This is a genomic window from Ensifer sp., assembly GCF_035999135.1.
In the GTDB taxonomy this organism is placed as follows: Bacteria; Pseudomonadota; Alphaproteobacteria; order Rhizobiales; family Rhizobiaceae; genus Ensifer.
The window spans coordinates 1-56,594 of record NZ_DASYGZ010000083.1; the positions used below are offsets into that span (position 1 = coordinate 1).

General features: G+C 62.9%; 55 protein-coding genes, 1 pseudogene and 1 riboswitch. Of the genes and pseudogenes, 42 read left to right on the top strand and 14 right to left on the bottom strand.

Annotation, left to right across the window (positions count from 1 at the left end):
• Positions 1–641: 641 nt before the first annotated feature.
• The 3 genes from VGO12_RS09405 (at position 642) to VGO12_RS09415 (ending at position 3,466) form a co-directional block, all read left to right on the top strand.
• Positions 642–1,796, top strand: a complete 1,155-nt coding sequence (locus VGO12_RS09405) for an amidohydrolase (RefSeq protein ID WP_327512474.1) — start codon at positions 642–644, stop codon at positions 1,794–1,796.
• Between the two features lie 296 nt (positions 1,797–2,092).
• Positions 2,093–3,073, top strand: coding sequence for a hypothetical protein (locus VGO12_RS09410; protein WP_327512475.1), 981 nt, complete (start codon positions 2,093–2,095; stop codon positions 3,071–3,073).
• Between the two features lie 102 nt (positions 3,074–3,175).
• Positions 3,176–3,466: a hypothetical protein gene (locus VGO12_RS09415; protein ID WP_327512476.1), complete on the top strand. Its 291-nt coding sequence runs from the start codon at positions 3,176–3,178 to the stop codon at positions 3,464–3,466.
• Between the two features lie 7 nt (positions 3,467–3,473).
• On the opposite strand, the gene VGO12_RS09420 is transcribed toward VGO12_RS09415, so the two are convergent.
• Together VGO12_RS09420 and VGO12_RS09425 are read right to left on the bottom strand one after the other, a co-directional pair.
• Positions 3,474–3,713 (bottom strand): hypothetical protein, encoded by a 240-nt coding sequence (locus tag VGO12_RS09420; RefSeq protein WP_327512477.1) that lies wholly within the window; start codon positions 3,711–3,713, stop codon positions 3,474–3,476.
• 371 nt (positions 3,714–4,084) lie between these two features.
• The gene (locus VGO12_RS09425) at positions 4,085–4,381 is read right to left on the bottom strand and encodes a hypothetical protein (protein WP_327512478.1); all 297 of its coding nucleotides are present in this window, start codon (positions 4,379–4,381) and stop codon (positions 4,085–4,087) included.
• Between the two features lie 247 nt (positions 4,382–4,628).
• Here VGO12_RS09425 and VGO12_RS09430 point away from each other — a divergent pair, with 247 nt between their 5' ends.
• Entirely contained in the window at positions 4,629–5,246 is a 618-nt protein-coding gene (locus tag VGO12_RS09430) for a hypothetical protein (RefSeq protein ID WP_327512479.1), read from the top strand.
• Between the two features lie 13 nt (positions 5,247–5,259).
• Here the strand turns inward: VGO12_RS09430 and VGO12_RS09435 are convergent, their stop codons facing one another.
• Positions 5,260–5,670, bottom strand: a complete 411-nt coding sequence (locus VGO12_RS09435) for a hypothetical protein (protein ID WP_327512480.1) — start codon at positions 5,668–5,670, stop codon at positions 5,260–5,262.
• A 154-nt stretch (positions 5,671–5,824) separates the two neighbouring features.
• On the opposite strand from VGO12_RS09435, the gene VGO12_RS09440 reads away from it, so the two are divergent.
• The 21 genes and pseudogenes from VGO12_RS09440 to VGO12_RS09540 all read left to right on the top strand — a co-directional run bounded on the left by VGO12_RS09440 (position 5,825) and on the right by VGO12_RS09540 (position 22,308).
• Positions 5,825–6,061 (top strand): hypothetical protein, encoded by a 237-nt coding sequence (locus VGO12_RS09440; protein WP_327512481.1) that lies wholly within the window; start codon positions 5,825–5,827, stop codon positions 6,059–6,061.
• 83 nt (positions 6,062–6,144) lie between these two features.
• Entirely contained in the window at positions 6,145–7,095 is a 951-nt protein-coding gene (locus VGO12_RS09445) for a hypothetical protein (protein WP_327512482.1), read from the top strand.
• Positions 7,096–7,271: 176 nt separating this feature from the next.
• Positions 7,272–8,267, top strand: coding sequence for a DUF5309 domain-containing protein (locus tag VGO12_RS09450; RefSeq protein ID WP_327512483.1), 996 nt, complete (start codon positions 7,272–7,274; stop codon positions 8,265–8,267).
• A gap of 157 nt (positions 8,268–8,424) precedes the next feature.
• The gene (locus VGO12_RS09455) at positions 8,425–9,243 is read left to right on the top strand and encodes a phage tail tip lysozyme (RefSeq protein ID WP_327512484.1); all 819 of its coding nucleotides are present in this window, start codon (positions 8,425–8,427) and stop codon (positions 9,241–9,243) included.
• A 307-nt stretch (positions 9,244–9,550) separates the two neighbouring features.
• Positions 9,551–11,185, top strand: a complete 1,635-nt coding sequence (locus tag VGO12_RS09460) for a hypothetical protein (RefSeq protein WP_327512485.1) — start codon at positions 9,551–9,553, stop codon at positions 11,183–11,185.
• Between the two features lie 63 nt (positions 11,186–11,248).
• Positions 11,249–11,463 (top strand): annotated as a pseudogene (locus VGO12_RS09465) (SU10 major capsid protein); the annotation flags it as partial.
• A 318-nt stretch (positions 11,464–11,781) separates the two neighbouring features.
• Positions 11,782–12,474, top strand: coding sequence for a hypothetical protein (locus tag VGO12_RS09470; RefSeq protein ID WP_327512486.1), 693 nt, complete (start codon positions 11,782–11,784; stop codon positions 12,472–12,474).
• A gap of 327 nt (positions 12,475–12,801) precedes the next feature.
• A complete protein-coding gene (locus VGO12_RS09475; RefSeq protein ID WP_327512487.1) occupies positions 12,802–12,969 on the top strand; it encodes a hypothetical protein in 168 nt (55 codons plus the stop codon).
• Between the two features lie 3 nt (positions 12,970–12,972).
• Positions 12,973–13,296, top strand: a complete 324-nt coding sequence (locus tag VGO12_RS09480) for a hypothetical protein (protein WP_327512488.1) — start codon at positions 12,973–12,975, stop codon at positions 13,294–13,296.
• On the top strand, positions 13,293–13,892 hold the full coding sequence (locus VGO12_RS09485; RefSeq protein ID WP_327512489.1) for a phage adaptor protein: 600 nt from the start codon (positions 13,293–13,295) through the stop codon (positions 13,890–13,892). Before VGO12_RS09480 ends, VGO12_RS09485 begins: the two co-directional genes overlap by 4 nt.
• The gene (locus tag VGO12_RS09490) at positions 13,889–14,491 is read left to right on the top strand and encodes a hypothetical protein (RefSeq protein WP_327512490.1); all 603 of its coding nucleotides are present in this window, start codon (positions 13,889–13,891) and stop codon (positions 14,489–14,491) included. The genes VGO12_RS09485 and VGO12_RS09490 overlap by 4 nt, the downstream gene beginning before the upstream one ends.
• Entirely contained in the window at positions 14,488–16,104 is a 1,617-nt protein-coding gene (locus VGO12_RS09495) for a hypothetical protein (protein ID WP_327512491.1), read from the top strand. Before VGO12_RS09490 ends, VGO12_RS09495 begins: the two co-directional genes overlap by 4 nt.
• Positions 16,101–16,550, top strand: a complete 450-nt coding sequence (locus VGO12_RS09500) for a GNAT family protein (protein WP_327512492.1) — start codon at positions 16,101–16,103, stop codon at positions 16,548–16,550. The genes VGO12_RS09495 and VGO12_RS09500 overlap by 4 nt, the downstream gene beginning before the upstream one ends.
• Before the next feature lie 5 nt (positions 16,551–16,555).
• Entirely contained in the window at positions 16,556–18,085 is a 1,530-nt protein-coding gene (locus tag VGO12_RS09505) for a tail fiber domain-containing protein (protein ID WP_327512493.1), read from the top strand.
• Positions 18,086–18,339: 254 nt separating this feature from the next.
• The gene (locus tag VGO12_RS09510) at positions 18,340–20,019 is read left to right on the top strand and encodes a tail fiber protein (protein ID WP_327512494.1); all 1,680 of its coding nucleotides are present in this window, start codon (positions 18,340–18,342) and stop codon (positions 20,017–20,019) included.
• On the top strand, positions 20,019–20,516 hold the full coding sequence (locus tag VGO12_RS09515; RefSeq protein ID WP_327512495.1) for a hypothetical protein: 498 nt from the start codon (positions 20,019–20,021) through the stop codon (positions 20,514–20,516). Before VGO12_RS09510 ends, VGO12_RS09515 begins: the two co-directional genes overlap by 1 nt.
• A gap of 112 nt (positions 20,517–20,628) precedes the next feature.
• Positions 20,629–21,369, top strand: a complete 741-nt coding sequence (locus tag VGO12_RS09520; protein ID WP_327512496.1) for a hypothetical protein — start codon at positions 20,629–20,631, stop codon at positions 21,367–21,369.
• Positions 21,366–21,569: a hypothetical protein gene (locus VGO12_RS09525; RefSeq protein ID WP_327512497.1), complete on the top strand. Its 204-nt coding sequence runs from the start codon at positions 21,366–21,368 to the stop codon at positions 21,567–21,569. The genes VGO12_RS09520 and VGO12_RS09525 overlap by 4 nt, the downstream gene beginning before the upstream one ends.
• Entirely contained in the window at positions 21,557–21,811 is a 255-nt protein-coding gene (locus VGO12_RS09530) for a hypothetical protein (RefSeq protein ID WP_327512558.1), read from the top strand. Before VGO12_RS09525 ends, VGO12_RS09530 begins: the two co-directional genes overlap by 13 nt.
• Complete coding sequence (locus VGO12_RS09535) at positions 21,729–21,947, top strand: hypothetical protein (protein ID WP_327512554.1); 219 nt, start codon at positions 21,729–21,731, stop codon at positions 21,945–21,947. The genes VGO12_RS09530 and VGO12_RS09535 overlap by 83 nt, the downstream gene beginning before the upstream one ends.
• A complete protein-coding gene (locus VGO12_RS09540; RefSeq protein ID WP_327512498.1) occupies positions 21,919–22,308 on the top strand; it encodes a DUF1515 family protein in 390 nt (129 codons plus the stop codon). Before VGO12_RS09535 ends, VGO12_RS09540 begins: the two co-directional genes overlap by 29 nt.
• Before the next feature lie 259 nt (positions 22,309–22,567).
• On the opposite strand, the gene VGO12_RS09545 is transcribed toward VGO12_RS09540, so the two are convergent.
• Positions 22,568–23,599 (bottom strand): GlxA family transcriptional regulator, encoded by a 1,032-nt coding sequence (locus VGO12_RS09545; protein WP_327512499.1) that lies wholly within the window; start codon positions 23,597–23,599, stop codon positions 22,568–22,570.
• Between the two features lie 116 nt (positions 23,600–23,715).
• On the opposite strand from VGO12_RS09545, the gene VGO12_RS09550 reads away from it, so the two are divergent.
• Complete coding sequence (locus VGO12_RS09550; protein WP_414650700.1) at positions 23,716–24,642, top strand: MBL fold metallo-hydrolase; 927 nt, start codon at positions 23,716–23,718, stop codon at positions 24,640–24,642.
• Between the two features lie 68 nt (positions 24,643–24,710).
• On the opposite strand, the gene VGO12_RS09555 is transcribed toward VGO12_RS09550, so the two are convergent.
• Genes VGO12_RS09555 through VGO12_RS09565 form a run of 3 tightly spaced genes read right to left on the bottom strand, consistent with a single transcriptional unit; the run spans position 24,711 to position 26,641 of the window.
• Positions 24,711–25,823 (bottom strand): NADH:flavin oxidoreductase, encoded by a 1,113-nt coding sequence (locus VGO12_RS09555; protein ID WP_327512500.1) that lies wholly within the window; start codon positions 25,821–25,823, stop codon positions 24,711–24,713.
• Between the two features lies 1 nt (position 25,824).
• Positions 25,825–26,217, bottom strand: coding sequence for a RidA family protein (locus VGO12_RS09560; protein ID WP_327512501.1), 393 nt, complete (start codon positions 26,215–26,217; stop codon positions 25,825–25,827).
• Between the two features lie 31 nt (positions 26,218–26,248).
• Complete coding sequence (locus tag VGO12_RS09565; protein ID WP_327512502.1) at positions 26,249–26,641, bottom strand: RidA family protein; 393 nt, start codon at positions 26,639–26,641, stop codon at positions 26,249–26,251.
• Between the two features lie 127 nt (positions 26,642–26,768).
• Between VGO12_RS09565 and VGO12_RS09570 the strand changes: the two genes are divergently transcribed.
• Both VGO12_RS09570 and VGO12_RS09575 read left to right on the top strand, forming a co-directional pair.
• The gene (locus VGO12_RS09570) at positions 26,769–27,713 is read left to right on the top strand and encodes a LysR substrate-binding domain-containing protein (RefSeq protein WP_327512503.1); all 945 of its coding nucleotides are present in this window, start codon (positions 26,769–26,771) and stop codon (positions 27,711–27,713) included.
• Between the two features lie 223 nt (positions 27,714–27,936).
• The gene (locus VGO12_RS09575; RefSeq protein ID WP_327512504.1) at positions 27,937–30,576 is read left to right on the top strand and encodes an SH3 domain-containing protein; all 2,640 of its coding nucleotides are present in this window, start codon (positions 27,937–27,939) and stop codon (positions 30,574–30,576) included.
• 417 nt (positions 30,577–30,993) lie between these two features.
• Here the strand turns inward: VGO12_RS09575 and VGO12_RS09580 are convergent, their stop codons facing one another.
• Positions 30,994–31,293 (bottom strand): hypothetical protein, encoded by a 300-nt coding sequence (locus VGO12_RS09580; protein WP_327512506.1) that lies wholly within the window; start codon positions 31,291–31,293, stop codon positions 30,994–30,996.
• A gap of 340 nt (positions 31,294–31,633) precedes the next feature.
• Here VGO12_RS09580 and VGO12_RS09585 point away from each other — a divergent pair, with 340 nt between their 5' ends.
• Together VGO12_RS09585 and VGO12_RS09590 are read left to right on the top strand one after the other, a co-directional pair.
• Positions 31,634–33,409 (top strand): SLC13 family permease, encoded by a 1,776-nt coding sequence (locus tag VGO12_RS09585; protein WP_327512507.1) that lies wholly within the window; start codon positions 31,634–31,636, stop codon positions 33,407–33,409.
• Positions 33,410–33,517: 108 nt separating this feature from the next.
• Positions 33,518–33,997, top strand: a complete 480-nt coding sequence (locus tag VGO12_RS09590) for an SRPBCC family protein (protein ID WP_327512508.1) — start codon at positions 33,518–33,520, stop codon at positions 33,995–33,997.
• A 171-nt stretch (positions 33,998–34,168) separates the two neighbouring features.
• Here VGO12_RS09590 and VGO12_RS09595 read toward each other — a convergent pair whose 3' ends face one another.
• The 3 genes from VGO12_RS09595 to aspT form a co-directional block, all read right to left on the bottom strand.
• Positions 34,169–35,848: an aspartate:alanine exchanger family transporter gene (locus tag VGO12_RS09595; RefSeq protein ID WP_327512509.1), complete on the bottom strand. Its 1,680-nt coding sequence runs from the start codon at positions 35,846–35,848 to the stop codon at positions 34,169–34,171.
• Positions 35,849–36,088: 240 nt separating this feature from the next.
• Complete coding sequence (locus VGO12_RS09600) at positions 36,089–37,741, bottom strand: bifunctional aspartate transaminase/aspartate 4-decarboxylase (RefSeq protein WP_327512510.1); 1,653 nt, start codon at positions 37,739–37,741, stop codon at positions 36,089–36,091.
• 53 nt (positions 37,742–37,794) lie between these two features.
• The gene (gene aspT, locus VGO12_RS09605; RefSeq protein ID WP_327512511.1) at positions 37,795–39,483 is read right to left on the bottom strand and encodes an aspartate-alanine antiporter; all 1,689 of its coding nucleotides are present in this window, start codon (positions 39,481–39,483) and stop codon (positions 37,795–37,797) included.
• Positions 39,484–39,925: 442 nt separating this feature from the next.
• Positions 39,926–40,141, top strand: a riboswitch (cobalamin riboswitch).
• A gap of 105 nt (positions 40,142–40,246) precedes the next feature.
• Between aspT and VGO12_RS09610 the strand changes: the two genes are divergently transcribed.
• From VGO12_RS09610 to VGO12_RS09645, 8 genes are all read left to right on the top strand, one after another.
• On the top strand, positions 40,247–40,660 hold the full coding sequence (locus VGO12_RS09610) for a DUF1636 domain-containing protein (protein ID WP_327512512.1): 414 nt from the start codon (positions 40,247–40,249) through the stop codon (positions 40,658–40,660).
• Between the two features lie 22 nt (positions 40,661–40,682).
• Entirely contained in the window at positions 40,683–41,489 is an 807-nt protein-coding gene (locus tag VGO12_RS09615) for an ABC transporter ATP-binding protein (RefSeq protein ID WP_327512513.1), read from the top strand.
• Positions 41,486–42,436 carry an ABC transporter substrate-binding protein gene (locus VGO12_RS09620; protein WP_327512514.1) on the top strand — a complete coding sequence of 317 codons (951 nt, stop codon included), beginning with the start codon at positions 41,486–41,488 and terminating at the stop codon, positions 42,434–42,436. Before VGO12_RS09615 ends, VGO12_RS09620 begins: the two co-directional genes overlap by 4 nt.
• Positions 42,437–42,439: 3 nt before the next feature.
• Complete coding sequence (locus VGO12_RS09625; RefSeq protein WP_327512515.1) at positions 42,440–43,507, top strand: iron ABC transporter permease; 1,068 nt, start codon at positions 42,440–42,442, stop codon at positions 43,505–43,507.
• Positions 43,508–43,628: 121 nt separating this feature from the next.
• Complete coding sequence (locus VGO12_RS09630; RefSeq protein WP_414650701.1) at positions 43,629–44,186, top strand: DUF924 family protein; 558 nt, start codon at positions 43,629–43,631, stop codon at positions 44,184–44,186.
• A gap of 126 nt (positions 44,187–44,312) precedes the next feature.
• Positions 44,313–47,147: a mechanosensitive ion channel domain-containing protein gene (locus VGO12_RS09635; RefSeq protein ID WP_327512516.1), complete on the top strand. Its 2,835-nt coding sequence runs from the start codon at positions 44,313–44,315 to the stop codon at positions 47,145–47,147.
• 168 nt (positions 47,148–47,315) lie between these two features.
• Positions 47,316–47,594 carry a hypothetical protein gene (locus tag VGO12_RS09640; protein ID WP_327512517.1) on the top strand — a complete coding sequence of 93 codons (279 nt, stop codon included), beginning with the start codon at positions 47,316–47,318 and terminating at the stop codon, positions 47,592–47,594.
• A gap of 376 nt (positions 47,595–47,970) precedes the next feature.
• Positions 47,971–49,539 carry a caspase domain-containing protein gene (locus tag VGO12_RS09645; protein ID WP_327512518.1) on the top strand — a complete coding sequence of 523 codons (1,569 nt, stop codon included), beginning with the start codon at positions 47,971–47,973 and terminating at the stop codon, positions 49,537–49,539.
• A 261-nt stretch (positions 49,540–49,800) separates the two neighbouring features.
• Here VGO12_RS09645 and VGO12_RS09650 read toward each other — a convergent pair whose 3' ends face one another.
• A complete protein-coding gene (locus tag VGO12_RS09650; protein ID WP_327512519.1) occupies positions 49,801–50,736 on the bottom strand; it encodes a hypothetical protein in 936 nt (311 codons plus the stop codon).
• A 34-nt stretch (positions 50,737–50,770) separates the two neighbouring features.
• On the opposite strand from VGO12_RS09650, the gene VGO12_RS09655 reads away from it, so the two are divergent.
• A complete protein-coding gene (locus VGO12_RS09655) occupies positions 50,771–51,532 on the top strand; it encodes an MBL fold metallo-hydrolase (RefSeq protein ID WP_327512520.1) in 762 nt (253 codons plus the stop codon).
• A 68-nt stretch (positions 51,533–51,600) separates the two neighbouring features.
• Here VGO12_RS09655 and VGO12_RS09660 read toward each other — a convergent pair whose 3' ends face one another.
• Positions 51,601–53,010: an adenylate/guanylate cyclase domain-containing protein gene (locus tag VGO12_RS09660; RefSeq protein WP_327512521.1), complete on the bottom strand. Its 1,410-nt coding sequence runs from the start codon at positions 53,008–53,010 to the stop codon at positions 51,601–51,603.
• 112 nt (positions 53,011–53,122) lie between these two features.
• Complete coding sequence (locus VGO12_RS09665; protein WP_327512522.1) at positions 53,123–53,539, bottom strand: nuclear transport factor 2 family protein; 417 nt, start codon at positions 53,537–53,539, stop codon at positions 53,123–53,125.
• Positions 53,540–53,712: 173 nt separating this feature from the next.
• On the opposite strand from VGO12_RS09665, the gene VGO12_RS09670 reads away from it, so the two are divergent.
• From VGO12_RS09670 to VGO12_RS09680, 3 genes are all read left to right on the top strand, one after another.
• Entirely contained in the window at positions 53,713–54,123 is a 411-nt protein-coding gene (locus VGO12_RS09670) for a GFA family protein (RefSeq protein WP_327512523.1), read from the top strand.
• A 218-nt stretch (positions 54,124–54,341) separates the two neighbouring features.
• On the top strand, positions 54,342–55,415 hold the full coding sequence (locus VGO12_RS09675; protein ID WP_327512524.1) for a cyclic nucleotide-gated ion channel: 1,074 nt from the start codon (positions 54,342–54,344) through the stop codon (positions 55,413–55,415).
• A gap of 279 nt (positions 55,416–55,694) precedes the next feature.
• Entirely contained in the window at positions 55,695–56,540 is an 846-nt protein-coding gene (locus tag VGO12_RS09680; protein ID WP_327512525.1) for a response regulator, read from the top strand.
• The last annotated feature ends 54 nt before the right edge of the window (positions 56,541–56,594 follow it).

A 56,594-nucleotide genomic window follows, 5' to 3' on the forward strand; every position in this document is an offset into this window, starting at 1 on the left:
CTTGCGGAGATCCAGCAGAACGGCGCGCTCAAACGCTACCAGATCGACGCCGAACTCAACCTGAAACGCGAGCAGAACCTAGCCGAAATGGCCGGCGGCACGGCCCTGACGACGGCGCATATCGGAGGGATGCCGGGATGACGGACAGAAGGAACCGACTGGCTTACGATCCCAGCGGGCTTCTGACTGGCGGTTCGCTAGCCAAAGCGGCGGCGACGCCTGTTGAACTCAGGGAATTTCGCGACGAACGGGTTCTTTTTGGTCAAGCCGCCCCCTAAATTTGCAACGACGCCCGAAGAGGAGGCTGAAATCATCCGGCGCGCGGACGAGATTGGCGGCGGGGGAAGGGCGGGTTGCACGACTTCTGTGAGCGAGGCCGTCAGCGGCGTTGGTCTTTTTCGAGGGGTGCAGAAGAGCGACTGGCCGGTTGTCCTGGATCGGCAGTTGAAATGTTGGCCCCTTTGGCTGATGCGTGTGAGACGATAGCCGCTGGTTGTCAGACGTCATGCGCTTCTCGTCGCAATACGGGGATGATCGAAAGTCTCGCTTGCAGCCGGTAGGAGCCAAGCGCGCGTCGGCGCGATTGGCGACACGGTCAAGGACCTGCTATGAGCAGCGAAACGCGCAGTGGAGGGGCATGCATGTTTCTGATCGACCGTGAACTCGAGGCGTTGGCGGCCTTCAGGCAGGAGCTGCACCGGCGGCCGGAGATTTCGGGCGAGGAGCGGGAGACGGCGGAAACGATCGTTGCGGCACTTGCCGAGACGAAGCCGGATGCGGTCGTCACCGGCCTCGGCGGGCATGGGGTGGCGGCGGTCTATGAGGGCCCAGAGCCGGGGCCGACCGTGATGGTGCGGGCCGAGCTCGACGGGCTGCCGATCGAGGAAGTCTCCGAGATCGCCCATCGCTCCGAGATTTCGGGCAAGGGGCATCTTTGTGGTCATGACGGCCACATGACGATCCTGATGGCGCTTGCCAAGGGCTTTGCGCAGAGGCGACCGGCGAGGGGCCGGGCGATCCTGATGTTCCAGCCGGCGGAGGAAAATGGTGCTGGTGCTGCGGCCGTGCTTGCCGATCCGAAATTTGCCGGGATCAAGCCGGATCTCGTGTTTTCGCTGCACAACTTCCCGGGATTAAGCTTCGGCCACGCGGCGCTGCGCACCGGGCCTGTCAACTGTGCCTCGCGCGGCATGCGGATATCGCTTTCCGGCAAGACGGCGCATGCCTCGACGCCGGAGGACGGCATTGCGCCCACCTTTGCTATGGCCACATTGCTGTCCGGGCTGACGGCGCTCGGCAACAACGGGCTGCTTACCGAGGACTATACACTTGTTACGGTGACGCATGCCCGCCTCGGCGAGGCGGCCTTCGGCATCAGCCCGGGCTACGCCGAAATCTGGGCGACGCTGCGGACGCTGACCGACGAACGCATGGCCGATCTGGTTGCCCGCGCCGAGGCGTTGGTCGCGCAAGAGGCTGAGGCTGCGGGGCTGAAGGTGGCGATCGGCTACGAGGACGTGTTCCACCAGTGCAGCAATGCGGAAATCGCCGTGAGCGCGCTCGCGCGCGCCATGGACGAGGAGGGCGTCAGCCACGACCGCGGCGAAGGCGTGCTCCCGATGAAGGGGTCGGAGGATTTCGGGCTCTTCGGGCGCGCGGCGCCCTCGGCGATGTTCTTCCTCGGCGCCGGCGAGAACCATGCGCGGCTGCACAACCCGGACTATGATTTTCCCGATGGCCTGATCGGCATCGGCGCCAAGGTGTTCATGCGGGTGATCCGCAACGAACTGGGGTGAGGGCGGTCGAAGGTCGCTAGCGCGCGCGGTCGTCATCCCGCCCACCGGAACTGCTCTCGCTCGGGAGCAGCAGGCGAGTAGCTCCCTGCAAACGCCCGATTTCTCGTTCACGTGCGCGCCCCGCATTCATGCGGCGCGCGTTTGCACCTTTCCTAGAAGACCTTCCGTTCGTTTCGTCGCTTTAACCTGACGCTGACTGCGAAGTCGGTCCGATCTTGCGATCCAGTAGCGACTGGGCCGCGGGCGCAAACGCGTGTGGCCGAGAGGCGGCGGAAGCCAACCACCGGAGTAGATCAATGACGACCACGCGCAAAGCGGCACGATATGATCAAACCGCCAGGCCGGCCCCGAAAACGGCACAGCTCCCGAGGCAAGCGACTGCCCTTGATATGAGCGCCTTCCGCTACCCTGATCGCCGCCAGCCGGAAATCCTGGATGCCCAGCCTACCGGCGCTCAAGCGGGACGTGCACAATTGTTCGCGCAGGCTGACCGCGAAACGGAGCAGCGGGCGCTTCAGAGCTTGCTCGCCCGCCGGGAAGCAGAGGCGGAAGCTGCAAGAGAGCAACAGGCGCGTGCCGCCGAGGCGGCTGAAAATCAGCGCATCAAAAGACACCAGGACGAGTTCAACGCCGCCCCCTGGTACCAAAAGGCGGCGGTTGCAACGCAAGACATCATGGGCATTACAACCGATTCCGCCACGTTCGGTGCGATGAAGTATCCGGTCGCCGCACTGGAGGCGGCAACCTCTGATGAAACCTTCGACCAGCGACTGAAAGCCTATGACGACAATCTGCAGGCCGCTCGTGATCGTGCAGGGTCCGCCGCATTGGCGGCCCAGCTCGCCGGCGGAATTGCGACAGGGGCCGCGCTGGAAAAGTCCGGATTGGCACTGGCAAGTAACCCTGTGGCCAAGAACATGGCCGGTTGGAAGGGGCATGTTGCTCGCGGCGGCAGGAGCGCCATCGATGGCGCCGTGCAGGGGTTTGCCGAAGCGGTGTTTCGTGGAGAGCCGATTGGTCGGGGAACGCTGACCGGTGCGGTCTCAGGTCTCGGTGGCAGCGTGACCGGTGATATGGTTTTTCCGGCCGCCAACCCGGTTCCAAAGGTCAACCATGATCCGCTGGACTTCATCGACGCGGCCAATGGCCTAGCCGGCGCTGCGGCCGGCGAAGCGGTCGGGCAGACCTACGACTCCATCAAGGACTATCTTGCTGACCGTCCGCGCAGGGCCAGTGCATACACTAATTCCGGCTGGCAAAACCGCGAAAGATATTAGAGCATGCCGGCCTAGGACAGGAAGGCGATTGAGCGACGTCGGGTGCGCGGGCGGGAAGGCATTGCCCACCCGAATGACCAGGCCATCAAAAGGAGGTGACGCATGAGAGGCGTGATCTGCAGGCTGGCCTTGTGCCTGGCGGTTGTCCTCACCTGCGCGCCCGTCGCGCGATCTGCGGACGTCCCGACGGCAGCAGGTCGGACGGTGCCGGATGCCGGAGCGGCCGAGACTGAGGGCAGCATCGCGGCCTTCCTGAAATCCAACCCGAATTGCCTCGAATTTACCGATCAATGCTCGCACTGCGCTGTCGTCAACGGCGTTGCCGAGTGCTCGACGGCGGAGATTGCCTGCATCAAGCGGGAAAACCAATGCACCAAATGGGCAGGCAAGTAGAGCCGTGCTAAAGCCCGGACTGCAGACAAGGGGCGCCGACTACTTCCGTTGCCAAGGCTCTTCGGGCAAACTTCAATGCGGCGTGCACCGCCAATTTGATCGGCACGGCGATGAGGAGAACGAGCGCCAACTGGACCAGGAACGATTGCTCCGGGAAGGTGTGTTCGACAAACCGTATGATCAGAAAGCCAATTGCCAGGTCGACCACCAATTCGACGAGCTCAGACTTCTTGGATTTTTCGGACACTGGGATTTCTTGTTGACGACGGCTCGAGCGTGGACCTGACATGCAGAAGGTGACTACACGGTCCGCTTCGGGCGCGCAGTGACCGAACTCTGTTACTTGCGTCGCCAGTTCCTGCTACCGAAGACGACTGCCGCATCGAGCGCAATGCCGACTGGCAAGATCACGGCGAGGCTGGCAGCCGCCCGAACCAAGAACGTCGATTCCGGGAAAGCGTGGTCGATGACCTTTGAAACCAACAGGACGAGGGCAACGCCGATCGCGACGCGGAAGAATTCAAATTTTTTGGATTTTGCGGGCATTGGATGACCTGAGGCTCCACGGTTCGATAAGCGGCAATTGCCCGTCGAAGGCGATTTGGTCCAGCGCGCCGGTTAAAACCCGCGGGTGACGGCGAGGTAAGCGACCAGGCACAGGACCCAGAATAGCGCGGCAAAGAGTGTGCCCATACCCGAGCTGAGCAGATAGCGGCCGTTTTCCTGGTGCTTCAGGCCCAACCAGTTGAAGCCGGTGCCGGCGGCGTAGAGGTCTTCAACCTTTATCCTGCCGAAGCTGAGGAACGGTACGAGGACGCGCGCCACACGATGCAGGAGAAAGCCGACGACGATGATATCGAGAATGTCGAGGACGATCCCAGCGATGGCGTCCAGGGCAACTCCGACTTTCTTCATGCTGCAAATCCCCGAGATGTCAAACCGATGCCACCGAGATAACGGCGAAGGCAAACAAAACTTCGACGCGCGGTAAAGTGGCGGTCGCCATCGTGCTTTCGCACATGGGTAGCGCGGAACAAAAGCAGAATCAAGCCCCATCACATTCGGCACGTTCCGCGAGAGTAGCCAATTCAGACTGGCCGCGTCGCGCGTGGGAACGCTCGCAATTTCCGACCTGCAACGACCATTTCAGAAGGACCATGCCATGGAAGATTTCATTTTTCCGGGCCGTGCGAAGCCCGGCTCCGGAACCGTTGACAAGCGCAATCTGCCAAGCCGCGGCGCGGGAAATCTAAGCCCCGAGGATGCGAGGGCCTATGCCGACGACCTTTTGCGCAGCGCTCTTGAGGACCCGTCGGCATATACGGCGGAAGGGCTGCGGAAATCTCTGGGTAAGCTGTCTGAGGGTGGTGACGGGACCTACAGCGCCAGGCCGCGGAAGGGCCTCGGTGGGATGCAGGGAAATCTTGAGGGCGTAAAGACCGAACTTAACACCCTGCAGTCCGAGGTCAAGAACGTCGACGGGATGGCGGCTCTGAAGGATATCGTTTCGTCGATCCAATCGATGCAGGAGCTGCTGGCCGACAAGGAACAACAGGGCTTCTATGAGGATCCTTATAGAAATCAGCCGAAGTTGCCGGACAATTGCGAAGAGCTCCCCTGGAACAACTCATCGCAGGCGCGGCCCATTTCCCTCGGGGCCTCGAATGGCAACAAGGATGCGCCACAGCCCTTCCGCTGCGTAACGCCTCCTACGCCCTGGAACAACCCGAAGCGGCAGCCCATTTCACTGAGGAAAGCGCTCGACACATGGAGGGAGTGAGGGGTCGTTCTGGCTATTTGAGGCTTTCGAGCGCGATGTAGAGTGTGCCGAGTTTCAGGCGGCCGGCGCCTGTCTTGTAGTAGAGCACTTCGGCGTGCGGGCGGACGTTTGCGACGGAGGTCTCGTAAGTTCCATCCGCGAAGAAGCAGCAGGGATTGTCGCCATCCCAGGACGACGCAACACGCAGGCGGTAGCTGTCGTAGCCCATGAAGAAGCGTAAGCCGATCTCATAATCGCCGACCGTGAGGGTGCAGACGCTGTTATCGCCGCACCAGTTCGTCGCGTGATCAAAGGTCTTGTCGTCCTTGAGCAGAAAGGCCTTGACGAGGTAGCGCGGCTCTCCCGATTGGCCGCTCGCCGAGGTGGGCGAAACCGCTGCGGCCAGAAGCAGGCCTGCCAATCCCAGGCTCGATAGTCTTCTCATGGGTTCCTCGTTCGATAGACACGCGCGCATGTGACCTAGAGTGGCAGATTGCTCTGGTTCGCACAGCGGTAGCGCGGAACAAAAGCAGAATCAAGGCAGCGTTCGACGCAAAATTTCGATCGAAAGCAATCGCTCTCCAACTGAGGTCCACAGCATGAAACCTGAGGAACGGGCAGCGGCTGCGCGCGCCATTCTCGACGTGCCTTTTTTCAACGAGGTGATGAACGAGCTGGAATGGGCGGCGATCAACGGCTGCATCCATGCCGGCCTTACCGACGATGCCGGGCGGGCGGCCCATGCGGCCGAAGCCCGCGCGATCAGAAACTTCCGGGCCAAGCTCAAGTTCCTGACGGAGCAAGCCAAGGCTGACGGCAAGGGCGCACCCGCCTGACGGGCAAGCGCTTTCACCAGGGCATTCCATCCGAGCGGCAAACGCCGCGCGTGAATGCCTCACCTACCTAAAAAGGTCACGCCATGACGAACGATAGTGCCAACCTGCCTTTCGGCGGGAGCAAAACCGTTGACCCCGCGACCGGGCTTGACGATGCCGATCTCGATTTCTGGGAGCCTGAAGATGAGGCCAACCTGGAGCCGGGAGGGCTAAGCGGGTACGGCGCAGAAGAAGCCATTGACCAAGGCCACGACGACACGGCCCATCCCGAAGACGAGCCGACTGATCCTGACGAGGATACGGCGGCCAACGACGACGCGGATTTTCTTGTTGTGCTCAAGGGTGGCGAGGAAGTGCCGTTTTCCGAGCTGAAGCTCGGCTACATGCGCGACCGCGACTACCGTCACAAGACGCAGGACATCGCCAACCGCGGGCGGGCTCTGGAGGGCATGGCAAGCCGGGTGGCCCAATCGGCCAACGCCTTTGCCAACCTCCTCGCCAGCCAGATCCCGCCGGAGCCGCCCGAACACATGGCGGCGCTCGACCCGGACGGCTATCGGCGGCAATGGGCACTGCACCAGGCGGGGCTCCAGAGGATCGACGAGGTGCTGTCGATTGCCGAGGCGCCGGCGACCGTGGTGGATGCCCTTTCGCAGGCTGCGAGTGACGAACAGCTGGACGTGGAAAATGCCAGGCTGATCGAAGCCTTTCCCGAAACGGCCGATGCGGAGGGGCGTCTCTCCTTCTTCGCCGGTGCTTTCGATGTAGCGGAAGCGCTCGGCTTTTCCGAGGCCGAGGTGCGGGAAGTGACCGATCATCGCCTTTTCAAGCTCGCGCACTATGCCCGTCTCGGCCTTGCCGCCGAACACGCGAAAAAGCGGGCGATGAGCAAGCTGAACAGGGCACCGGCAACGGTGGCGCGACCAAGGCCGGCAGGCAAGGCAGTGCAGGCGCCGGGCCGGAGCCGGGAAGCGATGCAGCGGCTGACCAAAAGCGGCTCCATCCGTGACGCCATGGGTGTCGACTTCGACTGACCTATGGTCGCCTCCGCTCGATACTCGTCACAAACAGAGTCCGGAAATCCGTCTATCCAGTTGTTTTGATTGGAAACTGTTCCGTATCCGCGCGTCACGACCAGGACTGATCTCTTAGCGCCTGTACCCTCGGGTGTGGGCGCTCATGACCATCTCAATCAATCAAGGACACTATCATGGCTGTCGTAGCAAACACCTTCACGACCTCGCAGGCCGTGGGCAACCGCGAGGATCTTTCCGACGTCGTTTCCCGCATTACGCCGGAGGATACGCCGATCTATTCGCTCATCGAAAAGGGCAAGTGCAACACGCACCACCCGGAATGGGAGACGGACGAACTGGCCGCGCCCGGCGAAAACATCCGCCAGGAAGGCGACGAATACACCTTCGGCACGATCATCGCTCCGACCAGGCTCGGCAACTACACCCAGATTCTGCGCAAGGACTGGATCATCTCGGCCACCCAGGAAGTGGTGGCGGAAGCCGGCAACGTGCAGAAGCGCAAATACCAGAAGCTGAAGAAGGGCGTGGAGATCCGCAAGGATCTCGAATATGCGATCGCCGACACCAATGCTTCCGTCTCCGGCGCCACCCGTGAACTCGGCTCGCTGCCGACCTGGCTGACGACCAACGTCTCGCGCGGGGCAGGCGGCGCCAATGGCGGCTACAACCCGACGACGGGCCTGACGGTGTCGCCGACCGACGGCACGCAACGCCCCTTCACCAAGGCGATCCTCGACCAGGTGATGCAGACGGGCTACCAGAACGGCGCCAACTTCCGCCATGTCTCGGTTTCGCCTTACGTCAAGAGCGTGTTCGTCACCTTCATGTCCGACGCCAACGTGGCGCCGTTCCGCTACGCCGTCTCGCAGGGCGGCGAGCGCAACACGATCGTGGCGACCGCCGACTACTATGAAGGCCCGTTCGGCACCGTGATGATCCACCCGAACCGGGTGCAGGCGGGCAGCGCCAAGCTTGCGCGCAACGCCTACTTCCTCGACACCGACATGCTCTCCTTCCTCTGGCTGCGCAACATCCAGGAAGACAAGGCGGTGGCCAAGACCGGCGACGCGGACAAGGGCGTGATCATCGGCGAGGGAACGCTGAAGGTGCACAACGAAAAGGGCCTCGGCGTTGCGGCCGACTTGTTTGGGTTGAGCGCTGCGAGCTGATCGAGCGGAATAGGCCTTTCTCGCGCACCGATACCTAACCGGAGCGCTGACGGCTTGAGCGGCTTCAAGGAGCCGCTCTCGCTCGTCGGCGCCTTTGCGGGCTGCGCTCGCAATAGAGGGCACGCGTAAAACGAAACCGAGCTATGAGAGGTACAGTGTGACCAAACAGGACAAACCGCTGAATTCGATGGGGCTACCCGTCAGAATCCAATCCGTTCGAGAGGCGATGGGGTACTTCGACGAAAATCCGATATTGACCGGCAACAAGGCTTTTGCCGACGTGGAGGCGCGGCGCGGTGAGAACGCACTCTTCAAGCATCCGCCGCCGAGCGAACTTATGAACGGCGATTTTCGCAAGGCACCGATGCACTTTCGCGGTACGCTGACGGATACCACGAAGTTCAGCAAGCAACATCAGGCGGTGCCAACCGAGCGCCTAAAGCCGACCACGGACTACGACAAACTCTCGGATAACATCGCGTTGCGTCTGAAGCGAGATCTGCAACGGGATCTGATCATGACCGAACAGGACGCTGCCGCCTTCGTCGGAAATTTCGACCACGAAAGCGGCGGATTCGGACGGGTGTTCGGCAATTTGTGGCAAAATGGCCGGGTAAACGGAAATGCTTATGGCTATCCGCAATGGGACGATCGCAGGGAAGCTTTCTTCAACTGGGCGGAAGAGCGCGGGCTGCCGCCCGAATCCTATGAGGCAAATTATGGCTTCATAAAGCACGAACTCCTCAATGGCGAGCGTGGTGTACGGGAGCCGTTGTCGACTGCCAAGGATATCGACGACGCTACATACGTCGTCGCCGACAAGTACGAGCGTCCCAACCCCGCCAAGATGAAGCTTGGAGAGCGTCAAGAGTTGGCGCGGCGAGCGCTGGGGCTTCCGGATTACTCTGTCGAGACACCCGTTCCCCCTGCCAATCCGATGCGCAATCCCATCTCAGATCCACCCTGGCGGCGCTAGGCGGCATCAAGGGTGTGGCCGTGGCCGAAGGACGGTCGTGTCACAGTTCACACGATTCCGCTGCCATTACCGAGTTCGTCAAGGCGGCAACTGTGGTTGGCTGTGCCGGGTAAAAGATACGATTTCTTCTCAACAATGCCTTGTGTTCGTTCTCTTAATGTTCTACAAGTTTTGCGAGTGAACAACGTTGATCGTACCGGTTGAATTCGCCGGTGCGCTCAGTATCGGCCCCCGCGTGCACTCTCAGTTTCCCATTCATTAGAGAGCGTCCGGCGTTGGCCTTGGAGGGATCGTGTTCAGGTGGTGCGTGTCGGCCCTGGCGGCCTTGTTTGTCTTGAGTTCGGCGATCCCGGCGGCGTCCTCGCAACCGTCATCCGGCAGTGCAAGACAGGTTTTTGGCGCGTTCCTCGCCTGCAAGGCGGACATCTTTTCGCTTCTCGGCGGTGACAGGGCGGATTTTGGCGCAGCAGTGATCGGGCCCTATGACTGGAGCATGTCGGATGGTGTCACAGGGCAAACGATCGCGTTCGCGGCGCCTGTCGACGTCGGTAGCCTGTCGCTCACCGGCTATGTCCAGTTTGAGGCCGTCGGCATTGCTGTTCCGCACTTCACGTGGGGTTTTGAGGTCGAGCGGCGCGTATCTGACGTCGCCAAGGCGATCGAGGCAATGCTTCCCGGTGCCAGGTTCGTGGCAAAGGATGGTGGTGCGCTCGAGTTGAAGCTCGATGCCCAATCGGTTCCGCAGGGCGACGCATCGGTCGCGCCGGAGGACAGTTACAGAAAAATCGTCGTTCGCCAGGCAAACGATCCTTCGCGATCCTTCGTCATGTGTGACGCGTCCAAGGATCGAATGGCGGAACTGACGACCGATGAGGAGACTGGCAGGAGGCGCCTCCCGGACGCTGAGGACCTGTTCCCACCGGCGAGGCGGCCAGCCGTCAAGACCAACCATGTTCTTGACGCGTTCGTCGCCTGCAAGCCCTCTTTCTTCGAGGTGTTGAAGGCTGAAAGACGCATCTTCCCGCGGGTCCGTATCGAGCCTTGGGAGAGCCCGGACAACGCGCCTCACATTCCCGAAGCGGAGAAGACCTACAACGAAACCGTGACATTCGAACACCTGGTCGAGATTGGTGGCCTCCGCATCGTCCGGTTCTTTCAACGAAAGACGGTTCAGTCTGGTGAACCGACGCGCTTTGCCTGGGCCCTTCAGGTCGCTCAAACGCCCGATGGAGCCGCTCGTGCTATCTCGGCTCAGTACGGTGCGAGATTTACGGATTACTGGAGTTTGGTTGACAAGGATGTCGGTGCCACGCCGGTTTCGCAGCACCTGACGTTGCGTTCCTACTTCGATCCCGATGAGCAGGCGACGGTAACCTGCGCACCCGACGAAGCCGAGACGAAGGACTTTCGCCTGCCGGAAGCAGCCGAGACCTTCGGCTGGGCCCAACTTGGGCCACCACCGGTGGGCCGCGGCAACCGGCTGATCAATGCGCTGCTGCAATGCCGGGCGGATTTCTTCGAGGCGCTGGGCGAGGAAAAAAATGCTTTCGGCAAGGTGGCGTTCAAGCAGGCCGCCGGCCCATACCGCAAGGATGGAGACGCAGAACGCGCGCCAATGCGTGTGGCGTTCGAAAAGCCGGTCTATGCCTCGGGCTTCACGCTGACAGGATACATTCAGCGGCGCGTGAATGTTGCAGGCGAGATGAAACTGAGATGGGGTTTTCAATCACCGGACGGCATGAGCAGGATCGAGCGGACCACGGAGAGACGCACAGGAAGCGTTCGTGTGTCCGGCAAGGGGTGGTTGTTCGACCTTGAGACCGACGAAACCGGCTACACACCGTCTTCGGATCTCGAGTTTGACGAGGGATTCTTGGGGTGCACGACGCCGCTCGCATCAGGCATGGAACTGCTGAAATCCGGTGACCTCTTTTTGAAATAAGACACGGGGCCGAAGAACGGCAATAGGCTCTTCCGCCAACGCCATTGCGCGTCTCGCGCGGGGCAGGCGGGCAGCGCGAATCTCGCGCGCAACGCCTACTTCCTCGACACCGACATGCTCTCCTTCCTCTGGCTGCGCAACATCCAGGAGGACAAGGCGGTGGCCAAAGCCGGCGACGCCGACAAGGGCTGATCATCGGCGAGGGTACGTTGAAGGTGCACAACGAAAAGGGCCTCGGCGTTGCCGCAGATCTGTTTTGGCTGAGTGCTGCGAATTGATCCCGGAGTCCTGCACATTGGAAAGGGGTGGACATTGGTTCGCCCCCGATCGATCGAAAACTCGCTGCAGAGGCTGCCGTCGGGGCGAGCAGTGCGACGAGCATTCCGCTCTTGCCGTGGAGGCACTGCACGAAAAGCGGGATCTGCAGCGGATGCAGGCTAACGTCGATGGCTGGCCGTCAAAACCTCCTCTGCACCGCATAAGCTGTGGAGATGGTTGGATTTCAACCTTGTGTTTGTTCTTGAAATGTTCTAGTAGGCTGATGTCTGGTTACGCTCTGCAAATGAGGAGGCGGCACGAAGAGGTGGCTAAAGGTATTGGTCTACACCGTTGTCACTCTCTTCGGGCTGTTCGTCGTGCTGGTCGGGCTGGTGTTGGCGACAATCGATCCCTATTCGTTTGAAGACATGAGCCGCGGCGGAATCTGCGAAAGAAGCGGTGGTGTAGTAGCGCCGGAATGCGCAATGCCACCGGAGAGCGCCGAGAAGGTGTTGGCTGCATTGCTCACGTGCGACGCCCAATTCTTCAAGACCCTTGACGAAGAGAAGGCTGTTTTCAAGAGGGCGAATATCGTGGCTCACCCTTACAACCTTCTCGACGCAGGCGAGCCGCGGACTTCCGTTGTGCCGTTCTCTCAGCCCGTCGAGGCGTACGGACTTCACCTCACCGGTTACACGCAACAGGCCGTGCGGGGAAAGAGCGACTACGCGTGGGGGTTTTATGCGTCGGAACAGCCTGACGACGTCGAGCGCGCACTGGAAGCAGCCCGCAGCGACGCGCTTGCAGCAAACCCACGCGCCGGCGCGTTCGTGATAACGGCATCCGACACCCCTGATTTTCCTGGAACACGGCTTGGTTGTCGCGTTGCCGGGGATGGCGCCTCCACCATCGAGGACTTGCCGTCGGTTTACGATCTGTTCCTGTCTCGAGACATCACTACTTCACTCTTCGACAAGTTCGATCTCTTCGTCGCGTCGGCGATGAAGACCGTTTCGGATTTTGGGCGATAGAAAGATCCTGTCCACGATCGTCGAGGCATGCGGGTGGCCACGTCGTCACCTTGGCCGTTGATGTTCAACTCAGTCTTGGCGGCTTGCTGAGCGGGGCGGCGGCAATGTTGCGTCGGCACCGCGGAGCAGGACTTCCCACCTGAACGGCGGTATTTGGCTCCCGCCCGTGCACCTGAGCACGTTGGGGCCCGGAACGGGCGCTGCGAATATTGATGGATGACACCAGCCCCTCCGGTGCGGGCGCCTGACCCGCGCCCGATCCTCTTCCAGAAGAACAATTGTTGCCAAGGCGGCTCTCCGGAGCCGCCTTTTTTCATGGAGATTTTTATGTCCGAAGCAAAGAAACCTGTTCCGGTCCGTCTCGTCTACGACGTCTGGTTCCAGGAAGGGGAACGCGCGGCCGCCGGCGCGATCGTATGCGTCAGCCTGGAACAGGCCAAGGCGTTGATCGCCGCTGGCAAGGCGGAGCGCGCCGACCCGCTGCCTGGGGAGTGAGCCATGCTGATCCGTGATGGAGCCTGGACGCTCTACGACCATGACAGAATGACCGGCCGCTCCGTCTGGCACCACTTCGACGGAGAGAAGGACGTCTACCGTGTCGATTATCCCGTCGACAACCTGGTGAGCGAAAACCAGGCGGTGCGCAACAGCGCCGAAAGGATCTGGCAAGGCGATTGGCATCGCGTCGCCTCGGTCCCGCTCAACATTGCGCATGCTTCGGGTCTGGTGACGGCACATTCCGAAGGTGACGACCGTTTCGTCAAACGCTTCCTCAACGACGGCGACAACCGCGCCTGGCGCACCAAGGAGGGCAGGCTATGAGCATTGCAGACTATGCCGCGTTGCTTGTCGATGCGGGTGAATACAGCGGGCGCAACGACATCGCGCATCTCTTTCCGCGTTTCGTCGGACTTGCCGAATTGAAACTCAACAGGGCACTGCGCGTGAGCGAGATGGAAGCGACGGCGTCGATCAATGTCGTCGACGGCGACGCGCCTCTGCCGATGGACTTTCTCGAAGCTCGACAGGTCTTGACGGCTACGGGCCGGCCGATCCGCGCAGGCGCCTTGCAGCAATTTTCCGACATCGGCCTGACGGGCGGTGGCACCCCACTCGGCTATTCGATCGTCGGCAACCGGATCAAAGCCTTTCCAGCCGGCAGCTACGGGCTGACGGTGACCTACTACCGCAAGATCCCGCCGCTTTCGGCCGTCAACCCCACAAACTGGCTGCTGGAGCAGGCGCCCGACGCCTATCTCTATGGTCTTGTCGAGGAGATCGCCATCTGGGAGCGCGACGCCGGCAAGGTTGGAGCCGCGCAACAGCTGAAGATGTCGGCGCTTTCCGGGCTCGGTATTGCCGATGAACGCGCGCGCTGGGGCGATGCCCAGATGATGGTGGGAGGGGCAACACCATGACCTTGCTTTCGGCAATCAACGAGGTCTGCGACATCGTTTCGCTCGACCGCTTCGAGAATATCTATGGTTCGAACGATCCGAACGCCCAGACGATGGTGGCGCTGGCGCAAGAGGCGGGCGAGGAGATTTCCCGCCGTGGCGACTGGCGCCGCCTGCTGAAGCAGCACGTTGCGATCCTTTCCCCATCGAACTTGCCGGGAGACTACCAGCGATTGACGCCCGGTGGCGCAGTGCGGACCGCGTCCGGCATCTGCTTCAGGCCGATCGCCAACAGCTCGCAATGGGCGATCGTCAGAGGGACTGAATCGACGCAGCCCTATTTCTTCCTGCGCGACAGCCAGGTGCTATTTTCTCCGACAGCGGCCGGGATTGGAGCGGTGATCGACTACATCTCGAAAAACTGGGTGTTGGGCGACCCTTTCGAGGAGCGCGACACATTGCGAGCGGACGACGACCGGACGCTGTTTCCCGAACGTCTGCTTGGCAAGGGCATCCTCTGGCGCTGGAAACGGCAAAAGGGCCTGCCGTTCGATGACAGTCTAGCGGAATTCGAAGCCGATCTCCTGCAGGAGATCAATGCAGATCGGGGTGTGTCATGAGAGCGAACCTGAAGCCAGGGCGGATCGGGCAGAGCAATCGCGGCGCAACCAGCGTCGGTCGTCGGCAGTCTTCGCAGCCAGTCACCTTTCCGGCGCCCGTCAACGGGCTGGTAACCGCCGCGGACATGGCTTCGCAGCAATCGGGATCGGCAACCGTGCTTCGAAACTTTTTTCCGACACTCGTTGGGTGCCGCATTCGGGGCGGCTCGCGAAAACGCGGTCGCGCAGCGGATGGCGGGGTTATCCGAAGCGCCTTCAAGTACAAGTACGGGGCTGTCGAAACCTTGTTCATGGCGACCGACAAGGCAATCTACGACATGACGTCGCCAACAGCGCCTCCGGCCGTGACAGCAGCCGTCGTCGGCGGGCTTTCTGGAGGGGACTGGTGCACCTTCCAGCATACCAACTCAGGCGGTTCGCATCTCATCTGCCTGAACGGAGCGGACCCGCGTCGCGTCTACAATGGCAGCAGTTGGGCGACGAACCCACCGATCACCTTTCCAGACACATCGACCACCGCGCAGCTCAACTACGGCTGGCTGTTCAAGAACAGGCAGTTCTTTCTGAAGAATGCGACGCTCGACGCGTACTATCTGCCGGTCAATGCGATTGGCGGGGCGGCGGCCGTGTTTCCACTCGGCGGGGTGATGAAGAAGGGGGGCTCGTTGCAGACAGGTTTCTCCTGGTCGCTCGAAAGCGGCGACGGGCTTTCCGACCTCTGCGTCTTTGTCTCGAGCGAAGGGGAGGTGGCCGTTTATGCTGGAAGTGATCCGAGCGACGCCAACAGCTTTGCGCTGAAGGGGGTCTACCAGATCGGCCGGCCGCTCGGAAAGAACGCCTGGATCCGCGCCGGCGGCGATATCCTGATTGCCACCACGGATGGTCTGACGCCGATTTCGCAGGTCTTCGAGCGTGATCGCCAGGCATTGAGCCAGGTTTCGATTTCCCGACCGATCGAGGACGAGTGGCGCCGGGCGGCAAACGCGACAGGCGCGGGCTGGGTGATCAAGCAGTGGCCTGAGCAAAACCTCGTCTTCCTCGCCTTTCCCGCCAACAGTGTGATGTCCGACACGACCTTCGTGCTCAACGTCTTGAGTGGCCGCTGGTCGACGGTCAGCAACTGGAAGGCGAGTTGTTACGAGACGCTGCAGGGGGGACTGTTTTTCGGTACCGACGGCGGTTTCTGCTGGCAGGGCGACTCGACCGGGACCGACGACGGGCTGACCTTCACCGCTGCCTATCTCTCACAGTTTACGTCGGCCGGGCAGTTCGGACAGCGTGCACAGGCCACGCTTGCCCGTATGTATTTCCGCGCGAAGAGCAGACCCATGGTGCGGCTCTTTGCACGCGCCGACTTCGACAGGACGATCCCGCCGGCCTCTCAAGTCACAATCGGTGACGCCGCCTCATCCGAATGGGATGTGGGGCTTTGGGACAAGGGTGTCTGGGATTCATCGACAGAGCAGCTCCGATACAGTTTTCGCCAGAATGTCCGAGCGGCCGGCGACATGCTTGCAGTCGGCTGCGCCATTACGTCCGGCGGGATCGCGAGGCTCGACATCGAAGTGGATCTCGCCACGTTGCAGGTCGAGGCCGGTGAGGCCAGCACATGAGGCTTCTATGGGGCGGCGATGGCGATCCCGTCACGAACCGGGTGATCGCTGATTTCGTCGCCGCCCATATCACCGGCTGCGCCAGAGGCTTCACAGCGTTCACCACCATGGGAATCGTCGGCGATGACGGCAGGCTCGTTGCCGGTGTCGTGTACCACAATTACGCGCCGGAAGCGGGCGTGATCGAGCTTTCGGCCGCTTCGACCAGCAAGCGCTGGCTGACCCGACAGGTGCTCAAGGGCATGTTTGGTTATCCTTTCGGGGAAATCGGCTGCCAACTGATCGTTCTGCGCGTGTCGGAGCGCAATGCCGGCATGATCGCGATTGCAGAGCGCTTCGGCTTTGCGTCCCACCGTATTCCCCGCCTTCGCGGGCGGGATGAAGCGGAAATCATCTTCACACTTTCAGACAGTGACTGGCGGGCGCATCCCGTCAACCAGAGGTAGATACCATGGGAAAACCCAAAGCACCAAAACCGCCGGATCCCCGCCAAACCGCGGCGGCGCAGACCTCAACAAACATTGGCACGGCAATAGCCAACGGCACGCTGGGCAACATCAACCAGGTGACGCCTGACGGCAACCTGACCTACTCCCAGACCGGCAGCCGCAAATGGACCGACCCGATGAACGGTGCCACCTACGATCTGCCGGAATGGACGGCGACGCAGACGCTCTCGCCGGCGCAGCAGGCGATCAAGGACCAGACGGACGCTGCGGAAAAGAACATGGCGACGCTCGCCAACAATCAGTCGGCCCGGTTGAACGATCTGCTCGGCCGACCGATGGACCTCTCCGGAGCGCCGGCGGCCGGCAACCCCAATGCGATAGGCCTGCCGCAGTACCAGCAATATGGTTCGGGCCCGGCCCTGCAGACGGCGCTGCCCAGCACGGGCAATGTTCAAAGTGCTGTGGCCAATGCCGGGACGATCCAGACTGCGCTTGGCAATGCGGGCGACATCAAGCGCAGCTACGAGAGCAACTTCGATACCAAGCGCTATGAAGATGCGCTGATTGCCCGCATGAACCCTCAGCTGGACCGTGATCGCGCTGCACTCGAGACGCAACTTGCCAACCAGGGCCTTCAGCCCGGGTCCGAAGCCTACAACAGGGCAATCGACCAGGCGACACGTCAGGCAAACGATGCGCGTTTCGGCGCCATCCTCAATGCCGGGCAGGAGCAATCGCGGCAGGTGGGGCTTGCCCAGCAGGTCGCTGCCTTCCAGAACGCGGCCCAGCAGCAGGCCTACGGCCAGATGCTTCAAAACGGGCAATTCGCCAACCAGGCACAAAACCAGCAATACACCCAGAACGCCAACAACATGCAACTGGCCAATGCCGCCCAACAGCAGACCTTCAACCAAGCACTCGCGGCGTCCGGGTTCAACAACGACGCCCTGCAGCAGATGCATCAGAACAATCAGGCGGCAACGGCTGCCAACAACACGCTGAGGGATCAGACCTTCAATGCCGAGCAGGCCCGGCTCGCGGCGCAAAACGCTGCCCGCACCCAGTATCTCAACGAGATGTATGCGCAGCGCAACCAGCCGATCAACGAGATTTCGAGCCTGCTTTCCGGTGCCCAGGTCAGCAATCCCAACTTCGTGCCAACCCAGGGGCAAAGAATTGAGGCGCCGGACTACGTGGGGATGGTGCAAAACAACTATCGAAACCAGCTCGATGCTTACCAATCGCAGCTGAGCGCGCGCACAGGGGCGCTTGGTAACGTGCTGGGCATGTTCAAATCCCTACGCGAGAGCGACCGGCGTCTGAAGAAAGACATCAGGAAAGTTGGCAAGCTCGATGGGCATGCGCTCTATGAGTATCGCTATCGGGGGGAGCCGGCGCACGGCGCCAAACATATCGGCGTGATGGCGCAGGAGGTGGAAAAATCCCGCCCCGATGTCGTCAGCCTCAGGCCCGACGGGATGCGCCGCGTCGACTACGGCCGGCTCTTCGGCGCCGGGCGCAAGCCGCGCTAGGAGATGCGTCTCCATCAACATGACTTGTCGGCAGCAAGAACCACTGCAACGACATCGGCAGCCTTATGAAGTGTTCCGGTGTGTTCAATTCCATGTTCGGCGCCGGGCACACGCAACGACCCGGCGGCTGCTCACTTGCTTGGTAATCTCTGTCGCGATGACGACCGATGCTGCGAGCGACATCACCCCATTGAAAACGCGTGCTCGATGATCATCGGCAGGCGCACTGCTGCACATTTTTCTGGAGAACAGCCATGCCCAGAACAGGTGGCGTCTATTCGCCTCCCGCCGGCACCAAAGGCGTGCCAAACACCACCATTCAAAGCGTGCCATACAACACGCTGATCGACGACCTCACCGCGGATGCCAACGCGCCGCGCCCCGTCACGGCAGGCGGAACTGGGGCGACAAGCGCGAGCGGCGCAAGAGCGGCGCTTGGGGTCGAGATCGGCTCAACCGTCCAGGCCTATGACGCCGGACTGCAATCAATCGCGGGCCTAACGACGGCTGCGGACAGGATGCTTTACACGACGAACGCCGACCTCTATGCGACGACGGCACTGACGCCGTTTGCGCGGGATATTCTCGGTGATTCGAGCGCTGCGGCGATGAAGACGAGACTCGGCCTCGCGCCGATCGCCTCGTCGGGCTCGGCGAGCGACATTACGACCGGCACGATCGCGGACGCGCGGTTGCCCGGCACGATGTCGTCGAAGACGGTTCTAAGTACCCTCATTGTTGCGACGGGCACAGCCGGAAATGGCACCGCGAACGTGAGTGCGGGTAACGCGACGAACACAGGCTACATAGACCTACGCAAAGGGGACGGCAACCGTGCCGGTTTCATCGGCTACGCGGCGCATGCTGGCGGCAATATCGAACTGAATGCGGAAGCGGGTTTTCGCTACAACTTCAGCAGCGTTCTCGGGCCGACCTGGAATGGTGCCCCATTAATCACGACATCCGGCGCGACGTTTTCTGGGCTGGTTTGGGGCACAACATTTATCGCGCAAAGCGATTTTCAGATACGCGCGGCAGGTGACCGTTTCCTCTGGCTGATGAGCAATGCCGGCGTGAGCCGCGGTGCGATCCTACATAACAACGCAGTCGGTTCCATTGACCTTGCTATGTACAACACCAGCGGCACCTATGTACGCAACATGTCATTCCGTGAAAATGGGGCGGCGTATTGGGCAGGGCACCACTTCGAAGTCGGCAACAATGCAGGCGCAGCTGAATTCCGGCTCCACGCAAACTTGAACCGCAATCATCGTTTGCTGAGTGATTCAGGCGGTGCGTTCTACCTGCAGTATTCGAACAATGCGTGGGCAAGCGCCGCGACCCTTGCTTGGTGGGATTCCGCAGCTAACGCTAACTTCGGGGGAAGCATCTATAGCCCGTCGGGCTTCTATACCGCCGCCGGTTTGGGCGGCGGCAACGGCGTCATATCTGGCAACATCGACGGAGCTACTTATGTCGGACATAACCTTAGGATCAGTTCTTGGTGGGGCGTCGGATTCTGGGACTATTCCAGCGGCGCATGTAGAGTTGTGGTTAATACCAGAACTGGTGAAATTTCTGCGCTCGGTGCTCTGTCGCTCGGTAGTGCTCGTGTCTTTACCGACGGCAACATCCAGTTCGCCGGCACCATGGCCGGTTTCGGTACTTATCTCAGCGATGCCCTCAGTCAAAGAGCGGTTGTCTATACGGGCTCCAACGCCAACGAAACCAACTTCCCGCTGGGTCACGTCATTTCGGTGCTGTCGATGCATACGGTTCCGCGAAATGGAGCCATGACGGTTTACGTTCGTACGGCCAACAACATCGACTACACCACCTTTCCCGCCGACGCCCCCGGGGGCACGCTTGCTGGAACGTGGCGTACGCGGGGCCGGATGACGGGTGACAACGGCATCATGCAGAGGACAGCATAATGGAGAAAACAGAGAATCCGTCGACACTCGCCCTCAATAGGGTGCATTCGATCCGGGCGGCGGCACAGCCCGACGTCTTCATCGTCCACTGCAACATTACCGACATTCACGGTCGAACCTACGACTGCGATTACGGCTTGCAGCCGGACGACCCGCACGGCCTTGCGCCGAGCATTCGTCAGTGGATGCTGGACAAGCCCACGTTCCCCATCGGCATCTATGTTCCTCCCACGGTCGAGGAGGTGCGTGCCGGCATGCCATCACTCACAGCGCGCCAGTTCCGCTTGGGGCTGGTAAACGCCGGCATTTCTCAATCGACGGTGGCCGCGATTGTCGCCGAGCTGCCGGCCGGGCCCGATCGCGACAAGGCGCAGATCGAATGGGAATACGCCACAACGTTCAACCGAACGCACCCGCTGATCGCAACCATCGGCGCAGCGCTCGGTCTTGCCGGCGACCAAATTGACGAGATGTGGCAGGCCGCGGCCAGCCTGTAGTTACCCTCCAAATCGAAGGTGAACCATGAACAGAGCAGCGTTTTACGCGGCCCTGCGTCGTCGCGCGTTCGGCAAATCGCTTTCCGGGCAGCAAGTCGAAGGGTTCGAAGCCGTGCTTGATGAGGCGTTGCGGCGCAGGACAAGCCTCTTCCATCTCGCCGCTGTGCTGGCCGAGGCTCATCACGAGACCGGCGGTGCCATGCGGCCGGTCGAGGAGAACCTGAACTATTCCGCACGGCGGCTGATGCAGGTCTGGCCGGCGCGATTTCCGACACTTGCAAGCGCCGAGCCATACGCGAATAACCCGCGGGCGCTCGCAAACAGGGTCTATGGTGGACGGCTCGGTAATGTCGGAGCGGATGACGGCTGGCGCTATCGCGGGCGAGGGCTGGCGCAGATCACCGGCCGTGCGAATTATGCGACGTTCGGGCTGGCCGAAGCGCCCGATCGGGCGAGCGATGTGGCGACGGCAGTCCGGGTGTTGTTTGACGGGATGACCGGCGGACTTTTCACCGGCAAGCGCTTGTCCGACTTTGACATGAACGACAGCGGTTCGGCCATCGCCGCCTATCGTTATGCCGCATCGCGGGCAATCATCAACAGCGACATCCGGCAAAACGGCGTGAAGATCGAGACCTATGGACGAGCGTTCGAGGCAGCTCTGCGCGAATCCGGGTATGGCGGTGATCGTCCCGCAGGGGGCCGCGGCGACGAAGGCGTCGTTGTCGTTCTTCGCCCGGGCACGTCCCGGCAAACGCGCGAGAACGGGGATACCAGCCCCGTTCGCCCGTCTCAATTCCCTCGTTTCTTGCCAAGATCGATAGCGGAAATTCTCGCGAGGTGGTTCGGATGAACGCCGCCGTTGTGCGCATTCTGCTCAGATACGGCGCCGGGTTGCTTGTGGCGAAGGGGCTGCTGGCGCCGGAAGCGGGTGTTTTGATCGCCGAGGATCCGGACATGCAAATGCTCCTGCAGGTCGGAGGCGGGCTTCTGGCGGGCTTCATCTGCGAGGGGTGGTACTTGCTGGCGCGGCGCATGGGATGGGCCAGATGATCGCGCCTTGGCACCTGCTCCTGGCCGGCATCCTCGCCATCGCCGGCGTCACCTGGCTTGTCCACGAAATCCGCGAGGACGGCGCTCGTTCCCTCGCCAATGCCATCGAAAGGCAGAACAATGACGCCGAGAACAGCGCTCACGAAAAGCGCCTTGAATATGATTCCTGTCTTGATGCTGGTGGCTTGTGGGACTTCTCAACCGGCCAGTGTTCCCGGTCTGCGCGGGGTGGTCGGCACTGACCTGGTCGGTGCCCACGGAGCCTCGGCGATCGACCAGCGCAAGATCGACCGGACGATCGTCGGCCTTTGCGCCGCGGACATCTGGACAAAGGCCGAATGCCGTAAACATGGGGGTCGTGACGATGTCGTCCGTTGAAATCGACATCGTCGTTCATCGGCAGCTGGGAGAGCTTGTTGCCGGGATGCGTGCTCTGCAAGAGTCCATCCATCGGGTCGAGGAAGGGGCAAGGCGGGCCGAGGACAAATCGGCCTTCAGTCATGCCGGCGTTCACAGACGCATGGACCAACTCGCCGACAGGGTCAGTGAGCTCGAAACCTCTGTCTCGGCGATCGGCTCGGATATCTCGGACATGAAACCTGTGACCGACGACGTCAGGCGGTGGAAGCTTATGGGGATCGGCGCCCTCGGCGTCACCGGCATTGCGGCGATGGCGCTGGGTGTCAGCTTTGCCGAGGCGATCCGGCGCCTCGTGTTTGTGATCGTGGGCAAAGGGTAGACCACCGGCGCGCGGGTGTCGCGGAGCCTAGACCCTAAAGCCCAGGGACAGCCGGCAGGTTCCGTGCCTGTCCAACAGATGAGCGGTCTGCGGCTGGCCGTACAGTTTGCCGGTTGGTCCGCTGCTATCCGATTCCGCTCAAGGTCATACAAACGCCGCGCGCCCGAAAGGGCGCGCGGCGTTTTTTCGTGTTCAGCGATATCGTGGCAACGAGATCATTTCATCGAGCGTCGGGGACTGGAGCAATCTCCGCAGCATGTTAAAGCGCCGGCACCATTTCGTTCTGCGCTGTAGCAAGCCGACGCCCACTGTCCGAAACAGAGAAGCGCTGGCGATATTCCTTCGGCGAAAGGCCGAGGATCTTGCGGAAGATCTTGCGATAGGCGTTGGTGTCGTCATAGCCGCTCTGCCAGGCCACCTGCTCGATGGAGAGATGGGATCGCTCCAGCAGATCGCGCGACCGTGCGATCTTCAGGCGTTGGCAATATTCGGTCGGGTTGAGGCCGGTCGCCTTCTGGAAGCGGCGCAGAAAGGTGCGGTCTCCAAGGCCGGCGCGTTCGGCCATCATCTGCAGCGTCACGCCCTTGGTGCTGGCACCATGCAGCCAATGCTGGATCTTCAGGATGATGGTGTCGCCATGGTCGAGCTTCGGTGCAAAGACACTGTAGTAGCTCTGCTCGCGCGGACCGGGGTCGATGATCATGAAGCGCGCCGTTGCCAGCATGACGTCGGTTCCGAGATATCGGTCGACGAGTTTCAGGCCCAGGTCGATCCAGGCCATCATGCCTCCCGCGGTGATGATGTCGCCTTCGTCGATCAGCAGCTTGTCGGTATCGATGCGGACGTCAGCATAGCGGTTGCCGATCAATTCCTGATGCGACCAGTGGGTGGTGATGGTCCGTCCGGCTGCAAGGCCCGTTTCCGCCAGCAGGTAGGCCCCGCCGCAGACGGAGCAGATGGTCGTGCCGCGTTCGTGCTGCTGGCGCACGAAGGCGGGCAGGTTGCCCATGCGCTCGCCAACCGGAAGATCTGACAGGGTTGGCGGCAGGATCAGCGCCAGCAGGCCGGAGGAGGTGCCGGGGTGGGTGTCTCTCGCTTTGGACACGGTACCGTCGTCCTGGAGCTTCCAGTGGCTGACACGGATTTGCGCTGCGCTGACGCCGCCCTGTTCCGTCGACTGCATGCCGGCGACGTGGAACATGTCCGTCAGGCCATGGACAGCCGACATCAGGGCACGCGGGTAGACGAGGATGCCGATCTCCGCCGGATCGTTTTCCGATCGTTTTGTCACTTCTGCCCCCATTGTTGTCAGCTTTGCCGATCGAAAGGTTAGGCCCGCCGATCTATCAATTCAACCATGGCTTCCATGAACGGAAGCGGGTTTCAGAGGTCAAAGGGGTGAGGACAATGACACAGGAAATGACGGTTAGCGAGAGCCTTCGGCCGCGGGAATCCGGTTTTGCTCCGGCCGCCGCCAAGGCGGCCGATCTGCATCGCTTCCGTCACGGCAATTTCGACATATCGGTCGTCAGCGACGGCTTCATCATGCTGCCGGTCGGCATTGTGCTTCCGGATGCGACGCAGGATGAGAGCCCGCAGATCATGCGGCGTCTCGGCGGAACGCCGGAGAGCGCGCCGTTCCACACCAATATCCCGGTCATCCGCGCCGGTGGAGACGTGATCGTCGTCGACAACGGATCGGGCACGCATTTCCAGGACAGCGCCGGCAAGCTTCAGGCGAACCTGCGCTCCGCCGGGATCGATCCGGCCGACGTCACCAAGGTGGTTCTCACCCACGCCCACCCGGACCATGCCGGCGGTACGCTCGGCGCCGATGGCAGATTGACGTTTCCGAACGCGCACTACTTCGTTTCCGAGGCCGAATGGCAGTTCTGGACCGATCCGGATTTCGAGAAAGCCATGCCGAAGGCGCTGCACGCCTTTGCCCGCGGGGCGCAGCGCGATCTCTTCGCCGTCAGGGAACAATTGACGCTGGTTCGGCCCGGTGACGAGATCATCAGCGGCATGCAGGTGCTCGACACGCGTGGGCACACGCCAGGCCACATCTCGCTGCAGCTTTCGGGAAGCGACGGGGCCGGCGGTGAAGGGTTGGTGATCACGGGCGATGCGGCGACCAGCAACATCGTGTTCTTCGAACATCCGGAATGGCACTTCGGCTTCGATACCGACGCCGACGTTGCGCTGAAGAATCGCAAGGCGCTGATTGATCGGGCCGCGTCGGAAAGGCTGACGCTGCTTGGCTACCACTGGGCCTATCCGGGTATCGGTCGGGCGGAGCGAAGCGGGGCGGCATACCGGTTCGTCGCGGCCTGATGGCGCCGATCGCTTCGACGGACGTCGACGGGCGCCCCGCAATGGCGCCCGTCGTTGCCGTTTCCATTCTAGATGTCGATCTCGCTGTCCTTGATGTCACTGATCGGCGCGAGGAACGGCAATTCGAACGGGCGCAACGCGCTGTGCCCTGAGACCAGACGCGGCCAGTCAGGATTGACGAGTGCGCCGCGGCCAAGCGCGATCATGTCGGCGCCCGCGTCCATGACCTGTTCTGCGCGCGCCGGGTCATGCAGGCTGCCGTTGGCGATCAGGAAGAGCGCGGGCGCGTGCCGGCGGGCGATATCCACCAGCGAAGCGCTGCCGCCTTCGAAGGCCGGTTGCCAGGCCTCGAATTCGGTCACGTGGACGAAGTCGGCAGGGCTGGCTGCAAGTGCCGCGAAGACCCGCTCCGCCCCTTGCTCCCGTTCCGCCCATTTGTGCCTGAAATCATTCACCTTGCCTTGCGAGAGGCGCAGGCCGAGCGGCACGCCCGGGCCGATCGCGGCGCGCACGGCGTTCAGAACTTCAAGCGAGAGGCTGAAGCGCTGCAGGATGTCACCGCCCCAGCGATCGGTCCGCCGGTTGGAAAAGTCGGTGAAGAACTGATCGAGCAGGTAGCCATTGGCGCCGTGGATCTCGATGCCGTCGAAACCGGCGACCTCGATTGCCAGGCGGGCGGCACCGGCGAATCCGTCGATCGCCTCGGTGATTTCAACATCGGTGATCTCCCGCGGCAGGGCATAGGGACCCTCGCCATGGTAGCCGGCCATCTGGCTGCCCTTGGGGCGGACGGCGGACGGCCCGACTGTGTCGGCGCGGTGCGGATTGTGCTGGGAAAGCGCACCCCCATGCATGAGCTGCGCGAAGATGCGGCCGCCGGCGGCATGCACCGCATCGGTGACCCGGCGCCAGGCGTCGGCCTGTTCCCGGCCGGTCAGGCCAGGTTGACCCTTGTAGGTCTGGGAATAGGCCTTGTCGGTGTAGATGCCCTCGGTGGTGATCAGGCTGAAACCGCCTCGGGCATAGCGCGTGTAGTAGGCGAGCATCCGGTCGCCCGGAACGCCGCGCGGCGAAGCGCTGATTCGGGTCATCGGTGCGACCGACAGGCGATTGGCAAAATCGAGCCCCTTCAGGCTGGTGCCGGTGAAGACAGGAGAAGGGTTGGTCAGTGGTGCGTTCATGTCAGTGGCCTTCGTCAAGCGCGATCGCTTCGATTTCGATGAGCGCGTGCGGTGAATAGAGCGACGGGATCTCGACCATGCTTTCGGCGGGATAAGGCGCCGAAAGAAACTTGCGGCGCAGCTCCACGAGCTTGCCTGCGTTCTCGATCGACCGCAGGAAGATCGTGGTCTTGACGACCCTGTCGAGCCGGGAGCCGGCGGCTTTCAGCGCCCGCTCGAGATTGCGGAAGGCCTGTTCGGCCTGGCGGTCGAAATCGCCGAGACCGACGATTTCGCCGTCGTTGCCGATGGCTGCCTGCCCCGAGACGAACACGAAGCCATGGGCCTTGATCGCCTGGGAGAGGAGGAACGGGGCATAGGGATCCGGTTCGGTGACAACCTGTTCGATGGGCACCGATCGCGGTCTGCTTGCCCCAGCGTCCATGTCAGCGGACCTCGTCAAGCGCGATCGCCTCGATCTCGATCAATGCATCCGGCGAATAGAGCGAGGAGACCTCGATGATGCTGTCGGCCGGGTAGGGGGCTGAGAACCACTTGCGGCGCAGTTCGATGATCTTTGCGAAATTCTCCATCGAGCGCAGAAAGATCGTGACCTTGACGATCCTGTCGAGCCCGGATCCGGCGGCTTTCAGCGCACGGTCGAGGTTGCGGAAGGCCTGCTCGGCCTGGCGGTCAAAATCGCCCTTGCCGACGAGCTCGCCGTCGTCGCCGATCGCTGCCTGTCCGGAAACGAAGACGAAGCCGTTCGCCTTGATGGCCTGGGAAAGCAGGAAGGGGGCGTAGGGATCCGGCTTGGTGATGACCTGTTCAATCGACATGGGACTGTCCTCTGATGCTTGAGTTTTTCTCAGCTCGACGCTGTTGCCTTGGCTGTTGAAGTCAATATGCTGTGCGACTATTGCGCTGACAAAGGACGATTTCTCAGTTGATAGATGAGCTGAGATCATGCTTGGAGGGATCATGAGAAAGCTGCCGCCGCTCGGTGCGCTGCGCGTTTTCGAGGCGGCTGCCCGCCGGTTGAGTTTCAAGCTGGCGGCGGAGGAGCTGAACGTCTCGCCGACGGCGGTCAGCCACCAGATCCGGCAGCTGGAGGACATGCTGGAGGTCAAGCTCTTTGAGCGCGGGACGCGGCAGGTTCATCTGAGCGTCGCGGGCCACGCGCTGTTTCCGGTGCTGAGGGACGGCCTCGATCGCTTCGAGCTCGCAATCGCCGACATCAGACGGCAGCAGTCCGGACAGGTGGCGCGGCTGACCTCCACGGTCGCCTTCGTCGCCAAACGCCTTGCGCCGCTCGCCGGCTCGTTTCGAGCCTCCCATCCGGACTGGACGCTGAGGCTGGACGCGTCCAACCGCGTCGTCGACCTGGAAGCGGATGCCGACGCCGCCATCCGGCTCGGCAGCGGGCACTATCCCGGGCTTGTGTCGGAGCCGCTGTTTGCGGATCGGTTCGCTCCTGTCTGTGCGCCGAGGCTTGTGCCGGCCGGATTTTCGGATCTGCGGCAGGCGACACTCATTCATTTCGATTGGGGGACGGCGCGACGCGATGGGTCGCAGGCTCCGGTCTGGCGTCACTGGCTGGCACGTGCCGGGCTCGAAGGGATCGACGCGAATGCCGGTCTGTCCTTTACCGATGAGATCCATGCCGTGCAGGCCGTGGTGGCGGGACAGGGGATCGGCCTGCTCAGCCTGACGCTGGTTGCCGAGGAACTGGCGTCCGGAATCCTGGTCCAACCGTTCGAGCTCACGCTTGAAAGCGACCGGTACGATCTCGTCTACAGCCCGCGCATGGCCGAACGTCCGGCAACGAAGGTGCTGCGAGCCTGGGTGGCGGAGCAATTTCGCGATGGCGATTGCCGCAGCGTGCGCCACGCTGCCGCACCAGCGTCCTAGGCGGCTCGTTTCATTCGGCAAAGGATGTCCGAAACCGACCGCAAGCTTGCGCGCCGTGCGTTCGCATGAATGCGCAAGTGACGGTCTAGAACATTGATTCCAGAGCATCTTTCCGGCTTCAGGTGATCGAGCTCGAAGGCAGGATGCTCTGGACGAAACCCTCGTCGGGGCGTAGGCTGCCCATGCTCTTAGAAGTAGAGCTGCATTCAACAAAGAGGCAGCCATGCGCAGAGTGATTTCCTATCTCACGGTTGTTTCGTTTTTCTCGACCTCCGCCTTTGCAGATCCCGCCACGCTGACGGCCAACGTCAATTTCAGAACGGGTCCGGACACCGGGTTCCAGTCCATGCGGGTCATTCCCCAGGGCGAGGAGGTGGATATCAAGGAATGCGATACCGGAGCGACGTGGTGCGCCGTTTCCTATGCGGGCGCGAACGGTTTCGTCGCCGGCAAGTATCTGCAGCAGTCCGACGCAAACACGCCGGCCTGGCCAAAGGTGTTTGCCTCGGACGCCGGGGCGAAACTGACGCTCTACCAGCCGCAGATTTCCGACTGGACCGATTTCAAGCAGCTCGACGCGCTGATCGCCGCCGAGGTCATTATGTCGGCGGACGCCAAACCCGCCTACGGCATCATCGCGGCGTCGGCCAAGACGCTGGCCGACGACGACAGCGGCAACGTGACCCTGACCGATGTGAAGGTGACGCGCGTCGATTTCTCGACGCTCGGGCGCGAGCAGCTTTCGGACCTGGCGCTTGAAGTGGGCAAACTGCTGCCGTCAGACCCGATTGTCGTCTCGCAGGAACGGTTGACGGCGAGCCTTGCGGACTTCAAACGGCTTGCCGACGTGCCCGACATCAAGGCCGACCCGCCGCCGATATTCGTGAGCGAGACGCCGGCAATTCTCGTTCAGACCAACGGCGCTGCGGTCCTGGCTCCAGTCAAGGGCGTAGAGGGCCTTTCCTTCGTCACCAACACCAACTGGGACCTCTTCAAGGTCGATGCGGACAGCACCTACTATCTGCGCGACGAGAAGAACTGGCTGAAGTCGAGTGCGCTCGAGAACGGCTGGGCTGCGGCCGACACCGTTCCCGACCTTCTTTCCAAGCTGCCCGACGAGGAAAGCTGGAAGGAGGCGAAGGCTGCACTTCCGCCGGCTGCCTTTGCCGACAAGAAAGTGCCGCGGGTCTTCTACTCGGACAAACCGGCGGAGCTCGTGAATATCGACGGAAAACCGACGCTCGAGCCGGTGAGGGGCACGGAGCTCGAATGGGTCTCAAACACGAGGAGCGGTGTCTTCCATCACAAGCCGAGCAAGACCTGGTACACGCTGCTGTCCGGGCGGTGGTTCTCCTCAGTGTCGCTCGAGGGGCCATGGACCTTCGCCACGCCGGATCTGCCCCCCGACTTCCTCAACCTGCCGAGCGACGCGCCGTATTCCGTCGCGCGCGCATCGATACCGGGCACGTCAGAGAGTGCCGAGGCACGGCTGAGGGCCAGCATCCCGAGGATGGCGCGGGTGGCGACCGATGGATCGGTCAAGGTCGAGCCAACCTATAGCGGCGAGCCGAAGTTCGTGCCGATCGAAGGCACGTCGATGTTTTATGCGGTCAATTCGAACGAACAGGTCATCAAGGTCGGCGACAAGTATTTCCTGCTCAAGGACGGCATCTGGTTCGTCGGCGATACGCCGACCGGCCCGTTTGCGGTTGCGCGCGCGGTCGCAGCCGAAATCTACACCATTCCCCCGTCGTCGCCCGTCTACAACGTCACCTATGTCCGGGTTTATGACACCGAGGATGACGCCGTGTGGTACGGCTACACGCTCGGCTATCTCTACATGTATCTCGCCTGGGACACGGTCGTCTGGGGCTCGGGCTGGTACTATCCGCCCTATTGGGATTATGACGACGGCGGGGACTGGCCGCCATATTATCCGCCGCCGATCACCTATGGCATGGGGGCCTTTTACAATCCCGCCTACGGGACATTCGGGCGCTATGGCTATGCCTATGGCCCGAACAGGGGCCTCGTCGTCGGCGCGGGCTACAATCCGAAGACGGGAACCTATTTCCGTGGCGGCGCTGTCGCGGGGCCGAATGGCGCGAGGGGCTTCGTCTCCGCCTACAATCCAACCACGGGCAATGCGGCGATCGCCCGAGGCGGGCAGGGCGTCTACGGCTCCTGGGGCAGCGTCTCGGTCAAGCACGGCGGCGAGTTCGCCAAGATCAGTGGCGGTTCGACCGGTACGGCGGGCGGCCTGCGCTGGAAGAACACCGGTGGTAACAGCGGCTTTGCGGTCGGCAGCAAGGGCGGCGATGTCTATGCGGGCCGCAATGGCAATGTCTATAAGCGCGAAAACGGCCAATGGCAGAAGCACACGCCCGATGGCTGGCAGCCCGTCCAGCGACCTGAGGGCGAAGACCTGAGAAATGCGGCCAAGAGTGCTGCCGCCAATCGTCCGCAGGCGGGGCAGCGCCGGCAGGGTGGGGCCGTCAACAGGCCCGCGACCGGCCGCAACCGGCCACAGGTGCGCGAGCGCGCGCCCGACTATCTCGCGATCGACCGGCTTGGGCGGGAGTTCGGCAACCGCAATGAACTGAGCCGCAGCTATGGCCGGCGCTTCCCCGAAGGCGGAGGCGGTTTCCAGAACTTCGATCGGGGCGGTGGAGCGATCTATGGTGGCGGCGGCTTTGGCGGTGGCGGCAGCTTCAGTGGTGGCGGTCACCGCGGTGGCGGCAGCTTCAGCGGCGGCGGCGGTCATCGCGGTGGCGGCAGCTTCCACGGCGGTGGCGGGCGCGGTGGCGGCGGTGGTGGTTTCCGTGGAGGCGGCGGGCGCGGTGGAGGCGGGCGCGGCCGGTAAAACCTGCCTTGCCGTGGCTCGCCGACCATATGCGCGACGCGCAGTGCGAGTCGGCACGCGGCATGCCTTGCCGTGGCGCGTCGCGATGGCTCTACGACCGCTTGTACTGTTCGGTTGAAGCGAGCGGATCTCGGTCGATCATCGTCAGCGCGACGTTGGCTCCGACCGGGAGCTCTCTGCTAGCATGGCAATTCTAGCCCTGGCGCCGCGCCATTCCTTTAGGGCGCAGCCCCGTGACGTTGTCGAATGTGTGCGCGTCTGCAAACAGCGTGGCCCCGCGACGGCGCCGGGAAACTGCCCAGTAGCAATCCAGCGGCGGCGGGTAAAAAGCCAGCCCGCCTTGCCTTCGACGTAACCGAGATTGGAACGCCTCTTCAAACGTTGCTATTTCGATCATTGACGGATCGGGGCAAAACCTCAGTCGTCGAAGCCGAGGAAATCCGGCGCCCAGCGGCGGCTGGTGAGGCGCAACGAACGGTCGGGCTCGATGATGTAGGTCTCGTAGACCTTGCGTCCGTAGGAATCGATGAACTGGTGCGGCACGATGCTGCCGACAGGCGCCTTCTTCAGCTTGGTGCGCGGCTGACCGCCATAGGTGATGCTGCCGGGGATCGGCTGCAGGTTTGGCGAGTATCCGTAGCTGATGTCAGGGCCGGCGGTGGCGGAGCAGCCACTGACAATGAGAACGACGGAGAGTGCGGCAAGGGCATTTTTCATGTCGGCGATCCTCTTTAAGGGCGCGCGTGCTGCGGACAGATGTCTCATCGTCGAGCCCGCCGGGATACGTGGCCCAACACTTTGATCTATTGTACAATTTTCTGAAGTCAATCCAAGAGCGCGCGTCGCGTTCGCAAGTCCGGCGCAGCTTTGCTGCAGGGCTATCCAGCGCGTCGAACCGGTCTCTTGCCGTTCACTGTTCGTGTTCATACCCAGATTTGTCGCCCGGCCGAATTCCGATCAGCAGAAAGATGCGCTACGTCTTGCGAACGTTCCGGCGGATCGCGCGTTTCCCGAGTGGTTCATCGCTTCTCCGTCCCATCGCTTGACCGGGTATTTCATGACCGCCGAACAGTCTCTCGCGTTTCTCGTCATCGGCGCCATGATGGCCTTCTTCATCTGGGGTCGGTTTCGATACGACGTGATCGCCTGCTCGGCGCTGATGCTCGCGGTCGCTGTCGGCATCGTGCCCTATGATCACGCCTTCGACGGCTTCAGCGACGACATCGTCATCATCGTCGGCAGTGCGCTGATCGTCAGCGCCGGGGTGGCCCGCTCCGGCATTGTCGATGCCGCGATCCAGCGTTTCCTGCCCAACATCTCGTCGGTGCGTGCGCAGCTGGCGCTGCTGGTCATTACCGTCACGGTGCTCTCCGCCTTCATCAAGAATATCGGGGCGCTGGCGATCATGTTGCCGGTAGCCTTCCAGTTTGCCCGGCGCTCCAACGTCCAGCCCTCGGTCTTCCTGATGCCGATGGCGTTCGGCTCGCTGATCGGCGGGCTGATGACACAGGTGGGCACCTCGCCGAACATCGTCGTCTCGCGCGTGCGCCAGGAGCTCACCGGCGAGAGCTTCACCATGTTCGACTTCACGCCCGTCGGGGCCACCTTGGCGCTGGTCGGCTGCATCTTCCTGCTCTTTGCCTACAAGCTGGTGCCGCAGCGCTCGAGCAGCCAGGTGTCGGTCCACTCGGCCATCGCGATCACCGACTATACGTCCGAGGCGGTGGTTGCCGCCGGCTCCCCTGTGATCGGCAAGTCGCTGAGCGCTTTGGTCAAGCTCGGCGACGGCGGCGCCGTCGTCATCGCCATTTTCCGCCGTGGCCTGCATCTGGCGCCGTTGCCCGACGTCACGCTTGAAGCCGAGGATATCCTATTGCTGGAAGGCGGGCCGGGCGCGCTCGATCGCATCGTCTCGCAAGGCAAGTTGAAGATATCGGGCGACCGCTCGCCGGGCAGCCGCGAGAAGGCCGATACCGAGATCGAGGCGGTGGAGGCGGTCGTGGGCAGCGGCTCGCCGATCGAAGGCATGTCGGCCCAGCGGCTGGCACTCTTCAACACCCACAACATCAACCTGCTCGCCGTCAGCCGGCAGGGCGAACGGCTGAAGCAGCGGCTCGGCAGCATACGCCTGCGGGCCGGCGATATCGTCGTTCTGCAGGGGACGCGGCGCGAGCTCACCCTGTTTCTTCAGGAGTTCGGTTGCCTGCCGCTTGCCCAGCGCGAGATCCTGCTCGGCACCACGCGCAAGGCGCCGCTGCCGCTCCTCGTGCTCGCAGCCGCCATGGGTTCGACCGCCGTCGGCCTCGTGCCGGTGCCGATCGCCTTTTTTGCGGCGGCCCTTGCCATGGTCGTCTTCCGCATCATTCCGCTGCGCGACTTCTACCGCTCTGTCGACGGGCCGATCCTCGTCATGCTGGCGGCGCTGATCCCGGTTAGCGACTCGCTCCGCACGACGGGCGGGACCGAGGTCATCGCCGGCTGGCTCGGCACGGTTGCCGCCGGCCTGCCGCCCGCTGGCGCGCTCACCTTGATCCTGCTTGCGGCCATGGCCGTGACGCCCTTCCTCAACAATGCCGCGACCGTGCTCGTCATGGCGCCGATCGCCGCAAGCTTTGCCGGCGCGCTCGGCTACAAGCCCGAGGCCTTCCTGATGGCGGTCGCCATCGGCGCCGGCTGCGATTTCCTCACCCCGATCGGCCACCAGTGCAACACGCTGGTGATGGGGCCGGGCGGCTACCGCTTCAGCGACTATCCGCGCCTTGGCCTGCCGCTGTCGATCGTTATCGTCATCGTCAGCATCCCGACGCTGATGCTGGTGTGGCCGTTGCGTTAGGCAAGCTCCATTCTCTCGCAATGGGTGCAGTTGCCGTGTACAGCTAGGCGCGCGGCGGCGCGTGCCGCAGGCTCGCCTATGCGTGAGCGACAACGGGGAGAAGACGGCATGAGCCGCAAGCCCACCGGCCACGTCCGTGGCAACGACCTGATCCTGACCCGCACGTTCCGTGCACCCGTCGGGGACGTCTGGGAGAGCGTGACGAAGTCCGAGAAAACCGCGCTCTGGTTCGGCCGGTGGGAAGGTGAAGCCGGCCCGGGTAAGACCGTGCGGCTGCAACTGGCCCATGAGAAGGGACAACCGTGGACGGATGTGCTGATCGAGGACTGCGAGGCGCCCCGACGCCTGGTCGTGGTGATGAAGGACGACTACGGCGACTGGCGCATCGAGCTGACCTTCACGCAGGCGGACGACACGACCGAATTGCGCCTGATGCAGTGCCTGAGCGACCGGAAGCTCGCCGGTGATGTGGGCCCCGGCTGGGAGTATTACCTCGACATGCTGGTTGCCGCCCGGGCCGGCCAGCCCCTGCCGTCATTCGGAGATTACTACCCCTCGCAGAAGGCGCACTATCTGGAAGGCGCGTAAATCCGGTCTTGGCGAGACGAAGCGGAGCCTTTAATTCGGCGATTTGCTGGAATTGTGGATAGGCCGCTGACGGGTGCGTCGAGGCGAAGGCAATGCACTCGCCAACGGCAGGCTTCGGCCATCACGATTGGCAGCCGCCGGAAGAATCGAGGGCCTGCCGCGCCCGTGTCGCTACCCAAGCACCGTGACCAGCACCGCGCCCCAAAGGGCGAGCAACACATTGCCGATGGCGTAGCCGAGGCCGTAGCCGAGCGTCGGGACCTTGCTCTCGGCCGCCTCCTGCACGGCGGCGAGTGCCGGGGCAGAGGTGCCGGCGCCGCAGCAAGTGCCGGCGAGCACGCCTTCGTTCATGCGGAACACCCAGCGACCGAGCGCGAGGGCTGCGATGTGCGAGATGGCGCAGATCAGGAAACTGGCGATGACGAGTGCGGGGCCGGACTGGACGAGGCCGGCGACGAAACTCGGGCCTGCCGAAATGCCGACACAGGCGATGAAGGCGCAAAGGCCGACGCTGTCGAAGAACCAGAGGGTCGCCTCGGGCACGAAGCCGAAGGTGCGCCGGACCGAGCGCAACCAGCCGGCGACAAGGCCGGCGATCAGCACACCGACCGCGACGCCAAGGCCGATTTCGAGCGCGCCGAGCTTGAGCGCGGGAATGCCGATCAGGCCGCCGAGGAAGATGAAGACGCCGACGAAGACCATGTCGGTCGCCGTCGTCTCGCGGTCGGCATAACCGAGCCGCGCGACCGCATCCTCGACATGGCGGCGTGCGCCGGCAATCGACATCACGTCGCCGCGCCGGATGGTCAATCCCGGAAAGATCGGTATCGGCTGTCCGGCGCGCAGGATGCCGCGCAGGAAGACCGAGCGCGCCTCGGGCTGCTGCCGCAGTTCCCACAGGCGTCGGCCGCCGACCTCCTTGTTGGTGACGACCACATCGAGGGTTTCGACCGGGATATCGAGAAGCTCGCGGTCGTCGATCTCGGTGCCGATGCGGCTCGAATACTCGACCAGAAAGCCGCGCAAGCCCGCGACCGCAATGATGTCACCCGCCTGCAGGCGTTCCTTCGCCTTTGGGGTGATGATCTCGGTGCCGCGGCGGATCTGCTCGATATAGGCCTTCTGGCGCTCGGGCACCCGTGCCTCGGCTTCCGCAACGGTCAGCCCGACGAGGTTGTCGCCGATCACGAAGGCGCGCGCCTCGATTTCGCGGCGGGCGCTGTCGCCGCCATTCTGCGGCGCGATGTTGAGTTCGGCCTCGAGCTCGGCGCAGGCCTCCTTGAGGCTGCGGCCGAACAGGCGGGGCGCGAGCTGTGACTGCACCAGGATGGCGGTCACGACGCCGACCAGGTAGGCGACGGCAAAACCGGTCGCGACGGCCGATTCGAACTGGCTGGCAGCCTCCGGCGTCGGCGCGGTCTTGCGGAACGTGTCTATCGCGACGCCGACTGTTGCCGATTCGGTTGCACCCCCTGCAAGCACGCCGGCCGCCGTTCCGAGGTCGAAGCCGAACAGCATCGAAAGCGCGATCGCGACACCGAGTGCGACGACGCAGAGCGTGACGGTGACCGCGATCTGCGGCAGGGCGTCGGCGTTGAGGCTCTGGAAGAATTGCGGTCCGGTGCGGTAGCCGATGGCGAAGAGGAAGAGCAGGAAGAAGGCCTGCTTGACGTCGTTGGAAAGCACGGCGCCGGTCTGGCCGATCAGCACGCCTGCGAGCAGGCAGCCGGTAACGGCGCCGATGGTGACGCCGAAAACCGTGATCTTGCCGATGGCGTAGCCGATGCCGAGCGCGAGGAAGAGCGCCAGTTCCGGGTGATTTCGCAGGATGTTGAAAACGGTGTCGATCACGCGGCGGGGCCTCCCGTTTGTCCGCCGAAGCGCACGCCCTCGGCTGGACTGCTCACTACTCTGGCAAGGTTACGCAAGGGGACGGGAGCGCGACTTCGGACGTGAAGAGAGCTCTGCAATCCCATGAATTGATGCCGCCTTTCCGCATGCGGGCGTGAGCGCAAAGATGCTCCGGCCGAAGCGGACGCTGGCAGTGCAGGCGAGGCGGCCGACCACCGGAGTGGCCGGCCGTTTGAGGCGTCAGCTGATCTTCAGGCCCTTGGCGGCCTGGTAGGTCTGCACATAGCCGCGGGCAACCGAGCGCACGGCGCGGCCGATCTGCGAATAGGCATCGTCGTTGAGGTTGGCGAAGGAGACGCGTGCCGACCAGCTCGGCGCATCGAAGCCCGAGCCGTTGAGGAGCACGATGCCGTGATCCTCGGCCAGCCGGAAGGGGATGTCGAGCGGGTGGATGTTCTCCTTCACCCAGGCAACGACGTCCTCGCCGACATATTTGCGCAGCCAGAACTCGAAGTCGATGATGCCGTAATAGTGGTCGAAATAGATGCCGGGATTGGACTCGACGCCCATGCCCTCGATCAGGTTCCAGAACCGCTTCGTGCAGATGGCCATGCAGGCCTTCTGGTAGACCTTGTCGGTATCCATCAGCTCGACCAGGCTGAAGAGCGACATCATCACCTGCTGCGGCAGCGACAGGCCGGCAGTGTGGTTCAGCGCCACGTCGCGGCTGTCGGCGACGATGCGGTCGATGAACTTCACCTCGCGCGGCTTCGGCGTCATCGCCTTGTAGCGCTTTTCCAAGAGCTTCTGGATCGGCTCGCCATGGGCCTTGATCTTCTCGTCGAAGATGTTGTCCTGCGCTACCGCGATGACGCCGAGACGCCAGCCGGTGCAGCCGAAATACTTCGAGTAGGAATAGACGCCGATCGTGTTGCGTGGCAGATGGCCGAGCAGCGACTGGAAGCCCGGAACGAAGGTGCCGTAGACGTCGTCGGTGAGCACGATCAGATCAGGGCGCTTCTTGGTGACGAGGTCGACAAGGCGCTTGATCGAATCCGGATCCATCGCGACTGCCGATGGGTTGCCGGGGTTCACCAGGAACAGCGCCTTCACCTTGGGGTTTTCCAGTGCCTTGATGTCTTCGTCGGTGAACTGGAAGCGATCCTCCTGCTCGGCGCTGACATTGATGGTCTTGAGGTCGTAGTCCTCCAGCTCCGGCATTTCGAGATAGGGCGTGAAAATCGGCGTGCCGAGTGCGATCGTGTCGCCGGCATTAAGCAGGCGGGCGTTCTTCAGCGCCTTGAATATGTAGCACATGGCAGCCGTGCCGCCTTCGACCGGGTAGAGGTCGAACGTCGCCTTCGGCCGGTGGCCGGCGCACATCGCCCACATCAGATATTCATGGGTGATGATCTCGTTGTGGTGGAGCGCCCGGTCGGGCACCGGATAGTTGTCGCCGATGATCGAATCCGTCAGCTCGTGCACGAAGGCGTCCGCGTCGAAGCGGAACGTGGCGATGGCATAGTTGACGGCGTCGGACAGCGTCTTTGCCGGCGGAACGCCTTCGTCCTCTTCGTCCCAGTCGGCCGTGCTTTGCAGCAGCTTCTTCGTCCACTTCTCGAAGCGTGCATGGGCGCCGTCCTGCGGCGGCATGCCGGCCACACCGGCCTTCGGGTCGTAATAGGCGCGCTTGGCTTCCGTCAGTGCGAACTGGCCGAGCAGGAAGAAGGCTTCGCGGGCGCGGGTTGCTGTCCAGTTCGGGTTGCCGCGGCCGGCGTTGAGGAAGGCCTTGGCGGATTTCTGCGAGCTCGTCTTGGCGAGCTTGATCAGCTCGTCCTTGATTTCGAACGGGCTCAGATCGGAAATGCTGTCGTAGAATTTGCGGTCCAACATGATCCACACTCCCTGTGATCAATACGCGATGGTCGCGGTTTCTAAAGCCCGCCTCAGGCGAGCATGATGACGATGACGAGACCGAAGATGGTCAGCAGCGTGTTGCCGATGGCGTAGGGCATGCCGTAGCCGAGGGCCGGCACCTTGCTCTTGGCTGCCTCCTGGATCATGCCGAGCGCTGCCGTCGTTGTTCGGACGCCAGCGCAGGCGCCAAACAGGATCGCCGGATGGAACTTGAAGACGTAGTGGCCGATCAGCACCGAGGCGATCATCGGGATGGACGTCGCGACCACGCCCCAGATGAACAGCGAGATGCCGACCTCCTGAAGACCCGCAACGAAGCCGGGGCCAGCGCCGATGCCGACCACGGCGATGAAGATGTTGAGGCCGAGCGTGTTCATCAGCCAGAGCGCCGGCGAGGGGATGCGGCCGAAGGCGGGGTAGGTGGTGCGCAGCCAGCCGAGCACGAGACCGGCCAGAAGTGCTCCGCCGGAGGTCGAAAGCCCGATCGGGATGCCGCCGATGGTGATGGTCAGCGCTCCGATCATCGCACCGATGAAGAGGCCCCAGCCGAGGAAGGCGATGTCGGTCGTCTCGACAGGCCGGTCGGCAAAACCGAGCGCCTTGATCGCAGCCTCGACATGATGTTTCGCGCCGCCGATGGTGACGATGTCGCCACGCTCGACCGTCGTTCCGGGCAGAACCGGGATCTCGACCAGCGAGCGGATGATCTTGCGGGCATAGACGCCGCGCGCCCAGTCCATGGTGCTGACTTCGGCAAGCGTCTTGCCAGCAAGCGCCTTGCTGGTCACGTAGACATCTAGGACTTCGGCTTCCGCGTTCAAGAGCTCCTTGTCCTCGACCTCGAGCAGCTTGTTGTCGAGGTTTTCGACGAGCAGCGAGCGCCGGCCGGAGAAGGCGACGACGTCGCCCGGCTGCAGCACGGTGTTGCCGTCGGCCTCGATGATCTGGTTGCCGCGACGCAGGCGCTCGACGAAGACGCGGATGCCGGGAAGGATGTCCTTGACCGGTTTTCCGGTAAGCCCGCTCGCCTCGTCGACGCGATAGGCGCGAAGGCCGAAATCGTGGTAGGCGCGGGTGATGCCGGGTTCGCTCGCCTCGCTGCCGCCGCCGAGCTTGGCCTCATATTCCCGGCAGGCTGCCGGCAGGTCGATGCCCAGAAGCTTCGGCCCGAGCTGGGCGAGAATGATCGCGGAGCCGATCGTGCCCCAGATGTAGGTGACCGCATAGGCGATCGGGATCTGGTCGGAGAAGGTCTTGGCCTGCTCGGGCGTCAGGCCCAGCGAATTGATCTGGTCGGTCGCAACGCCGATTGCCGCCGAGATCGTCTGCGATCCCGCATACATGCCGGCGCCGTAGCCGAGCGGCAGCCCGGCAATCAGCGCGCAGAGATAGGGAACGATGAGGCAGAGCACGAGGACCGAGAGCGCAAAGGCGATCTGCTTGGGTCCGTCGGTGCTGAGGCCCCGCACGAATTGCGGCCCGACGCCGTAGCCGACGGCGAACAGGAAGATGAGGAACAGGGTGGATTTCAGATCACCGGAAACCTGGATGCCCAGCTGCCCGATGAGAACACCCGCCAGAAGCGTGGCGGTGACATTGCCCAGGTTGAAGCCCGCGACCTTGATGGGGCCGATCAGGAAGCCGATGCCAAGGGCAAGGAAGATGGCGACGGGCGGATAGGTCCGAAGCGTGTCGACGAAGAAATCGATGGGATTCACTGCTGTCCCCTTCAGAAAGTTGAATTGCCATCACTTCATTTCGGGTTTTGCGCGGTCAGGTTGAGCTTTTTGCCGTGGTTTGTCGACGCCCAATCCTAGCCGAGCCAATTGTCGCTTCGACCGCTGATTTACTCAATGGCCATGGGGTTACGCAGGCGTAACGTACGTTACATTTCAGCGCTTTCGGTCGAGGAGGCGGCCCCTGCGGGCGGGACTGACGCGGTCGCGCCGATGGGTGGCTGGAGACGGTGGATCCGGGCAACAATCCAGTTGCCGGCGCGACCGGCGCGCAAGCCCCGGGTGGTCTTTCGGATCGTGGAGAGCTTCAACTCTGGTGTTGTCATTTGTTATGTTATTTAATAACAAGAATAGCATGACCAGACGCTGCATGTTGATAGACCCCCAAGCCGAGCCCCGCGCGGTTGTCTCCATCGCCGAAACATGCGAGGAAGGGCGTGATGGTGCTGCATCCGCGACAAGGCGGAAGCGGCTGAAAAGGGAACACGGAACGGACGACCCTGACGGGACCGAGACCGTGGCTGCCCCCGCAACTGTGAGCGGAAAGCGCATTCACACCATGTCACTGGCGATCAGCCGGGAAGACGTGGATGCGCCGCGACCCGCGAGCCAGGAGACCTGCCATCGAAACGATCAACCACAACGGACGGGGTGTTCCGATGGAAAAGAACTGGCTTTTCAGCGACGGTTTTCCGTCACCTTGCCGCTTCGCCATCTCCTGCCGTCAGTCCGGCGGAGAGAGACGATGGCCGAGCCGAATTCAAGACAGCACAAGATAACGGTCTGCACCGATTGCCGCTACACCGGCGGTCCCTGCGCGCCCGGCGCCGAGCTGATCAAGCGGCTGAACCTCAGCATTGCGATGCTCGGTGAACCGCTCGAGCGCGATTTCTCGATTGCCGGCACCGTCTGCATGGCGGCCTGCACGCGGCCCTGCACCATCGCCTTCCAGGCAACCGGCAAGGCGACCTATCTCTTCGGCGACATCTCCCCGGAAGAAGACATCGACGACCTCGTCCGCTTTGCCACCACCTACGCCGAGCGTGGCGACGGCATGACGCGTGCCGCCGAGCGGCCACGCGGGCTCAAGGGCAAGACGCTCGCGCGCATCCCGGCGGCAACGCTGGTCTCTGAAGACATCGCCGGACGGTTTCAATGAGGGCGCGGGGAGGGACAGCATCATGAGCTGCACTGAGACAGGCGCTGCGCTTCATGTCGAAGGACTTTGCTGGGGACCGCGGCCGGGGCTGACGCTCGTCGACGATATCGGCTTTTCGATCGAAGCCGGCAGCCGGCTCGCCATCCTCGGGCCGAACGGCGCCGGCAGGACCTCGCTTCTGCGCTGCCTTTATCGGGCCGTGCAGCCGAATGCCGGCCGTATCGCCATTGACGGCGTCGACCTCTGGTCGGTTTCGGCGCGCGAGGCGGCAAAGACCATTGCCGTCGTGCTTCAGGAAATGCCCGGCGATTTTCCCTTCAGTGTGCGCGACGTCGTGATGATGGGACGCATTCCGAGGCGGGAGGGGCTGAGCGGTTGGAGCGAGCTCGACCGGGAACGGGTGGCGCACGCGTTGTCGCATCTCGATCTCGCGCACCTTGCCGGCCGGCAGTTCGCGACGCTTTCGGGCGGCGAGAAGCAGCGGGTGCTGATCGCCCGCGCGCTTGCCCAGGAGCCGCGCATCATCATCCTCGACGAGCCGACCAACCACCTCGACATCCGCCACCAGCTCGAAATCCTCGACCTGTTGCGGACGCTCAAGCTGACGATCGTCTCGACGCTGCACGACATCAATCTCGCGGCCGAGTTCGCGACCGATGTCGCCATCATCACCGAGGGACGATTGACGGCTTTCGGGTCGCCGGACGCGGTGCTGAGCCCGCGCGAGCTTTCCGCAGCCTTCGGCGTCACCGCCACCGTGCACGGTGCCGCTGCCAGCGGCGGCACGCGTTTCTCTTTCTCGCTTCCCAGACAAGGATCCCTTTCATGAAGATCAATTTTGCCGCATCCACTTTCCTCTTCCTGCTTGCGGCGGCCGCGCCGGCGCTCGCCTATCCGGTGACCGTCAAGAGCTGCAACCGCGAGGTGACGTTCGATGCCGCGCCGAAGCGGGCGATCGCCAACGACGTCAACCTCGTGGAGATGATGCTGGCGCTCAAGCTGCAGGACCGCATGGTCGGTTACACCGGCGTTTCCGGCTGGAAGACGCTGGACGAAAAGCTGCGCGAAGGCGTCAAGGAACTGCCGGAGCTCTCCGAGAAGTATCCGACCAAGGAAGTGCTGCTCAACGCCGATGCCGATTTCTTCTTTGCCGGCTGGAACTACGGCATGAAGGTCGGCGGGGAAGTGACGCCCGAGACCCTCGCGCCGTTCAAGATCAGCGTCTACGAGCTGACCGAGAGCTGCATCCACGTCATGGCCAAGGCCAAGCCAACCATGGACGACATGTTCGTCGACCTCATCAATCTCGGTCGCATCTTCGGCGTCGAGGATCGGGCGCAGGCGCTGGTCGACGGCTATCGCGGCGAGCTCGCCGAGATCACCAAGACTTCGGCGCAGGACAAGCCGACCCGTGTCTTCGTCTATGATTCCGGCGAGGAGAAGCCGTTCACGTCGGGCCGCTTCGGCATTCCGACGGCGATGATCGAGGCTGCCGGCGGCGCCAACATCATGGACGACGTGGAAAAGAGCTGGGTGGAAGTGTCCTGGGAACCGGTGATCGAGCGCAACCCGGAGGTCGTGGTGATCGTCAACTACGGCGAGGTGAAGGCTGAGGACAAGATCGCCTTCATGAAGAACAATGCCGCCTTCAAGAACGTCGACGCCGTCAAGAACGACCGCTTCGTCGTGCTCGACTATGTCGAGGCAACGCCGGGGCCGCGCAATGTCGACGCCATCGCCCGGCTTGCCAAGTCCTTTCACGGGCAAGGCCAGTAATCGATGCTGGTGGAGGATGCGTCGTCTGGCCCCGTCGCCGTTTCGCGTCTAGCATCGGCGCGCGCGTTAAGGATCGCGGTCGGATCGGGGGCAGCCCTGCTGCTCCTTCTTCTGACGGTCACGGCCGGCGTGTCGCTCGGGTCGGCGCCGATACCGGTTGCGACCGTCTGGTCGATCGTTGCCAGCAAGATCTCGCCCGAAAGCGTCGAGGTCTTCTGGTCGGCGGGCCGCGAAAGCATCGTCTGGGACGTGCGCCTGCCGCGGGTGATCCTGGCGGGGCTGGTCGGCGCAGGCCTGGCGCTCACCGGCGCCGTGTTGCAATCGGTGACGCGCAACCCGCTTGCCGATCCGCACCTGCTCGGCGTCTCCTCCGGCGGTGCGCTCGGCGCGATTATCGCATTGCTGCATACCGGGCTGATCCTCGGCCTTGCCACGGTGCCGCTCTTTGCCTTTGCCGGGGCGTTTGCGGCAACGATGCTTGTCGCTTTCGTTTCCCGGGTGCTCGGATCGAGCGCCGACCGGCTGGTGCTGTCCGGCGTCGCCGTTGCCTTCGTCTTGACATCCATCGGCAACCTCATGATTTTCCTGGGAGATCCAAGAGCGACCCACACGGTGGTCTTCTGGATGCTTGGCGGTCTCGGGCTGGCGCAATGGTCGCAACTCGTCTATCCGGCGCTGGTTCTTTTTGTGTCGCTCGGCTGGCTGATGCTGCGGGCGCGCGAGATCAACGCGCTCGCCATGGGCGACGAAACCGCCATGACCCTCGGCATACCCGTGCGCCGCTTCCGCCTGACGCTGTTTGTCATCACCGCCCTTCTGACCGGCGTGATGGTGGCTTTCTCCGGCGCGATCGGCTTCGTCGGGCTGATGGTGCCGCATTTCGTCCGGCTGATTGCCGGCAGCGACAATGTCCGGGTCATTCCGCTCTCGGCCTTCTTCGGGGCGCTGACGCTGATCCTTGCCGATCTCGTTTCCCGCGTCATCATGGCGCCCGAGGATATGCCGATCGGCGTCGTCACCGGCCTCGTCGGCGGCATCGCCTTCATTGCCATCCTGAAGCGACGCGCGTAAGGCGTGCAGGCCGAACAGGCTCGAATGACGGGCCGGTTCGTTGGACATGGGTCGATCCGCGCCTATCTCTAGAGCGGTTGAACGGCCGCCTGGTCAAAGGAAACGGCAAGAGGAGCGCATAGTGACTGGAAGTGACATCTGCACGCCAGAGGACGTTTTGAACTTCTGGTTCGGCGAACTCACCTATGACGACTGGTTCGGGACGAGCCACGAACTGGACCAGACCTGTATCCGCCGCTTCCAGGCGTCGCATCTGGCGCTTGCCCGCGGGGTCGGCGAGGCCTGGCGGGCCACGCCGGAAAACCGGCTGGCGGCGATCGTGCTTCTCGACCAGATGCCGCGCAACATGTACCGCGGCACGCCGCTTGCGTTCGCCACCGATTGCCTGGCGCTTCATGAGGCCAGGCTCGCCGTCGGCGCCGGTGCCGACATGGCCGTGAAACCCGAATGGCGCGTCTTTGCCTACCTGCCGTTCGAGCATTCGGAAAACCTGAGCGACCAGACGCTGTCGGTGAAGCTCTTCACCGAACTCGGGGATCCCTCCTATCTCGATTATGCCATCCGGCATCGCGAGGTGATCGAGACGTTCGGGCGCTTCCCGCATCGCAATGCTTTCCTCGCACGGGCCTCGACAGAGGCCGAACTGGCCTACCTGGCCGAGCCCGGCGCCGGGTTTTGACGGAAAAGCGCGCCCGGGCGCGCATTTATCGCCGTTCTTTGCATCTTTCCGCCGTCTTTCGTATTCACATCAAAATGTGACGCCGGCCGGAGCGATTCCGGGCCACGGTCTCAACCTGCAAGGATCATGAAATTGCGTTCTGTCGGAAAACTTCCCGCCATTCTCCTCTGCCTGCTGGCGCTTGCCGCCTCGGGCCCGGTCATGGCGCAGAAGGCGGCGCAGCCGGCGCACGTGACCGCGCAGGCAACGACGCAATCCGGCCAGAAATCGGCACAATCGCCGCAAGCCGCCCAATCGTCGCAGACCGCCACCCAGCCTGATGCCGGCAAGCCCGCCGAGGCCGCGCAGCCCGCCGAGGCTGGCGCAACTCCGGGTGCCGCCGAGCCGGCGGCCAATGCCCCCCAGCCGGCCCAAAACGGGCAACCGGCCCAGAACGCGCAGCAGCCGGCAGCCGACGCCACGCCGGCGCAGAATGCGGTGCCGGCGGACGCAACACCGCCGGCCCAGAGCCAGGCTGCGGAGCAGCTTGCCAAGGCAAGCGAGGAACTGAAGGGGCTGACCGACCGCGTCGCGAAGGCCAAGGACGACGACATCGTGCTTGCCGACCTCAAGGTTCAGGTCGACGCGCTCGCCAAGCAGATCATCGGCGTTTCGGTTTCGACCCGCCCGCGGCTGGACGAAATCAAGGCGCGGCTCACCGAACTCGGCGATCCGCCGGGCGAGGGGCAGCCGCCGGAAGCCGACATCGTCACGGCCGAGCGCAAGCGGCTGATGGCCGAGCGCGGTGCGATCAATGCGCTGACCGGCGAGGCCGAAGGCCTGTCGGTGCAGGCGACGAAGCTTTCCAACGCCATTACGGCGACCAGGCGCGCGCTGTTTTCCAACACGCTTCTGAAGAACACCGAAGTCTCGACAGGCATGTTCGACGACGCGTTGACGGCGACGGTGGACGAGACCCGGGTGCTGTCGCGCAGTGTCGGAAGCTGGCTGAGCTTCGCCTGGAACTACAAGCGCGTGCCGCTCCTGACGGCGCTGTTCCTGTCGCTGCTGGCGGCGCTCGTGTTTCTCGCCGGCAGCCGCCGGCTGTTCCGTCCGCTGATCGAGCACGACATTACCGATGAGGAGCCGAGCTACTTCCGCCGGCTCTCGGTCGCCTTCTGGTCGACGATGATCCCGACGCTCGCCTCGAGCGCCTTTGCCATATCGAGCTTCCTGTTCCTGCGCGGCTTCAATGTGCTGCGGTCCGACATCGCGCCGATCATCGCCATCACGCTCGGCGTCGCCGTGGTCGTTTTCTTCATCACCAGGCTCGCCCAGGCGGTGCTTTCGCCGCGCGATTCACGCTGGCGGCTGGTGCGGGTCTCCGATCGCGGCGCCCGGATGCTGATGATCGCGATCTTCGCGATGGCGCTGGTCAACGGCCTGGATTACCTCTTCGGCGGCGTCAGCGAGGCGCTCGGCTCGCCGGTCGTTTTCACCGTCGTCAAGAGCTATATCGCCTCCATCGTCATCGGCCTCATCATCATGGCTTCGGCCTGGATCAAGCCGACGCTGCGCAAGGACGAATCCTTCGATGCCCATGGCCGCGCCTGGCCGCGCGTGGTCTCCTTCGCGCTGCTGGCGACCGGTGCCTTGCTGATCATTGCCGCGGTGTCCGGCTATGTCGGCCTTGCCAAATTCATCGCCACGCAGATCATCATCACCGGTGCGATCGTGGTGACGATGTATATCGGCATCCTCACGGGGCGCGCGGTCGCCAAGCAGGGCGCCTTCGCCGAGACCGCCGCCGGGCGCTATCTCGAGCGCCGCTACAGTCTCGAGCAGGTGGCGCTCGACCAGATCGGGCTTGTGGCGGGCCTCAGCATCTACGCGCTCGTGGTCATGTTCTTCATCCCGCTGATCCTTTTGCAGTGGGGCTTCCAGATCGCTGACATCGAGTCCTGGGCCTACCGGATGGTGACCGAGATCAAGATCGGCTCGATCACCATATCGCTGGTCGGCATTCTCGCAGGCGTGCTGTTCTTCGCGCTCGGCTTTGCGGTCACCCGTTTCGTGCAGCGCTGGATCGACGGCAACATCATGGCACGCAGCCGGGTGGACGCCGGCGTGCGCAACTCGATCCGCACCGGCATCGGCTACACCGGCGTCGGCCTTGCGGGGCTCATCGGCCTGTCTGCGGCGGGCATCGACCTCTCCAACCTCGCGCTCGTTGCCGGTGCTCTCTCCCTCGGCGTCGGTTTCGGCCTGCAGAACATCGTCTCGAATTTCGTGTCGGGCCTGATCCTGCTCGTCGAGCGGCCGTTCAAGGTGGGCGACTGGATCGTCAGCGGCACGACGGAAGGCTTCGTCAAGCGCATCTCGGTGCGCGCGACCGAGATCGAGACCTTCCAGCACCAGTCGATCATGATGCCGAACTCGCTGCTCATCAACGCGTCCGTCGGCAACTGGACCCATCGCAACAAGCTCGGCCGCTCCGAGATCGCCGTCACCGTCACCTATGCCAGCGACCCGCGCCGGATCATGGAGCTGCTGTCGGAAATCGCCGCCGCCCATCCGATGGTGCTGAAGAACCCGTCGCCAAGCGTCGGCTTCACCGCGTTCGGCGACGAGCGCTTGACCTTCGAACTGCGCATCTATGTCGCCGACGTCCTGACCGGCGGCGGGGTGCGCAACGACCTGCGCGTCTCGATCTACGAGCGCTTCCGCGACGAAGGCATCGGCGCGCCGTTCCCGGTCAAGATCGAGGACGTGCCGGTCGAGGACCAGACGGGCATCGAAAGCCACCATCCGGAAGAGGTGGGCGAGCCCAAGGGAGCGACTTCGGCCGAGGACAGGGCGTCCGCCAAGGCGCCGGCATCGGACAAGAAGCGCGCGTCCGCAGCTCCTCTTGAAGACGAGCGCGAAGCCGAGGAAACCAGCACGCGTCGCGCCGCCAGCCGCCGCGCTAATCCAAACCGCTGATAAACGGAGCATTCAGCGCCCATTCAGCCGTCCTGCCATAAAAAGCATGCAATTCACTTGGTGACCGTCTAGGCTGTCCCCGGCTGAAGAGGTGGCCGGCGCAGCGTCGCGAAACCGACGGGGCGGCCGGCTGGACGAGAGGGCGGCGCCTTCATGCGCCGATGGGCAATGAAGAAATTTGTGATTGCTTTGCTTTCCGGCGTTCTGGTGACCGGCGTAATGGCGGCCGAGGCAGCGTCCGCTGCGACCGTCACGAACAAGGACAGCGAGACCGCCGTCCTGATCGTCGTCGAAGGCGAAAGCCGCGTGGAAGTGGCGATCGCATCGGGAGCAACCGAAATGATCTGCCCGAGCGGCTGCTTCGTGACCGCGCCGAGCGGCGACCGCATCGGCCTGCAGGGCGACGAGAACGTCGAGATCGTCAACGGCAACGTCGTCGTCAAGTAATCCCCTTCTTTGCCGGCGGCGCAACTGGCTTGCTGCCGCCGCGCCATCATCCGAAAACGTTCCGGCATTTCCACGCGCCAAAGCGGCGTGGCGACTGAAGCTGCGCCCTTGTCTAAGGGCGCAGGTGTCAGGGTGGAATGGATGCCGTGGTTCCGCTCGAACCCACCCGTTGCCGTGCCGTTGACCCGGCGGCCACGGGCCTAATCCCATTGGATGATTGAATGAACCGCTTGTTTCGTTCGTCATGGTTACGAAGCGAGGCGTGGGCCCACAAGCCCTTCTCCTCACGTTGACACGATCCGTTGCAGGTAGCACGCTCAAGCCATGGAGGCCGACGCGTGACTGTCGGGCGCCAGCGGATTGCCGGAGGGGAGCCATGCCATTCCTTCGCATCGCCTTGTCGTTGTTGCTGGTGCTTTCGGCATCGCAGGCGCTGGCCGACAAGCGCGTGGCGCTGGTGATCGGCAATGCGACCTATCAAAATGTCGCGCCTCTCCCCAATCCCGGCAACGATGCCGCCGACATGGCGGCCAAGCTTGAAGGTCTCGGCTTCGAGGTGGTGCGCGGCCGCGATCTCGACCTCGAGGGTGTGCGCCGGGCCGTGCGCGACTTCGTGGGAAGGCTCGATGGGGCCGACCTCGCGCTCTTCTACTATGCCGGCCACGGGCTGCAGGTCGACGGCGAAAACTATCTGGCGCCGGTCGACGCCAAACTCGGCTCCCAGGTTGATCTCGAATTCGAGGCGGTGCCGATGAACCTGATCCTCACCGCCATGGAGCGCAGCACGCGGGTCAACGTGGTGCTGCTCGACGCCTGCCGCGACAATCCGCTCGCCGTCAATCTCGCCCGTTCGATGGGCACCCGTTCGGCCTCGGTCGGCCGGGGGCTTGCCAAGGTCGGCACCGGCATCGGTACGCTGATCGCCTTTGCCACCCAGCCCGGCAACGTCGCGCTCGACGGTGCCGGCCGCAACTCGCCCTTCACCTCGGCACTCCTCAAACATCTTGGCCAGCCGGGGCGCGACATTACCCGCGAGCTGATCGACGTGCGCCGCGACGTGCTGGCGGCCACCGGCGGCAAGCAGGTGCCCTGGGACAATTCCTCGCTGACCGGCGAGGTGGTGCTGAAGCCGGCCACGGGAAGCGAGCCGACACTGGCGAAGGAGAGAAACGGGGAACAGGCCGCCGAACTTGCCTATTGGGAGACGATCAAGGACGCGACCGACCGCGACCTGTTCGATGCCTATCTGACGCAGTATCCGCAAGGCGTTTTCGCATCGCTCGCTAAGGCCAAGATCCAGATCATCGATCGGGCGGCCGCCGCAAAGCCTGAAACCTCGGCTGCCACGCCGAATGGCACCGTCGTGGCGCTCGCTGATCCAACCGTCAGCGCTGAGCCGACCACGACCGTCGACCGCGCGCTTGCCCGCTCCGTGCAGGTCGAGCTCAACCGGCTCGGCTGCCGCGCCGGCGGTGAGGATGGCCTGTGGGGTGCGGGCAGTCGAAGGGCACTGGAGGCCTATGCCAAACATGGCAAACTCCAGCTGGCGACGCTCGAACCTTCCAGCGAGGTTCTCGATCGGCTGAAGGGCGAAAAACAGCGGATCTGCCCGCTCGCCTGCGCGCGCAATCAGGAGGCGAGGGATGGCCGCTGCGTCACCATCCGCCGCGAGGCCAAGCTGCCGCCACCGGCAGACACGCAAGGGACGGCCAAAACGTCTGAGAAAAACACCAGCACGCGCACCATCACCCCGCCGGCGGAGCTGCAGAAGAAGAGCTTTTCGAGCTGCCCTGCCAATGCCAACGTCGCCTTCCGCCAGATGTTTGCGCGCGGCTCGGGCTCCGGCCGGGGCCGGATGACGATCAGCGCCACCCATTCCTGCGGCCGCGCCTTTGCCTGTCACCGCACGGCGCGCGGCCAGCCCTGGGATTGCGGCTGGCGGTGAGGGGCGTGCGAGCGGGCGCGATCCATGTTTTGGCGCTTGGGCCCTCAGCCTCGTCTGCCGCGCGGCGCGCGGCCGCTGAGGCAGAGATGAACGGAGACGGTGCTTCCCTGAATTGTCGTGGTGGCGGCGCTCAAAGCAGATTTGCCTGTCAGCTACTCCCCCGGAAATCACCGATCTTCGGTCATCCTTGCCTCTAGCCACCGAGTTTGACGCAACTTTGCATGCTATTGCCGATAATCAATCAGTTGTATTCCCCGGAGCCTATAGAGCATCGTAGTTGAACTTTGAAAAGCGATTGGGGTCGTCTCTGATATCTTCCCAATCGAAAGCGTAGATCTCGTTATCCGACCAGTCGTTCGGGAATTTGACGCGAAAGAAACCTCCGATGGCAGGTTCTCCGTCGTGGTATTGATGTCCACCAATGGTCAGGCCGTCATGGCCCGAGGAAAAATCTTCAACCCCAAACTGCGCTGACAGCACAACAAGAAGCCCCGCAACGGCCGAGATCAAGTGATCCAGATTCGCCTTTTTGAACTCTTCTTGGCGATCGTGCTTGCTCTCGTTGTAAGCCCGGTACCAGGAAGGCGTCTGATTTGATTTCCAGCACTCAAAAGGGCACATGACCCGCGGAGTTCCGTTCCATATCGGCAGTATCACTTCGAATGCAGAGAGATGGTGTGTAACATCGATTGTCCGATAGACGTGCATGTTGAGGATCGGTCGATGCCACTTGTCGAACTTCGGCGTGTAGATGTTCTCGGACAGGATGGCTTTGAAGTTGGCCTCGATCTCCATACAGGTCCGCATCAAAAGCTCATGAATGCGATATGAAAAAGTGGCTAGGCACTCTTCACTTGGCTCGACGTACTCAAAGATGCTCTTAAGGTCGTCCTGGATGAGCATGAAGGCGCGGATGAAATGCGTCGGCGACTGAGCGTATTCGCGGTCTCTGAGATAGGCATAGGAGCTGTAACCCGAACTGGGGCCTTCTTGCATCCGTCGATGGTTTCGATGGAATGGTCGCAAAATTGGCATAGCTCTGTCTCCTCTGAGCAGCCAGTACGAGCTTCGTTGCAACTTTAAGTCAAGATATTCCCGGGTGGTCCGCGGCCACAATCTACGAAAATCCAGCGCGCCCTGGATGCCGGTCGTCAATTCAGGGCTTGATTTCGCTGCGACTTGCGCAAGGATCGCCACTGCATAAAGCCGGTTCGGCCAAGGGAGGACACCGATGAAACTCCAGCTTATCCGCAATGCCACGCTGAAGCTCGACTATGCCGGCCACACCATTCTCGTCGATCCCTTCTTAGGGGCAAAGGACAGCCTGCCGTCCTTTGCCGGGCGCTCGCCCAATCCGACGGTGGGGCTGCCGGTTACGATCGACGAGATCCTTGCCGGGGTGGAACTGGTGATCGTCTCGCACCTGCACGAGGATCATTTCGACGATACCGCCAAGCACCGGGTGCCGAAGGGGCTGCCAATCTTCTGCCAGCCTGGTGACGAGGAGGCGATCCGGGCCGCAGGTTTTCGCGAGGTGACGCCGCTTGCCGACAAGGCGCACTGGCAGGGCCTGAAGCTCACCCGGCGCGACGGCAGCCACGGGCTTGGCCCCGTCGTCCAGGACATGGGGCCGGTCATCGGCTTCACCCTTCAGGCCAAGGGTGAGCCGAGCGTCTACTGGGCCGGCGACACGGTCTACTACCCGGCTATCGAAAACACGATCCGCGAAACGAAGCCGGATGTCATCGTCACCCATTCCTGCGGGGCCAAGTGGAATGGCGATCTGATCGTCATGGACGCGGCCCAGACGATCGCCGTCTGCGAGGCCGCCAAGGGCAGCATCGTCGTCGCGACGCACATGGAGGCGCTTGACCACGCGACGGTCACGCGAAGCGAGCTCCGGACGGCAGCCGATGCGCACGGCATCCCCTTGACCAGGCTGGTGATTCCTGGCGACGGGGAGGTGCTGACGCTGATACCACCTGTCGTCTGAGCCAAACGCAGCGGCGATGCGAGACGGCGTCCGGCGTGGAGTGTCGTCGCTGGCTGTCGCCTCCAAGGTCAGGGGATCGAGAAGATGCTGATCTCGTTGGTGATGCCGCGCAGCGCCACATTGTGCGACTGCGGATTGAGACCGCGGTCCGTCAACAGGCTCGACGCGCGCGGATCCTGCAGCACCGCGCTGGTGGCGAAGATTTCGCGCGAGGTGGCAAGGTGCTGGACGCGCGAGGCGATGTTGACCGTCTGGCCGAAATAGTCCTGGCGCTCGTTGAGGTTGACGGCGATGCACGGCCCCTCGTGAATGCCGATCTTCAACAAGAGGTCCTCCGCACCGCGCGCATCGTTCAGCTCGCGCATCGCGTCGCGCATGCGCATGGCGGCGGCAACCGCCCGGTCGGGTGTCGGGAAGGTCGCCATGACCGCATCGCCGATCGTTTTCACCACCGCGCCGGCTTCCGCCGCCACGATCTCGTTGACGACGGTGAAGTGGGTGCGCACCAGATCGAAAGCGGCGAGATCGCCGACCCGTTCATAGAGTTCGGTCGAGCCGCGCAGATCGGTGAACAGGAAGGTGAGGCTGGTGATCTTCAGCCGCTGGTCCACGTCGATCGTGTCGGTGCGGTAGATGTCGCGGAAGGTCTGGTTGGACAGCAGCCGCTTGGCGGTGAGAAACGGGCGCCTTTGGCCCAAGATATCATGCAGCGTGTCGTTGGCGATGCAGACGGAGGGCAGGGTGCGCACGTCCGTGTGGTTTTCCACCTGGATCCGCATGGGCCCGGGCTGCATGGTAATCGCCTCGTCGTGGCGGTGGCCGCGATCAAACACCAGCGACAGCGTGCGCCGCTCCTTGGTCGGCTCGCCCTTGACGTCGATGAACTGTGCCGCGTGCGTCACCGGCTCGAAGATGATGATGAACTCCGGTGGCAGCTGCAGCGAGATGACCGCCTTTTCGCCCGGCGGCAGCTCCAGCGCCTCGATCACGAAATCGTCGATCCGGGCTTCGTAATCCTCCTCCGGCAATTCGATGCCCGAGCCCCAGTAGATCTGGCGGAAGTATTCGAACGGTGCCAGCTCATGCGGGTTGTGCGCCTCGATGTGGCGGACGCGCGGGTTCACGGTGAAGGTGACTTCCACCATCTCGTCCAATGTCGGCTCGTAGCCGGCGGCACAGAGCGAGCAGGTGTAGGTGTCGCTCTGCACCGTCTTCAGCGAGGTGTTGCTGTCGAGAACACCGCCGCAGCCCGGGCAAAGCACGTTCCACGACAGCTCGAACAGGCCGAGGCGGGACGCGTGCAGGAAAGCGGCGATGACCTTTTCTTCGTCGAGCTGGTGCTCGGCGGCAAAGGCAAGGGCGTTGACACGGCAGAGCTTGCGGTCCGGCGCTTCCCGGACAAATCGCTCCAATACGCCGGCGACTTCAGGCTGCACGGTTTGGCGCAGCATATCGAACAGAGGCTGGGCTTCACTCATGGTGGTATCTTATACCGAAAATCGCGCGTGGGGCAGACGGTTTGTCGACCGACGGCGTCCTGGACGCCGCCGGCGGTTTAAGGGCGAAACAGGGCGCCCAAATGTAGCGGCCTCAGGCCGCCTTGCGGTCACGGCCGAAAGGGTCGCCGAGCACCGATTCCGTGTGCAGGGAAGCGAGCCATCCGCCGTCCTTGCGCACCCAGGTGGTCGCGTCGGCTGCCTTCAGGGTCAGCGGCTTGCCGTCGACATCCATCTCCTCGGTCACCGTGTAGGCGATCACGGCCACGTCCTCATGCGGGAAAATCACGCTGACATCGTCGAGGCGGAACGATTTGAGCTTCCAGGCGCCTTCCGCCTCGCCCGCCATCCGGCGATAGTCTTCGCGGCTCAACACCGCCGATCCCTGCGCGCCGACGACGATCGACCGGTCGGGCAGCATCGCAACGGATGCTTCGGTATCCTTCTCCAGGATGGTGCGCCAGAACTCCTGCTCGAGATCGATGATCTCCTGTTCGTCGGCATGCGCCATGGCCTTATCCTCCGTTTGCTCTACTGTCAGAAGACGTGGAGGAGCGAAAGGTTCCGTCCTTTTCCGGCGCATGGGCCTTCTCGTGGCCGTCTTCGAAGATGGTACCGGAACCGGCGACCGCCTGCGCCGTTCTTCGGACATCGCATGTCAGTCAGCGACAGGAGGGACAAACCATGAGCGTACTTTCGGGAAAGTGCCTGTGCGGCCAGGTGCAGGTGTCGGTGCGCGGTGCGCCGATCCGGGTCGGTATCTGCCACTGCATGGATTGCCGCAAGGAAAGCGGGTCGGCCTTTACCTTCTATGGCATCTGGCCGGCACAGGAGTTTCAATGCAGTGGCGAGACCGCCGAGTTTCATGGGCGGTGCTTCTGCTCCCATTGCGGCTCGCGTGTCTTCTCGGTCGATGCGCGCGAGGCCGAGGTCAAACTCGGCCTTCTTTCGCAGGCGCCGACGCCGCTCAAGCCAGGCTACGAGCTCTGGATCAAGCGGCGCGAGCCGTGGCTCAAGCCGATCGATGGGGCCGAACAGTATGAAGAGGACCGGATCCGGGATCCGGACATGGGGCCGGACGAGACGCGCTACTAGGGCTTCTAAAGTGCCGCGGGCCTCATCAGACGCGCAAAGGTTGCTGTAACATTCGCCCTTTGATCGACTGCGATCAAAGGGCGAAAACATGCCGTAGCCGCAGCCGTGCGTGGCATCTTGATTTAGCATCGATTCATGCATTGAATTGTGCTCAGGATCAAAGCGTTACTGTGCTTCGGACCTGTCCGTCCGTTTGGGCACGGGCGCTGGGGGAGCGAATGTCGGCACGGCCTTTCCTGAAAATCTCTGCGCCTCTCAACGCGCTTGTGGCGGCTCTCGGCCTGATCACGGTTGCGGCGCTCACAACACGGGATCTCGACCCGACGACAAAACTCTCGCTCGAGCTGCTTCTTGCCGGCGTCTGGGCCGTCTACGTCCTGCAACTGGTCGACACGGTCATCCGCCGACGGGACAAGAACGATCGCGGCCGCACGCCGGCGCTCGTCATCGACCTGCTCGCCGTGGTGGTGCCGGTCATCGGATTTCTGATCGCCGGCTCGCGCGACCAGAGCCTCTACTGCGGCATCTGGCTGCTGAAGCCATTGCGGCACTTCACCTTCTTTCGCCTGCTCGGCCGGGTGGTGGCGCGCGCAGCCCCCAATCTCGTCGGCGTCACCTCGGTGTTCGGCATCGTGCTCTTCGGCGCATCGCTTTTTGCCTATCTCATCGAACGCGATATCCAGCCGGACAAGTTCGGCAGCATCCCCCAGGCCATGTGGTGGGCGGTGGTCACGCTCTCGACCACCGGTTATGGCGACGAGATCCCGATGACCTTTGCCGGCCGGGTGCTGGCGGGCCTGGTGATGATGAGCGGCATCGGCATCTTCGCGCTCTGGGCCGGCATTCTCGCGACTGGCTTTTTCGAAGAGGTGCGCCGCCAGGATTTCGTGCGCAACTGGCAGCTGGTGGCGGCGGTGCCACTCTTCCAGAAGCTCGGCTCGGCTGCCTTCGTCGAGATCGTCCGGGCGCTTCGGCCACGCGTCGTTCCGGCCGGCACCATCATCTGCCGCAAGGGCGAGGCGGGCGACCAGATGTTCTTCATCGTCGAGGGCCGCGTCAGCATTCAGACGCCATCGCCGACGCCGGTCGAGCTCGGCCCGGGCAGCTTCTTCGGCGAGATGGCGCTGATCACGGGCGAGCCGCGCTCGGCCACCGTCAGCGCCGTCACCGAAGTGTCGCTGCTGTCGCTCTATTCGGAGGATTTCCAGATGCTGTCGAGCAGCAATCCGGAGATCGCCGATGTCATTCGAAAGACCGCCGAAGCGCGCAGCGGTCGCGCGCCGGGCGAGTGACGGGGCCGTCGCGGACACAGGCCTGCGCGACCCACGACAGCACATCGCGTCGTGACTTCGCCGACTACAGCGCCGCGCGTCTTATCAGACGCGCAAAGGTCGCTGTAGAACACTAGATTTCTGCATGTTCTTGTCCTTTCATCGGTTACGATTGAAAGACACATGCAGAAGGCATTAACACCAGCGAAAGCCTTTCTCCTCTAGCATGATCGCAGAACAGCGACTGCGTTTGACACGCGCGTGGCGCTGTCGGGGGACACTCTTACTGATAGGCGTACAATGTCATTTTTCGGCGTTTCCGGAATGTACTATTCCGGCGAATCTCTGGCCGAGCACCGGATCGTGCTTGCCGAGGACTCCAACCTCTTCTCGTCGATGGTGTCGAAGCGGCTGAAAGAGCTGTTCGATATCGATGTGATCGTCTGCCGCGACTATGACGACCTGCAGTTCGCCGTCGAGAACGCGACCTTCCCAGCATCGCTCGCCATCTCCAACATCAACCTTCCGGGGGCCGAGAACGGTGAAGCGCTCAATTACCTGATCGAGATGAGCGTGCCGACGGTCGTCTTCACCGGCTCGTTCCAGGAATCGACGCGAGAGAAGATCCTTTCCAAGGAAATCGTCGACTACGTCATCAAGGACAGCGTCTTTGCCGTCGACATGCTGGCGGAATCGGTCTGCCGGTTCCTGACCAACCACAAGCACCATGTGCTGATCGTCGATGACAGCCCGACGGCGCGCGCGCTTTTGACGACGCAGCTGAAGCGCTACAATTTCCGCACCAGCTCGGCCGAAAACGGTGCTGCGGCGCTGGAGATCCTCAAGAACAATCCGGATATCGGCCTCGTCATCACCGACTACAATATGCCCGATATCGACGGCTTCGAGCTGACGCGGCGCATTCGCGGCTCCTACGGCCCGCACCAGCTGCGTATCATCGGCGTATCGTCGTCGACCAACCGGCTGCTTTCGGCGCGGTTCCTGAAAGCCGGCGGCAACGACTTCGTCGTTCGTCCCTTCGTCAATGAAGAGTTCTACTGCCGCGTCAACCAGAACCTCGATACGCTGACGAAGATCCGTACGCTCAGTGAAAAGGTTGGGGTTCCGGCGAAGGTTTCGGCCTGATACGAAAAATAATCCCCAAAATATTATGGCAACCTGCGCGAATTGCCGCGCGCA

Excerpts from the sequence above, each read along its gene's own strand:
- VGO12_RS09405 (WP_327512474.1), top strand. The coding sequence starts at position 642 with ATGTTTCTGATCGACCGTGAACTCGAGGCGTTGGCGGCCTTCAGGCAG.
- VGO12_RS09410 (WP_327512475.1), top strand. The coding sequence starts at position 2,093 with ATGACGACCACGCGCAAAGCGGCACGATATGATCAAACCGCCAGGCCG.
- VGO12_RS09415 (WP_327512476.1), top strand. The coding sequence starts at position 3,176 with ATGAGAGGCGTGATCTGCAGGCTGGCCTTGTGCCTGGCGGTTGTCCTC.
- VGO12_RS09425 (WP_327512478.1), bottom strand. The coding sequence starts at position 4,381 with ATGAAGAAAGTCGGAGTTGCCCTGGACGCCATCGCTGGGATCGTCCTC.
- VGO12_RS09430 (WP_327512479.1), top strand. The coding sequence starts at position 4,629 with ATGGAAGATTTCATTTTTCCGGGCCGTGCGAAGCCCGGCTCCGGAACC.
- VGO12_RS09435 (WP_327512480.1), bottom strand. The coding sequence starts at position 5,670 with ATGAGAAGACTATCGAGCCTGGGATTGGCAGGCCTGCTTCTGGCCGCA.
- VGO12_RS09440 (WP_327512481.1), top strand. The coding sequence starts at position 5,825 with ATGAAACCTGAGGAACGGGCAGCGGCTGCGCGCGCCATTCTCGACGTG.
- VGO12_RS09445 (WP_327512482.1), top strand. The coding sequence starts at position 6,145 with ATGACGAACGATAGTGCCAACCTGCCTTTCGGCGGGAGCAAAACCGTT.
- VGO12_RS09450 (WP_327512483.1), top strand. The coding sequence starts at position 7,272 with ATGGCTGTCGTAGCAAACACCTTCACGACCTCGCAGGCCGTGGGCAAC.
- VGO12_RS09475 (WP_327512487.1), top strand. The coding sequence starts at position 12,802 with ATGTCCGAAGCAAAGAAACCTGTTCCGGTCCGTCTCGTCTACGACGTC.
- VGO12_RS09480 (WP_327512488.1), top strand. The coding sequence starts at position 12,973 with ATGCTGATCCGTGATGGAGCCTGGACGCTCTACGACCATGACAGAATG.
- VGO12_RS09485 (WP_327512489.1), top strand. The coding sequence starts at position 13,293 with ATGAGCATTGCAGACTATGCCGCGTTGCTTGTCGATGCGGGTGAATAC.
- VGO12_RS09490 (WP_327512490.1), top strand. The coding sequence starts at position 13,889 with ATGACCTTGCTTTCGGCAATCAACGAGGTCTGCGACATCGTTTCGCTC.
- VGO12_RS09495 (WP_327512491.1), top strand. The coding sequence starts at position 14,488 with ATGAGAGCGAACCTGAAGCCAGGGCGGATCGGGCAGAGCAATCGCGGC.
- VGO12_RS09500 (WP_327512492.1), top strand. The coding sequence starts at position 16,101 with ATGAGGCTTCTATGGGGCGGCGATGGCGATCCCGTCACGAACCGGGTG.
- VGO12_RS09505 (WP_327512493.1), top strand. The coding sequence starts at position 16,556 with ATGGGAAAACCCAAAGCACCAAAACCGCCGGATCCCCGCCAAACCGCG.
- VGO12_RS09510 (WP_327512494.1), top strand. The coding sequence starts at position 18,340 with ATGCCCAGAACAGGTGGCGTCTATTCGCCTCCCGCCGGCACCAAAGGC.
- VGO12_RS09515 (WP_327512495.1), top strand. The coding sequence starts at position 20,019 with ATGGAGAAAACAGAGAATCCGTCGACACTCGCCCTCAATAGGGTGCAT.
- VGO12_RS09525 (WP_327512497.1), top strand. The coding sequence starts at position 21,366 with ATGAACGCCGCCGTTGTGCGCATTCTGCTCAGATACGGCGCCGGGTTG.
- VGO12_RS09530 (WP_327512558.1), top strand. The coding sequence starts at position 21,557 with ATGGGCCAGATGATCGCGCCTTGGCACCTGCTCCTGGCCGGCATCCTC.
- VGO12_RS09535 (WP_327512554.1), top strand. The coding sequence starts at position 21,729 with ATGATTCCTGTCTTGATGCTGGTGGCTTGTGGGACTTCTCAACCGGCC.
- VGO12_RS09540 (WP_327512498.1), top strand. The coding sequence starts at position 21,919 with ATGGGGGTCGTGACGATGTCGTCCGTTGAAATCGACATCGTCGTTCAT.
- VGO12_RS09550 (WP_414650700.1), top strand. The coding sequence starts at position 23,716 with ATGACACAGGAAATGACGGTTAGCGAGAGCCTTCGGCCGCGGGAATCC.
- VGO12_RS09555 (WP_327512500.1), bottom strand. The coding sequence starts at position 25,823 with ATGAACGCACCACTGACCAACCCTTCTCCTGTCTTCACCGGCACCAGC.
- VGO12_RS09565 (WP_327512502.1), bottom strand. The coding sequence starts at position 26,641 with ATGTCGATTGAACAGGTCATCACCAAGCCGGATCCCTACGCCCCCTTC.
- VGO12_RS09570 (WP_327512503.1), top strand. The coding sequence starts at position 26,769 with ATGCTTGGAGGGATCATGAGAAAGCTGCCGCCGCTCGGTGCGCTGCGC.
- VGO12_RS09575 (WP_327512504.1), top strand. The coding sequence starts at position 27,937 with ATGCGCAGAGTGATTTCCTATCTCACGGTTGTTTCGTTTTTCTCGACC.
- VGO12_RS09580 (WP_327512506.1), bottom strand. The coding sequence starts at position 31,293 with ATGAAAAATGCCCTTGCCGCACTCTCCGTCGTTCTCATTGTCAGTGGC.
- VGO12_RS09585 (WP_327512507.1), top strand. The coding sequence starts at position 31,634 with ATGACCGCCGAACAGTCTCTCGCGTTTCTCGTCATCGGCGCCATGATG.
- VGO12_RS09590 (WP_327512508.1), top strand. The coding sequence starts at position 33,518 with ATGAGCCGCAAGCCCACCGGCCACGTCCGTGGCAACGACCTGATCCTG.
- VGO12_RS09600 (WP_327512510.1), bottom strand. The coding sequence starts at position 37,741 with ATGTTGGACCGCAAATTCTACGACAGCATTTCCGATCTGAGCCCGTTC.
- VGO12_RS09610 (WP_327512512.1), top strand. The coding sequence starts at position 40,247 with ATGGCCGAGCCGAATTCAAGACAGCACAAGATAACGGTCTGCACCGAT.
- VGO12_RS09615 (WP_327512513.1), top strand. The coding sequence starts at position 40,683 with ATGAGCTGCACTGAGACAGGCGCTGCGCTTCATGTCGAAGGACTTTGC.
- VGO12_RS09620 (WP_327512514.1), top strand. The coding sequence starts at position 41,486 with ATGAAGATCAATTTTGCCGCATCCACTTTCCTCTTCCTGCTTGCGGCG.
- VGO12_RS09625 (WP_327512515.1), top strand. The coding sequence starts at position 42,440 with ATGCTGGTGGAGGATGCGTCGTCTGGCCCCGTCGCCGTTTCGCGTCTA.
- VGO12_RS09635 (WP_327512516.1), top strand. The coding sequence starts at position 44,313 with ATGAAATTGCGTTCTGTCGGAAAACTTCCCGCCATTCTCCTCTGCCTG.
- VGO12_RS09640 (WP_327512517.1), top strand. The coding sequence starts at position 47,316 with ATGAAGAAATTTGTGATTGCTTTGCTTTCCGGCGTTCTGGTGACCGGC.
- VGO12_RS09645 (WP_327512518.1), top strand. The coding sequence starts at position 47,971 with ATGCCATTCCTTCGCATCGCCTTGTCGTTGTTGCTGGTGCTTTCGGCA.
- VGO12_RS09655 (WP_327512520.1), top strand. The coding sequence starts at position 50,771 with ATGAAACTCCAGCTTATCCGCAATGCCACGCTGAAGCTCGACTATGCC.
- VGO12_RS09660 (WP_327512521.1), bottom strand. The coding sequence starts at position 53,010 with ATGAGTGAAGCCCAGCCTCTGTTCGATATGCTGCGCCAAACCGTGCAG.
- VGO12_RS09665 (WP_327512522.1), bottom strand. The coding sequence starts at position 53,539 with ATGGCGCATGCCGACGAACAGGAGATCATCGATCTCGAGCAGGAGTTC.
- VGO12_RS09670 (WP_327512523.1), top strand. The coding sequence starts at position 53,713 with ATGAGCGTACTTTCGGGAAAGTGCCTGTGCGGCCAGGTGCAGGTGTCG.
- VGO12_RS09675 (WP_327512524.1), top strand. The coding sequence starts at position 54,342 with ATGTCGGCACGGCCTTTCCTGAAAATCTCTGCGCCTCTCAACGCGCTT.
- VGO12_RS09680 (WP_327512525.1), top strand. The coding sequence starts at position 55,695 with ATGTCATTTTTCGGCGTTTCCGGAATGTACTATTCCGGCGAATCTCTG.